This is a genomic window from Acinetobacter sp. YH12156 (assembly GCF_013418235.1).
Classification (GTDB): Bacteria; Pseudomonadota; Gammaproteobacteria; order Pseudomonadales; family Moraxellaceae; genus Acinetobacter; species Acinetobacter pseudolwoffii.
Genome location: NZ_VPCL01000001.1, coordinates 115343 through 173013, shown reverse-complemented (window position 1 = coordinate 173013; position 57671 = coordinate 115343). Strand labels below are relative to the sequence as shown.

At 43.5% G+C, this 57671-nt stretch carries 57 protein-coding genes, 7 tRNA genes and 1 pseudogene (2 of these 65 running past the window's edge); 24 read left to right on the top strand and 41 right to left on the bottom strand.

What is annotated here, in order from left to right:
• Positions 1 to 901, top strand: partial view of an amidohydrolase gene (locus tag FTU87_RS00870; protein ID WP_005171518.1) — the 3' portion only. Its footprint begins 164 nt before the window's first position; only the last 901 of its 1065 coding nucleotides appear in the window; its start codon lies beyond the left edge, outside the window; its stop codon occupies positions 899 to 901.
• A 368-nt stretch (positions 902 to 1269) separates the two neighbouring features.
• On the opposite strand, the gene FTU87_RS00865 is transcribed toward FTU87_RS00870, so the two are convergent.
• Positions 1270 to 4041, bottom strand: a complete 2772-nt coding sequence (locus FTU87_RS00865) for a pitrilysin family protein (protein WP_180096490.1) — start codon at positions 4039 to 4041, stop codon at positions 1270 to 1272.
• A gap of 142 nt (positions 4042 to 4183) precedes the next feature.
• Positions 4184 to 5005 carry a PhzF family phenazine biosynthesis protein gene (locus FTU87_RS00860; RefSeq protein WP_180096489.1) on the bottom strand — a complete coding sequence of 274 codons (822 nt, stop codon included), beginning with the start codon at positions 5003 to 5005 and terminating at the stop codon, positions 4184 to 4186.
• Between the two features lie 153 nt (positions 5006 to 5158).
• Between FTU87_RS00860 and FTU87_RS15210 the strand changes: the two are divergent.
• Positions 5159 to 5501 (top strand): annotated as a pseudogene (locus FTU87_RS15210) (flavin reductase); the annotation flags it as partial.
• 115 nt (positions 5502 to 5616) lie between these two features.
• Entirely contained in the window at positions 5617 to 6351 is a 735-nt protein-coding gene (gloB, locus tag FTU87_RS00855) for a hydroxyacylglutathione hydrolase (protein ID WP_074382958.1), read from the top strand.
• A 15-nt stretch (positions 6352 to 6366) separates the two neighbouring features.
• On the opposite strand, the gene FTU87_RS00850 is transcribed toward gloB, so the two are convergent.
• The gene (locus tag FTU87_RS00850; RefSeq protein WP_074383176.1) at positions 6367 to 6639 is read right to left on the bottom strand and encodes a hypothetical protein; all 273 of its coding nucleotides are present in this window, start codon (positions 6637 to 6639) and stop codon (positions 6367 to 6369) included.
• Between the two features lie 436 nt (positions 6640 to 7075).
• Between FTU87_RS00850 and FTU87_RS00845 the strand changes: the two genes are divergently transcribed.
• Complete coding sequence (locus FTU87_RS00845; protein WP_005096596.1) at positions 7076 to 7279, top strand: hypothetical protein; 204 nt, start codon at positions 7076 to 7078, stop codon at positions 7277 to 7279.
• 159 nt (positions 7280 to 7438) lie between these two features.
• Here FTU87_RS00845 and FTU87_RS00840 read toward each other — a convergent pair.
• The 9 genes from FTU87_RS00840 to FTU87_RS00800 form a co-directional block, all read right to left on the bottom strand.
• Positions 7439 to 7523: transfer RNA gene (locus FTU87_RS00840), tRNA-Leu, on the bottom strand.
• A gap of 37 nt (positions 7524 to 7560) precedes the next feature.
• Positions 7561 to 7634: transfer RNA gene (locus FTU87_RS00835), tRNA-Trp, on the bottom strand.
• A 33-nt stretch (positions 7635 to 7667) separates the two neighbouring features.
• Positions 7668 to 7752 (bottom strand) — tRNA-Leu (locus tag FTU87_RS00830).
• A gap of 405 nt (positions 7753 to 8157) precedes the next feature.
• A tRNA-Leu gene (locus FTU87_RS00825) sits at positions 8158 to 8243 on the bottom strand.
• A gap of 402 nt (positions 8244 to 8645) precedes the next feature.
• Positions 8646 to 8730: transfer RNA gene (locus FTU87_RS00820), tRNA-Leu, on the bottom strand.
• Between the two features lie 37 nt (positions 8731 to 8767).
• Positions 8768 to 8841, bottom strand: a tRNA-Trp gene (locus FTU87_RS00815).
• Between the two features lie 33 nt (positions 8842 to 8874).
• Positions 8875 to 8959: transfer RNA gene (locus tag FTU87_RS00810), tRNA-Leu, on the bottom strand.
• Between the two features lie 107 nt (positions 8960 to 9066).
• Positions 9067 to 9891: a protein kinase gene (locus FTU87_RS00805; RefSeq protein ID WP_100329776.1), complete on the bottom strand. Its 825-nt coding sequence runs from the start codon at positions 9889 to 9891 to the stop codon at positions 9067 to 9069.
• On the bottom strand, positions 9878 to 11389 hold the full coding sequence (locus FTU87_RS00800) for a DUF3336 domain-containing protein (RefSeq protein ID WP_180096488.1): 1512 nt from the start codon (positions 11387 to 11389) through the stop codon (positions 9878 to 9880). Before FTU87_RS00800 ends, FTU87_RS00805 begins: the two co-directional genes overlap by 14 nt.
• A gap of 188 nt (positions 11390 to 11577) precedes the next feature.
• Here FTU87_RS00800 and FTU87_RS00795 point away from each other — a divergent pair, with 188 nt between their 5' ends.
• Entirely contained in the window at positions 11578 to 12456 is an 879-nt protein-coding gene (locus tag FTU87_RS00795) for an ATP-binding protein (protein WP_100329777.1), read from the top strand.
• A gap of 530 nt (positions 12457 to 12986) precedes the next feature.
• On the opposite strand, the gene FTU87_RS00790 is transcribed toward FTU87_RS00795, so the two are convergent.
• Positions 12987 to 13124 (bottom strand): hypothetical protein, encoded by a 138-nt coding sequence (locus FTU87_RS00790; RefSeq protein ID WP_157797501.1) that lies wholly within the window; start codon positions 13122 to 13124, stop codon positions 12987 to 12989.
• Positions 13125 to 13290: 166 nt separating this feature from the next.
• A complete protein-coding gene (locus FTU87_RS00785) occupies positions 13291 to 13926 on the bottom strand; it encodes a hypothetical protein (protein ID WP_074382962.1) in 636 nt (211 codons plus the stop codon).
• A 199-nt stretch (positions 13927 to 14125) separates the two neighbouring features.
• On the opposite strand from FTU87_RS00785, the gene FTU87_RS00780 reads away from it, so the two are divergent.
• The gene (locus FTU87_RS00780) at positions 14126 to 14665 is read left to right on the top strand and encodes a hypothetical protein (RefSeq protein ID WP_074382963.1); all 540 of its coding nucleotides are present in this window, start codon (positions 14126 to 14128) and stop codon (positions 14663 to 14665) included.
• Between the two features lie 39 nt (positions 14666 to 14704).
• On the opposite strand, the gene FTU87_RS00775 is transcribed toward FTU87_RS00780, so the two are convergent.
• Both FTU87_RS00775 and tsaD read right to left on the bottom strand, forming a co-directional pair.
• Positions 14705 to 15019 (bottom strand): hypothetical protein, encoded by a 315-nt coding sequence (locus tag FTU87_RS00775; protein ID WP_141667071.1) that lies wholly within the window; start codon positions 15017 to 15019, stop codon positions 14705 to 14707.
• A gap of 336 nt (positions 15020 to 15355) precedes the next feature.
• Complete coding sequence (gene tsaD, locus FTU87_RS00770; protein ID WP_074382964.1) at positions 15356 to 16372, bottom strand: tRNA (adenosine(37)-N6)-threonylcarbamoyltransferase complex transferase subunit TsaD; 1017 nt, start codon at positions 16370 to 16372, stop codon at positions 15356 to 15358.
• A gap of 146 nt (positions 16373 to 16518) precedes the next feature.
• Here tsaD and rpsU point away from each other — a divergent pair, with 146 nt between their 5' ends.
• Entirely contained in the window at positions 16519 to 16734 is a 216-nt protein-coding gene (gene rpsU, locus FTU87_RS00765; protein ID WP_001136722.1) for a 30S ribosomal protein S21, read from the top strand.
• Between the two features lie 33 nt (positions 16735 to 16767).
• Positions 16768 to 17214, top strand: a complete 447-nt coding sequence (locus FTU87_RS00760; protein WP_004729943.1) for a GatB/YqeY domain-containing protein — start codon at positions 16768 to 16770, stop codon at positions 17212 to 17214.
• Between the two features lie 70 nt (positions 17215 to 17284).
• Here the strand turns inward: FTU87_RS00760 and FTU87_RS00755 are convergent, their stop codons facing one another.
• From FTU87_RS00755 to FTU87_RS00695, 13 genes are all read right to left on the bottom strand, one after another.
• Positions 17285 to 17644, bottom strand: a complete 360-nt coding sequence (locus FTU87_RS00755; protein WP_100355077.1) for a hypothetical protein — start codon at positions 17642 to 17644, stop codon at positions 17285 to 17287.
• Positions 17645 to 17753: 109 nt separating this feature from the next.
• Entirely contained in the window at positions 17754 to 19196 is a 1443-nt protein-coding gene (locus tag FTU87_RS00750; RefSeq protein ID WP_218944814.1) for a M48 family metalloprotease, read from the bottom strand.
• A gap of 86 nt (positions 19197 to 19282) precedes the next feature.
• Complete coding sequence (locus tag FTU87_RS00745) at positions 19283 to 20251, bottom strand: D-glycerate dehydrogenase (protein WP_180096487.1); 969 nt, start codon at positions 20249 to 20251, stop codon at positions 19283 to 19285.
• Positions 20252 to 20272: 21 nt separating this feature from the next.
• Positions 20273 to 20914 (bottom strand): hypothetical protein, encoded by a 642-nt coding sequence (locus FTU87_RS00740; RefSeq protein ID WP_005096584.1) that lies wholly within the window; start codon positions 20912 to 20914, stop codon positions 20273 to 20275.
• 205 nt (positions 20915 to 21119) lie between these two features.
• Positions 21120 to 23009 (bottom strand): M48 family metalloprotease, encoded by a 1890-nt coding sequence (locus FTU87_RS00735; RefSeq protein ID WP_180000798.1) that lies wholly within the window; start codon positions 23007 to 23009, stop codon positions 21120 to 21122.
• Positions 23010 to 23099: 90 nt separating this feature from the next.
• A complete protein-coding gene (purF, locus tag FTU87_RS00730; protein WP_180096486.1) occupies positions 23100 to 24635 on the bottom strand; it encodes an amidophosphoribosyltransferase in 1536 nt (511 codons plus the stop codon).
• Between the two features lie 24 nt (positions 24636 to 24659).
• Entirely contained in the window at positions 24660 to 25241 is a 582-nt protein-coding gene (locus tag FTU87_RS00725; RefSeq protein WP_005096581.1) for a CvpA family protein, read from the bottom strand.
• Positions 25242 to 25246: 5 nt separating this feature from the next.
• Positions 25247 to 26248 (bottom strand): quinone-dependent dihydroorotate dehydrogenase, encoded by a 1002-nt coding sequence (locus tag FTU87_RS00720; RefSeq protein WP_180049987.1) that lies wholly within the window; start codon positions 26246 to 26248, stop codon positions 25247 to 25249.
• Between the two features lie 90 nt (positions 26249 to 26338).
• On the bottom strand, positions 26339 to 26818 hold the full coding sequence (gene gspM / locus FTU87_RS00715) for a type II secretion system protein GspM (protein ID WP_100355082.1): 480 nt from the start codon (positions 26816 to 26818) through the stop codon (positions 26339 to 26341).
• A complete protein-coding gene (gspL, locus tag FTU87_RS00710; protein ID WP_180096485.1) occupies positions 26818 to 27957 on the bottom strand; it encodes a type II secretion system protein GspL in 1140 nt (379 codons plus the stop codon). Before gspL ends, gspM begins: the two co-directional genes overlap by 1 nt.
• Positions 27958 to 27986: 29 nt before the next feature.
• Positions 27987 to 28442, bottom strand: a complete 456-nt coding sequence (gene sixA / locus FTU87_RS00705; RefSeq protein ID WP_180096484.1) for a phosphohistidine phosphatase SixA — start codon at positions 28440 to 28442, stop codon at positions 27987 to 27989.
• A 78-nt stretch (positions 28443 to 28520) separates the two neighbouring features.
• Positions 28521 to 29594, bottom strand: coding sequence for an NAD(P)H-dependent glycerol-3-phosphate dehydrogenase (locus tag FTU87_RS00700; RefSeq protein ID WP_005096576.1), 1074 nt, complete (start codon positions 29592 to 29594; stop codon positions 28521 to 28523).
• A 33-nt stretch (positions 29595 to 29627) separates the two neighbouring features.
• Positions 29628 to 30209, bottom strand: coding sequence for a nitroreductase family protein (locus FTU87_RS00695; RefSeq protein ID WP_005096574.1), 582 nt, complete (start codon positions 30207 to 30209; stop codon positions 29628 to 29630).
• A gap of 264 nt (positions 30210 to 30473) precedes the next feature.
• On the opposite strand from FTU87_RS00695, the gene FTU87_RS00690 reads away from it, so the two are divergent.
• Positions 30474 to 30851 carry a hypothetical protein gene (locus FTU87_RS00690; protein ID WP_005171568.1) on the top strand — a complete coding sequence of 126 codons (378 nt, stop codon included), beginning with the start codon at positions 30474 to 30476 and terminating at the stop codon, positions 30849 to 30851.
• Positions 30852 to 30910: 59 nt separating this feature from the next.
• On the opposite strand, the gene rhlB is transcribed toward FTU87_RS00690, so the two are convergent.
• Both rhlB and FTU87_RS00680 read right to left on the bottom strand, forming a co-directional pair.
• Complete coding sequence (gene rhlB / locus FTU87_RS00685; RefSeq protein ID WP_005096570.1) at positions 30911 to 32062, bottom strand: ATP-dependent RNA helicase RhlB; 1152 nt, start codon at positions 32060 to 32062, stop codon at positions 30911 to 30913.
• A 101-nt stretch (positions 32063 to 32163) separates the two neighbouring features.
• Entirely contained in the window at positions 32164 to 32379 is a 216-nt protein-coding gene (locus tag FTU87_RS00680; protein WP_004280099.1) for a cold-shock protein, read from the bottom strand.
• A 385-nt stretch (positions 32380 to 32764) separates the two neighbouring features.
• Between FTU87_RS00680 and FTU87_RS00675 the strand changes: the two genes are divergently transcribed.
• The 5 genes from FTU87_RS00675 (at position 32765) to FTU87_RS00655 (ending at position 35519) form a co-directional block, all read left to right on the top strand.
• Positions 32765 to 32998, top strand: coding sequence for a sulfurtransferase TusA family protein (locus FTU87_RS00675; RefSeq protein ID WP_180049988.1), 234 nt, complete (start codon positions 32765 to 32767; stop codon positions 32996 to 32998).
• A gap of 136 nt (positions 32999 to 33134) precedes the next feature.
• On the top strand, positions 33135 to 34004 hold the full coding sequence (gene rpoH, locus FTU87_RS00670; RefSeq protein WP_005096567.1) for an RNA polymerase sigma factor RpoH: 870 nt from the start codon (positions 33135 to 33137) through the stop codon (positions 34002 to 34004).
• A gap of 119 nt (positions 34005 to 34123) precedes the next feature.
• Positions 34124 to 34489, top strand: coding sequence for a DUF423 domain-containing protein (locus tag FTU87_RS00665; RefSeq protein ID WP_005096565.1), 366 nt, complete (start codon positions 34124 to 34126; stop codon positions 34487 to 34489).
• A gap of 35 nt (positions 34490 to 34524) precedes the next feature.
• Positions 34525 to 34722: a sulfur carrier protein ThiS gene (gene thiS, locus FTU87_RS00660; protein ID WP_004280105.1), complete on the top strand. Its 198-nt coding sequence runs from the start codon at positions 34525 to 34527 to the stop codon at positions 34720 to 34722.
• 14 nt (positions 34723 to 34736) lie between these two features.
• Positions 34737 to 35519 (top strand): thiazole synthase, encoded by a 783-nt coding sequence (locus FTU87_RS00655; RefSeq protein ID WP_005096562.1) that lies wholly within the window; start codon positions 34737 to 34739, stop codon positions 35517 to 35519.
• Between the two features lie 64 nt (positions 35520 to 35583).
• Here FTU87_RS00655 and FTU87_RS00650 read toward each other — a convergent pair whose 3' ends face one another.
• From FTU87_RS00650 to FTU87_RS00640, 3 genes are all read right to left on the bottom strand, one after another.
• Positions 35584 to 36090, bottom strand: coding sequence for a YiiX/YebB-like N1pC/P60 family cysteine hydrolase (locus tag FTU87_RS00650; protein ID WP_157797502.1), 507 nt, complete (start codon positions 36088 to 36090; stop codon positions 35584 to 35586).
• Positions 36091 to 36187: 97 nt separating this feature from the next.
• Positions 36188 to 36598, bottom strand: coding sequence for a DUF4878 domain-containing protein (locus FTU87_RS00645; RefSeq protein ID WP_100329791.1), 411 nt, complete (start codon positions 36596 to 36598; stop codon positions 36188 to 36190).
• Positions 36599 to 36671: 73 nt separating this feature from the next.
• Positions 36672 to 37283: a glutathione binding-like protein gene (locus tag FTU87_RS00640; protein WP_005171574.1), complete on the bottom strand. Its 612-nt coding sequence runs from the start codon at positions 37281 to 37283 to the stop codon at positions 36672 to 36674.
• Positions 37284 to 37498: 215 nt separating this feature from the next.
• Between FTU87_RS00640 and FTU87_RS00635 the strand changes: the two genes are divergently transcribed.
• Both FTU87_RS00635 and trmB read left to right on the top strand, forming a co-directional pair.
• Positions 37499 to 38944: a SulP family inorganic anion transporter gene (locus FTU87_RS00635; protein WP_180096483.1), complete on the top strand. Its 1446-nt coding sequence runs from the start codon at positions 37499 to 37501 to the stop codon at positions 38942 to 38944.
• A gap of 151 nt (positions 38945 to 39095) precedes the next feature.
• The gene (gene trmB, locus FTU87_RS00630) at positions 39096 to 39812 is read left to right on the top strand and encodes a tRNA (guanosine(46)-N7)-methyltransferase TrmB (RefSeq protein WP_100355085.1); all 717 of its coding nucleotides are present in this window, start codon (positions 39096 to 39098) and stop codon (positions 39810 to 39812) included.
• A gap of 92 nt (positions 39813 to 39904) precedes the next feature.
• Here the strand turns inward: trmB and FTU87_RS00625 are convergent, their stop codons facing one another.
• The 5 genes from FTU87_RS00625 to FTU87_RS00605 all read right to left on the bottom strand — a co-directional run bounded on the left by FTU87_RS00625 (position 39905) and on the right by FTU87_RS00605 (position 45084).
• Positions 39905 to 40681 carry a Rossmann-like and DUF2520 domain-containing protein gene (locus FTU87_RS00625; protein WP_159138064.1) on the bottom strand — a complete coding sequence of 259 codons (777 nt, stop codon included), beginning with the start codon at positions 40679 to 40681 and terminating at the stop codon, positions 39905 to 39907.
• A gap of 82 nt (positions 40682 to 40763) precedes the next feature.
• Positions 40764 to 41561 carry a thioesterase family protein gene (locus FTU87_RS00620; RefSeq protein WP_180096482.1) on the bottom strand — a complete coding sequence of 266 codons (798 nt, stop codon included), beginning with the start codon at positions 41559 to 41561 and terminating at the stop codon, positions 40764 to 40766.
• A 63-nt stretch (positions 41562 to 41624) separates the two neighbouring features.
• Positions 41625 to 42296, bottom strand: coding sequence for a class I SAM-dependent methyltransferase (locus FTU87_RS00615; protein WP_100355086.1), 672 nt, complete (start codon positions 42294 to 42296; stop codon positions 41625 to 41627).
• A gap of 367 nt (positions 42297 to 42663) precedes the next feature.
• The gene (locus FTU87_RS00610; protein WP_180096481.1) at positions 42664 to 44352 is read right to left on the bottom strand and encodes an AMP-binding protein; all 1689 of its coding nucleotides are present in this window, start codon (positions 44350 to 44352) and stop codon (positions 42664 to 42666) included.
• Positions 44353 to 44448: 96 nt separating this feature from the next.
• The gene (locus FTU87_RS00605; protein ID WP_035337915.1) at positions 44449 to 45084 is read right to left on the bottom strand and encodes a TetR/AcrR family transcriptional regulator; all 636 of its coding nucleotides are present in this window, start codon (positions 45082 to 45084) and stop codon (positions 44449 to 44451) included.
• 147 nt (positions 45085 to 45231) lie between these two features.
• Between FTU87_RS00605 and FTU87_RS00600 the strand changes: the two genes are divergently transcribed.
• The 8 genes from FTU87_RS00600 (at position 45232) to FTU87_RS00565 (ending at position 54718) form a co-directional block, all read left to right on the top strand.
• Complete coding sequence (locus FTU87_RS00600) at positions 45232 to 46404, top strand: isovaleryl-CoA dehydrogenase (RefSeq protein ID WP_005096545.1); 1173 nt, start codon at positions 45232 to 45234, stop codon at positions 46402 to 46404.
• Positions 46405 to 46439: 35 nt separating this feature from the next.
• On the top strand, positions 46440 to 48041 hold the full coding sequence (locus FTU87_RS00595; protein ID WP_100535526.1) for a carboxyl transferase domain-containing protein: 1602 nt from the start codon (positions 46440 to 46442) through the stop codon (positions 48039 to 48041).
• A gap of 12 nt (positions 48042 to 48053) precedes the next feature.
• The gene (locus tag FTU87_RS00590) at positions 48054 to 48848 is read left to right on the top strand and encodes an enoyl-CoA hydratase/isomerase family protein (protein WP_074382975.1); all 795 of its coding nucleotides are present in this window, start codon (positions 48054 to 48056) and stop codon (positions 48846 to 48848) included.
• A 19-nt stretch (positions 48849 to 48867) separates the two neighbouring features.
• Positions 48868 to 50862, top strand: a complete 1995-nt coding sequence (locus tag FTU87_RS00585) for an acetyl/propionyl/methylcrotonyl-CoA carboxylase subunit alpha (protein WP_005096540.1) — start codon at positions 48868 to 48870, stop codon at positions 50860 to 50862.
• Positions 50859 to 51761, top strand: a complete 903-nt coding sequence (locus tag FTU87_RS00580) for a hydroxymethylglutaryl-CoA lyase (RefSeq protein ID WP_005171595.1) — start codon at positions 50859 to 50861, stop codon at positions 51759 to 51761. Before FTU87_RS00585 ends, FTU87_RS00580 begins: the two co-directional genes overlap by 4 nt.
• A gap of 101 nt (positions 51762 to 51862) precedes the next feature.
• Positions 51863 to 52567 (top strand): CoA transferase subunit A, encoded by a 705-nt coding sequence (locus FTU87_RS00575; RefSeq protein ID WP_180096480.1) that lies wholly within the window; start codon positions 51863 to 51865, stop codon positions 52565 to 52567.
• A 2-nt stretch (positions 52568 to 52569) separates the two neighbouring features.
• Entirely contained in the window at positions 52570 to 53208 is a 639-nt protein-coding gene (locus FTU87_RS00570; protein WP_100358076.1) for a CoA transferase subunit B, read from the top strand.
• A 97-nt stretch (positions 53209 to 53305) separates the two neighbouring features.
• Entirely contained in the window at positions 53306 to 54718 is a 1413-nt protein-coding gene (locus FTU87_RS00565) for a short-chain fatty acid transporter (protein ID WP_005096535.1), read from the top strand.
• Between the two features lie 55 nt (positions 54719 to 54773).
• On the opposite strand, the gene FTU87_RS00560 is transcribed toward FTU87_RS00565, so the two are convergent.
• Positions 54774 to 56258 (bottom strand): OmpA family protein, encoded by a 1485-nt coding sequence (locus FTU87_RS00560; protein WP_180083112.1) that lies wholly within the window; start codon positions 56256 to 56258, stop codon positions 54774 to 54776.
• A 192-nt stretch (positions 56259 to 56450) separates the two neighbouring features.
• Positions 56451 to 57671, bottom strand: partial view of a dihydroorotase gene (locus FTU87_RS00555; RefSeq protein WP_180096479.1) — the 3' portion only. Its footprint extends 15 nt past the window's final position; 1221 of the gene's 1236 nt are visible here — the last part of the coding sequence; its start codon lies beyond the right edge, outside the window; the stop codon is at positions 56451 to 56453.

Here is a 57671-nt window from a genome sequence, read left to right as displayed (position 1 = left end):
TGGCCTGACCGAGCATCTGACCGCCCCTTATCTGCCTGCGAACTACAACAAAGATCTAGGGCATTATGAAGTCGAACAAATTGTGCATGTTGAAGCCAGCTGGCATGATCAGAAAGGTACAGGCGTGGTTGATGAAACCCGTTTTGTGGCCGGACTTCCTTTTGATCAGCATAATATCCAGCTCGGTGGCATTATCGCTACGGCGGATCCGCGGCAGAAAAACTTTAAACAGTTGATTCAATTGCATCAGGAAGCTTCTCCAAAATTTCGCGGCATCCGTAAAATGGCTGCGGTACATCCAGACAAAGGCATTCATGCCTGGACCGATGAGCCGCATCTCTATCGCAACAAAGATTTCCTGAAGGGCTTTGAGGAACTGGCCCAGCAAGACTTAAGTTTTGATGCCTGGGTCTATTCGAGCCAGATTGCTGATGTGACTGCACTGGCTAAAGCCTTTCCTAAAACACCCATCGCACTAGATCACCTCGGTACGCCTGTCGGCTTATTTGGCAAGGTGGGCAAAGCTACAGGCAAGACCGAACAAGATCGCGCCCTGATATTTTCAAGTTGGCAAGATCAACTGGCTGAACTGTCCGAGTGCAGAAATGTATCGACTAAAATGTCTGGCCTGTTTATGCCCGTTCTAGGTCATGATTTTCATCAGCAGAAACGGTTAGCCAATAAACAGGAATTATTGGAACGTGCAGCTCCCCTGATTCAGCATGCTTTAGATTGCTTTGGTTCTGAACGCCTGATGTTTGCCTCCAACTTTCCAATGGACAGTGTCAGCAGCTCACTCGTGAATATCATTGATGCTTTTAGCGATATTGTTCAGGACTATGATGAAAACGCGTTAAAGCCAGTTTTTTATGAGAATGCGAAAGCATTTTATAAATTATAAGAAGCGTCTGGATTTTTAAAGAAAGAAGGAAAATACATATGCTCTGGGAGGAAATAATCGCGAGTCCCCGATCAGATAGGCTTTTCTATACTTGCTGAGCAATCTTTTCTAGTTTAATCGCATCATATTATTACCAACATATTATTCACCTTCCCTTTAATAAAGATATCGCTGTTGGAGCAATATTAGTATCAGCTGGGATTTTCCTGTTTCTTTTTGCCACTTTCTGGTGGAACTTACCCAGTGCTGTGCTATCTGGCGTTTTAAGTAGAATCCTGCTTACCAGAAAAGCAACTTAAATTAGAGCTTTTAATTATATTGAAGAATAAAAAATCCCCTTAAGTAAGAGGATTTTTTATTTATTAACACTATGATGTTTTAACTTGCTTACCGTACTGATCAGCCATCACTTCGACCAACTGATCCAGCTTGATGTATTTTTTAATCACGGCATCAATATCGGCTTTCGTCAGTTGGGCAATCGCCTGATCACGTTTTTCACGGTAAATCAGCTTACGATCTTTTTCCAGTTGAGGAACCAACATACTGTGAATACGGCGATCATCTTCCAGTGCATTGACACGTTTTTTCAAAATGCTGGCTTTGGCCGCTTCCACTTCCTGTTCAGTTACACCACGTGTTAACAGCTCATTGAGTACCTGATGCACCGTTTGAGAAACCTGTGCAGATTTACCTGCGGTATAATTGGCACCCAGTGCCAAAGCACCTGAATCGGCCCATTCATTAAACTGAACATGGGCACTAAAACCGTAGACCAGCGCATTTTTTTCACGTAATTCCTGAGCCAAACGGGAAGACAGTTGAGAGTCACCCAGAATATGACGGAAGACTTGTAAAGCAGGTACATCTGCATGGTCTGCCCCCACCGGGAAGGTCAGCAATGCCTGATAACTACCGAACTCACGTTGTTCAGATAATGCATGAATTTTTTGGGCTGGATAGCTTCGATATTCTGATTTCAGGCGTTCATAAGGCTGTACCGCTTTCCAGTCCGCGAAACTATTTTTCAGCATTTTCTGTATAGATTTTGGCTGAAATTCCCCAGTCACTGCAATGTGTGCATGATGCGTTTTAAAGAATTGCTGATACAAAGCGACCACTTGCTCACGAGTGGCTGCTTTAAACTGCCTGGTGGCCAGTTCAGGTTCAAAATGGAAACGAATGTCACCGGGTTGATAAACTTCGATGGTTCGCGCCATGGTGAGGCTCGACACTGTATCTGGCTCGGTATAAGGACGATCCAGACTGGATAAGGTCTGACCCTTGATCAAATCAAACTGGCTTTGCTCAAATGCAGGGTTTTTTAGTACATCAACCACATATTGGAAAAACTCTGCAAACTTCTCTTTTTTGGCACTGATCTGTATGTTCAGGCCATTACTCGATGGGCTGGCAGTCGCTGAACCGCCTACTTCGATAATTTTGTCAGCAATCTGCTGCAAGCTCTGGCTTTCCGATGAGCGCAGCATTAAATACGCGGTCAGATCCAGAATCTCGCCTTTATTCATCAGGCTTTGCGCAGTCCCAAAATCCAGAGAAATTGTGGCATACACCTTGTCATCGCGAATATTGGTTGGGAATAGCGCGTATTTAATGCCATTTTTTAACTTACCACGCTGAATCTGCTTGTCCTTGGCAGATAAATACTGCTTGGATTGCGCTACATACTGCTTCACTTCCGCCTGATAAACACTGACATCCTTTAAAGGCTCTTCTGTCTCAGCCTGTTGGTCCAGTGTTTTTTTCGGTGCTTCCGTCTGTGTCACTTCCTGCGCTTTTTTCTGATCTTCAGGTGTTGGCAGGATATTGCCAGAAATACGATATTCAGGTTTTAGAAAGCCTTTATAGACCTGATTGACCTGACTCACATTCAGGTTTTCAATCGCATTCAGATCTTTAAAATACTGGCTCCAGTCACCCGAATAAGCCACGGCATAATCACTTAAACGTGAACCTAATGCAGTCGCGCTATTTTTAATATTATCAGCCTGATTGCGGGTCAGGTTTTTAACTCGGTTTAATTCGGCCTCGGTAAATGGCTGGCTTTGCTCTACGCCTTGAATCAAACTTTGTTCCACAGTTTTTGGCTGATGATTGGGTGCATAGATCGCGCCCATAAACACCAGATTAAAGTCTTTATCTAACCAGGTGCTAGATTGCACCATGGTCGATTTTCCACTTTCCACCATGCTCTGATATAAATGCCCGCTCGGTTGCAAGGTATAGAGCGTCGGCGAAACAGCCAAAGCAGTCTTGATCTTTTCATCCGGACCATTCAGGTAAATATTGAATTTGGCCAGATCACTGCCCTTTTGCACAGTAAATTCACGCTGTTGAATCTGCTCAGGTTTTAAAGCCGGAACTTTCACTTGCGCCGGTACACTTCGCGATTGAATCGGACTGAAATGGCTATCAATCTGCTTTAATACTTCCGCCTTATCAAACTTGCCTGAAATCACCATAAAGGCATTATTCGGTGCATACCAGCTCCGGTAGAACTGGTTCAATTCCTGCATATTGATGGATTGCAGCTCATTCAGATCACCAATCGGTAAACGGCCCAAATACTGATTGCCATAAGCCGACTTGAACACCTGATCCATGAGTACTGAAAATGGCTGATCCAGACGAATTTCGCGTTCGCGTTTTACAATATCAATTTCGGTCGGTACATATTTTTCCTGAAGAACCAGCTGATCCATACGCTCAGCTTCAAGAAAAATCACTTCACTGAGCGCCGTTTTTTCAGGACGAATGACATTGGTATATTTGGTTGAATAATAATCGGTACTGGCATTGGTCATTAAGGTATATTGATCGAGCCGACGCTGAAATTCATCACCTTTGACATTTTTAGTGCCTTTAAAAGCCAAGTGTTCCAGCAGATGCGCCAGACCACCTTTTCCTTTAGGATCATTCAGTGAACCGGTCAAATACACCGTATTCATAAAAATTTTATTTTCTTTATCATTCGGTGCCAGGATAATTCGTAAACCATTATCAAGACGATACTCCTCCACATTCTGTTCAGTTTTCACCAAAACAGGTTGTGCAAAACTCAGCGCACTACAACCCGACAACAAAATCGCCAAGCTTAAATTCTTATAACGTACCAACATTATTCATCCAGATTTTCAATGTAAATTTTTATTTGCGCTCATTTTAGAGAATGATTCTTATTCTGAATAGTCTTTTCTAAATTGAATCATTAAAATAACATGCCGCCTTGCCTGACGACATGCATATCTATGTAATCAGAGATTAAAGATAAAGTTCAGCCTGCATATATAATTTGCCATAACCCGAAATTTCAATTCGTTCCTGATCTTGCAAAGCACAATAAAGTACACCACCGCGCGCTGATGCCTGATAAGCGACCAGTTCATTTTTACCCAGTTTTTCTGCCCAAAGCGGTGCAATTCCGGTATGAATAGAACCTGTAACCGGATCTTCATTGATGCCATTACTCGGAGCAAAATAACGTGAAATACAGTCATATTGCGTATCTTGTGAGGTGATTGCGACATCCAGTAAAGTCGCTTGAGCAGTAATCGCAGCACGCTTGCCATTTAACTGTTTTAACAGTTCAAAATCAGGTGTTTCATCCAGTACATCCTGTACCGATTCATATTCAACAATATAGGCTTGTGCATTCAGATATACCCGCTTGAACGGTTTGCTTAATGCCTGTCTTAAAGCTGCTGGATATTCTGTGACGGCTACTGCACGGCGGATTGGAAAATTCATTCTGATCTTGCCATCCGCATCCTGATGGACCACAAATATACCCAGATCTTTCACATGAAATCGAATCGTTTTTGCCGTACCAAATTGATTGAAAAGTACGAAGCTGCTCGCTAATGTCGCATGACCACAAAAATCGACCTCTTTGGTCGGGGTAAACCAGCGAATGGCATAATTTTCTGCATCAATTATTTTCACAAAAGCTGTTTCAGACAGATTATTTTCCAAGGCGATATTTTGCATCAGGCCATCTTCGAGCCAGTCCTCCAGCACAATCACCGCAGCTGGATTTCCTTTAAACAGTTCCGTGGTAAACGCATCGACCTGGTACATTTTCATTTTCTGAAGTCCTCAATATCACAGTCTCTAGTTTAAAAGCTTTTTTGCAAGAGTGAACTTGAATATGCTAATAATCTAACTAATCTAGCCACTTAAATACACCAATATAGTGAATGATGCGGTATGACCAACCCCCATCTTCAAAGTGTTCTCCTAGAAAAATCCTATCGGCTGGGTAGGCTGAGCCTGCATGATGTACCTGAAAAATTAGCACCATCTGGCCTAAGGTTATTTAAATTCTTTGGTTTTGATATTTCTCTGGGCAAGGCTGTGCTGCATAAATACTCTGCGAGCTGATTCCCGGGCCGTATAACCAGCAAATGCATGATCTGTTTATTGGCAAGCTGATTGCAGCCGATGCCAATGATCAGTCTTCCGCGACAGTCACTGACATTATCATGTAGTGAGTGAAGAATGGAAAAGTACTCATCATGTGACTGGTGGACAATTTTATAGCATTGGCAAGGCGGTAAGCGTTGATGATTCGGACGTATAATTTTTTAAATGGGACATAAACAAAAATTATCCCGGATGAGCAGATAATATCTGCAAGCCCAGAGCATCTGAAATTATGCTACTTTATTCTCAATCTTCATTTGGTTTGATGCGCTATGATGCCTTTTAAAATTCACTGTATTGATGTCCAGAACTCGCTGCAAAATTATATCTGGTTGCTGGAACATACGGCTTCTCATCAGGTCGCAGTCATTGACCCGACCGAAGCAGGATTGGTGCAAGATTATTGTGCCGAACACGGTTTAACCTTAAGTCAAATCTGGTTAACGCACTGGCATAAAGACCATATTGGCGGTGTGCCCGGCTTAATTCAGGGACAAAATCTGCCTGTTTATGGCCCGCGTGCAGAACTCAGTAAAATTCCGTTTATCACGCATCCACTTGAGCATGAAGAACAGTTCAGCTTTCATGGGGCAGATGTTCAAGTGATCGCAGTACCAGGCCATACATTAGGCCATATCGTTTACTTCATTGATGCGATTGATGTGCTGTTCTGTGGCGATACTTTATTTGCCATGGGCTGTGGCCGGGTTTTTGAAGGTACTTATTCACAGATGTATCATTCACTGTCACGTCTGGCTGCCTTGCCACCACGCACCCAGGTCTATTGCACGCATGAATACACCCTCTCGAATGCCCAGTTTGCCAAACATGTCGAACCGGACAATCAGGCAATTCTGGAACGCTTCGAGCATATCGAACGCTTGCGTATGTTAGGCCAGTGCACGCTGCCAAGCAGCATTGAAGATGAATTACAAACCAATCCTTTCCTGCGTGCGGATAGTGTGGAAGAGTTTCAGCGCTTGAGAACCCTGAAGGATCAGTTCTAGAGTTAAAGATCCATATTAAAGAATCTGGTGACTTTGCGCATAAGCATCCAGTTCGTCTTGAGTGACGACACGCACTGCCTGCATTTCGTCAACACGTACCAGCAGCAAACCAGCTAAGGCCGGTTGATAACGACGTGCACTACCAAACGGCGTATAGGCTACTTTCGATTGCACTGTAAAATTCAACCAGTCCTCATGTCCCAGCATCACAGCAACCGGATCTAAGCCCTGTTGCTGCATCCATTCAATTTTCTGATTCACATTGTGTTCAATCGTCAGCTCAGTCATGGCAATCGTATTTAATTCAAGAATTACATTTTTGATAGTATAGGGCATGCATCTCAAACGATAGCTCAGAAAACCAGCAGCTGCTAATGATCCGATTAAATAATCAATGCAACTTTAATATGCCGATGCTTCGGCATTCCCTATTCTTACATTTTATGGTGTTGATAAAGTTCAAATTTAGATCAATAGCAAAATAAGCCTTTGAAATTAAAGTATAATTAAGTTTATTTACATGCTATAAAAACTTAATATTTAGTTACAACCTATTCAATATGATAAAAATCATTTACTTAAGTCATAAACTGCTTCTTTAGCGAGCATACGATGTTCACTAAACATTCAAATTAGATTAAATTAATTAAATATGGGAATTTGCCCTTTAAAACAAAATTTCTCACCCTTATTTAAGATAGAACAATGATGAAGGAGTGATCTCGTGAAAAAAGTGGTTAAAGCTAAAAATCTGATTGCATTTCGACTATGGTTAGAAAAATTAGGATATTCCGTTCGCACCCTGGCTGATGATCGTGGTTTCAGTTTCAGTTTCAAAAAAGAATACGGTCTGGTCACCTGTGATCTGGCCGGCAATGCACTCGCGATCCAGCTGGGTGAGGAATTTGAAGATCATTTAAAAGCCTGATGCAGGTTATTTTCAATCAAAAAAATAAATAAATTATTCCACTGATTCAGCAACTCTATTCTCCAATCTTTAGTCCGTTTCGACGGACTTTTCTTTTTATCTTGATTAAATAAATTTCAGGCAATAAAAAAGCAAGGCATCAGCCTTGCTTTAATATGATGGTGGGGACGGAGAGACTCGAACTCTCACACCTCGCGGCGCTGGAACCTAAATCCAGTGCGTCTACCAATTTCGCCACGTCCCCATCGGGGTACCAACTTAGCGTTGGATTTTTCAAACTTTGGCAGAGGATCAAGGACTCGAACCTTGACGAACGGTTTTGGAGACCGTCATGCTACCATTACACCAATCCTCTACTCGGCCAGTTTACTCAATTACTCAAGTAAATTGGTGGGGACGGAGAGACTCGAACTCTCACACCTCGCGGCGCTGGAACCTAAATCCAGTGCGTCTACCAATTTCGCCACGTCCCCAATGGCTGTGTATATTATAGAGATAGACCGTCATTGACAAGCGATTTTACAAGCAATCACATTCTATTCCGCTAGAAATTAAACAGTTAATTATATTTTTTTACTTTTGATAAAATTTATCAAGACAATTTGACTCTTTGAAGACGAAACCACAAATTCAGTATTTTAAAAGGTCTCAGCTTTATTTTGTGTCATAAAAACCAAAATGTATAAAAAACAAACTACAGATCAAGCCTTATATTGTATGGCCTCGGCATTCAAAATAAGGCAACCATGCTTTTTATATAACTTCCGTCACACACGTTCTATCAAGCAAAATAAAGATTTAAGAATAAGATCAATGAAAATTGCTGTATAAAATTTCAGGCAATAAAAAAGCAAGGCATCAGCCTTGCTTCAATATAATGGTGGGGATAGAGAGACTCGAACTCTCACGCCCAGAAGGCGCTGCGACCTGAACACAGTGCGTCTACCAATTCCGCCATATCCCCATGGCTGTGTATATTATAGCGATCAGACCCGATTCACAAGCAATTCTGTAGCAGGAAAATACTTTTATATCAAAATTTAAGCAATTAATTCAGTATTGTGTAAATACTGACCTATTTGCACTGTTGTCGCCTAGTTTCATCGAAACAGATAAGATCAATACGCACCACAGGAGAATCACATATTCAAATTTAGACTTTAGCTGACTTGGATAATATCAATTATTGCATCTAATAAAACAAAGTTTCCTGAAGCTCTGCCCTTTCCTGAGCATTGACCCGTTTTCTAACGCTCTTCAACAGACTAAACCTATGCGTAAAAGACAGCAAAATTTTACAGCTTAAAAAAGCTGGTATAAATTTCAGGCAATAAAAAAGCAAGGCATCAGCCTTGCTTTAATATGATGGTGGGGACGGAGAGACTCGAACTCTCACACCTCGCGGCGCTGGAACCTAAATCCAGTGCGTCTACCAATTTCGCCACGTCCCCATCGGGGTACCAACTTAGCGTTGGATTTTTCAAACTTTGGCAGAGGATCAAGGACTCGAACCTTGACGAACGGTTTTGGAGACCGTCATGCTACCATTACACCAATCCTCTACTCGGCCAGTTTACTCAATTACTCAAGTAAATTGGTGGGGACGGAGAGACTCGAACTCTCACACCTCGCGGCGCTGGAACCTAAATCCAGTGCGTCTACCAATTTCGCCACGTCCCCAATGGCTGTGTATAATATAGAGATCATTTCCAGCTGACAAGCCGTTTATAAGAAAAAAACACTCGTTTGATTAAATAAGAAACAATCCCGATTTTATTGTATTTTTCTCATTCGATTTCAGTCACTAAGTAGTGTTTAACCGCTTTAAAATCTGCCAACCGATGCTGTTTTTGCTTGCCTAGCATCAGCGCTAACAACTTTTCAAAAATCTGAATTTGTTCAGGCAACTCAACTTTTAGGCGCTGACAATGTAAAAACGCCCAATCCAGATAGTCAGTTGCCTGCAAGCGCTGTCCACTCAGCCATTCATAAAAAATCACGCCCAAAGCATAAACTTCGCTCTGCAAGCTTTTGGCTTTTCCTTGGAATAATTCCGGTGCCATATAACGTGGTGTCGCATTAAGCTTATGAACTTCAAGCTGATCCAGAGGCTGGACGTGTTCAAAATCAAGTAGACATACCCTACCCTGATCATCAACAAAATGCTCCCGCTTTAAATCCGCATGCAAATAACCCAGCTGTTGCAGGCAGATTAAAGGTTCTACCGCTTGCAGCAAATGTTGTCGAATCTGCGTTACAGAAAGTTGATCTGGCATGATCTGAAAATGTGCTGGTGCATCGACCAGAATCAAAGCCTGCTCAAATTGTTCATGTTGAATGGTGAATGGCTGTTGAATAATTTGATGGGGAAGGAAAAAGTTCAGATCACTCGAACGGCTATGCGTTTGATAAAAATTCAGCTCCTGCTGCCAGCCCAGCTCTGCATGCGGAGATGATATTGAGCTGTCAGATTTAGTCGACACTTGAGTTTTTAGCCAGAATGCGGGCTGACCCGCAGCATAATACAGGCGTCGGCCAAAACCCAGACTGCGGGTTTTGGTTCTTGGTTGAAAATCGAAAGTATCAAGATGATCTAAATTAAGTGGTTGCAATATATTCAGGCTTTGGATCAGCAGTATATTGATAATTTAGCAGTTCCAGACAATGCTGAATAGTTTTCCCCACCCGTTCCTGAGTCTCAATTAAGGAAATTTTTGGCCAAGTGGCCCGTTCGCCTTCGCGCTGCAAGATTTTAAAGAGATAGGGCCGTGGATTTTGCAGCATATAGCTATAGTGGCGCAGGCTATATTTACCGACAATATTCACATCGCCATAATAACGCTGATCGACCACCCCATAGCCGTGATCGAGTATGCGGCGTAAAGGAGGCAAGCTTCCGGCATGTTCCCGGGCAAAATCCATCATTCCTTTGGTAATCACCGCACCCTGACGGCGTACAATCCGTTGTGGCCAGCTTAAGGTACCTTTGCGGAAACGTGCGACATCATCTTGCATAAATGGCACGATATGCGGATTGACCTGGCTGGCGATGGTGTAATTGATATTGTACAGCCGGGCCATTTTTTCCTGTGGAAAATCACTGCGTACACTGCCATCGACCCAACGTGTTGCTCCCATATAAGGGGTATATTCACCATCATAACGCTTACTGGTCAAACGTACTGGCGGAAACAGAATAGGGACTGCACAAGAGGCCAAGACCGCACTCCAGACCAGCACATCCGGAGAAGTATAGGCATTTAAAATACGGGCATCCTGTGCTGAATCATAAGGGGCAACAGCAATATTGATATGCAGACCTGAGGTTTTGAGTGCTTCTTCAAAGGTCAGATCGCCTAAATTTTCGACCAGAAATTTTTTCAGGTATTTGACATCTGCCAGACCTCCATTGCCTTTCAGCAATTCACTCATGGTTCGGAAATGAAACGCCTCATGAAAAAAATTATGCCCCTTCAAAAGATCGACATACTGCGAGGGTTTGGATACACCCAACATTGCCGTCATGATGGCACCTGCACTAGAACCTGACATGACCTTTGGCAATAAATCCTGCTTCATCAGAGCCTTACAAACGCCGGTATGAAACAGACCCAAGGTCGAGCCACCGGAAAACATCAAGGCTGGCTGACCATAAGCACGCTGACAGCCTTTGAAGAATTCAATTTTTTCTTCCATATTTAAACAGCTACAGTCTGTTGAAGCGATATGTGCCAGCCCCTGACTAACCTGCTCCACATAATCTTCAATAATTCTTTTGGTGCCGACATAGGCTTCGGTGAACAATAAAGGATGGGCAATATTGGCGATATCGTAGCTTAGACCTTCACGCAGAATATACATCAGGTCGTGGGTACGTTTCTGTTGTCTATAGCGTCTTAATTTACCCAAACGATGCGCAATAACTTCTGCATCAAAATAGGGAGAACTATTGTCGAATTTCCATTCTTGCGCCCCGGATTCTTCATCTATTTTTAGCGCAATATATTTCCATTCCTCATAGGACTCAGCTTGTTGCAGCTGCTGCTTGAGTTTTTTAATACGATAGGCCTGATGTGGATTAATGTCCTGAGTAAAATCTTTAAACAGCATCTGCCTTCTTCCCTATATTGTATTTTTCATTCATCTTGCACTGCGTAGAAAATATGCACCGATCTGTTCATAACAACAATAGCGAAAATTCTCTGCTTTAAGCAAATTATCACACTTTTCAGGCTTTGACTGTGAATTTTAGGGTGATAGTATCCTAGACATAATTTTAAATCTGTAATGCTGAGATCATGGCGAAAATTGAGTTACCTGACAATATCTTGAATACCCTTTCGACTGTTCTGCTGCAACTTCAGCAAAGCCTGCCCGAGCTGAAACATGCTCCTGATTTTTCTGCACATGCCTATAAATGGCAACAGGGTGAACTCAAGCCCATTCATCAGCTTAGACAGATGGAACTGGCCGATTTAAAAGGGATTGAGCGACAAAAAGAAAAAGTCATCCAGAATACTTTGCAGTTCTTAAATGGCTTGCCTGCCAATGATGTCTTGCTGACTGGTTCGCGTGGCACCGGTAAATCCTCTATCGTTCGTGCCCTGCTGACCGAATACGCAGCGCAAGGTTTACGCCTGATTGAGATTGAACGCGATGACTTGTCAGAACTTCCGGAAATTCAAAAACTGATTGCAGACCGTCCTGAAAAGTTTATTGTCTATTGTGATGATCTGGCCTTTAATGCAGAAGATGAAAATTATCGCAGTTTAAAAAGTGTATTAGATGGTTCATTGCAATCGGGTTCGAGTAATTTTGTGATTTATGCGACCAGTAACCGCCGCCATTTACTGCCAGAATTTATGCATGAAAATACGCCTGTCACCCGGGTCGATGTTCCGCAATATACTGAGCTACATCCTCAGGAAGCAATTGAAGAGAAGATTTCGCTATCTGACCGTTTCGGCTTATGGCTGTCTTTTTATCCAATGGATCAGAATTTATATCTGGAAATTGTAGAGCATTATCTTAAAAAAGCTGAGATGGAATTGACCCCGGAAACCCGAGCCGAAGCCTTGCGCTGGTGTCAGGCACGCGGTCAACGCTCAGGCCGTGCCGCTTATCAGTTCTCGAAACACTGGATTGGGGCAACTCAGTTGAATAATCTGGAACAATAGAAAATTCAAAAGATCAGGCTCAACGTAAATATCGCTTTGGGCCTTCTTAGATTCGCATTTGAAGTGCAACACCATGTTGTTGCCATAATACCTGACTCGGACTTTTAAAGCCGAGTCTTTTATCTTGTGTATCATGCAATTTTTACTCTGAATCTACTAAATCAAACCATCTAAATCAGCAAATGCATCGCGGTCCCATAGATATGTAGAACCTTGAGATTTTTACCTTCATTGCTAACATCTTCAGCAGTAATGCATTTTGCTCTCATATGTTCATCAAACTGACAGACTGGGTTCTGATCATAAACATTGAGTAAAATCTATGGATATTGCATTGGGTGAATATCTTTTAATGCCTCTTTAAACAAGACTCGACCAATCCTACGCTTTTATGCAGCTTTCAATACATATAACGCTATAATTTTGGCAATGCCTTTTGCTTCACTTAGCGAAACATCAATAAAGCCCTGAATATGCCCTGCTCCTTCTGTAACCAATAGAATATGGTTATTGAGCTTGAGCACCTGCAATCATAAAGCAAGCCGTGTATCTAGCTTATATTCCGCCAAAATAGGTAGATAGAGCATCTGCTGACAGGTTTCTTGCCCGCTCTGCACATGCGCTTGTGCAATAACTGCCACATCTTCAATTGTCGCAGGGCGAATCATTCTTGATCCCTTTATCATTCATTTTATTTTTAAATTCTCCAATACTTCTTTGAAAAACACTATCTTATTAATCAAAACCTTGAAACTAAACATGATACATAGATTTGCCATTCCTCATAAAATGAGTTGACAGATAAAAGCTGAATATTGTGCTACTGGATATAACTTAGTGAATATCACAGCTAAATTGTGTTGGTCGCACTTCAACTTGTTCAGCATCACAGTGAACATTTACTATTACGTCATCACCAATACCAATACATGCATTACTTAAGACCCATAAATTATTTGTATAAAATTGCCAATTTCCTTCACCACGACAACGATACTGTACCTGCTTCAAACGGCAATCCGAATACACGTGATCTGGTCGTGTTGCACGTCCAACTACACCCACCAAATGCACACGTGGACGCCCTGAACTCCCACAACGAAGTGCACCTACACTGGTTCCATTACGTACTGCATTACGATATTGTAATAACTCAATTTTCTTTCTTGCTTCTTGCTCTTCTTTCTCGACTTGAGCCAGTTTACGTTTAAGCTCCTTTTCTTTTTCACTTAAACTTAACTGTTCTTTTTTAATTTCTGATTTTTTTTGATCATTATTTTTAATTACTGAATCAGTATTCTCACCTCTTGCCTTACGCGCTGCGTCTGCAAGATCCACCATTTTTTGAGCTTCTGCTGTCCGGTGTTTACCCAACAAATCGACCTGTTTTTGAATTTCTTTTTGTTTTACCGAGTTTTGATAAGTTTCACCATAGGTTCGCCCCCACTCTCCAGAAGGAGGTCCAATCATTACATATTCTGCAGAAAGACCTGTGGTGGTAAAGAACGATATATAAATTAAATATTTCTTCATTTGAAAATCAAAAAATCAAGCTTTTAAGTTGTATTTATATATTACCTAATACTGCTAAAAAAAGAAAAATACTAATCTTTAAAGTAGAGGAGTTTTATTTTAAAATAAAACGATTTATTTATTTGGCTTTTTATACATGAATTACCTAAAGTCTCTGACTATTATGTCCAGCTGTTTTTTATTTACAACACCACTTATAGCAGCAGAGCAAACTGTAGCAAATGCACAAAAATTTTTAACGATTATATTACCAGACAAAGGTATCCAATCTGGAGATTTAAAAAAATATTTTTCAGATATGGCTGATGAGCATGATGGATCAGCACGACTCGAAGGCTATAGTAAAATTACCAACGTAACTACTATTGATCGTTGTATTAGCAAAATAAATTATGATAATAATAGCTTATCTTTGAGAGTTTATCATGGTGGTTCAATGGTTGAACCGGTAGTATCCCTAAGACCTGACTTACGACTAGGGAGTACCGAAAATGGAATTGATTGGGGAAAGGTTTTAGAAGTTAAACAATCTAAAGAACTTGTTTCTATACGCTTAAAAAATAATGAACCATACACTATTTTTTCATTAGGAAGTGAAGATATAGCGACACGTGTAAACTATGCCATGACATTTCTTAAGCAAAAATGTGATCCAGCGAATGGAACAGGTTTTTAAGTTTAAAAGGCACTATGTTAAACATAGTGCCTTTTTTACTTATAACACACCTGGTGCACTGAAATTATATGAGCGTCGTGTAGGAGCAGGTGCTTGATAAATCGGAGGTGCAGTATATACAACTGGCTTAGGCTTATCATAGTTTATTTTACAAACCCAATAGGTTTGTTGAATATTTGAACATATACAACCTGAAGTAGTCGAACCACGTTGAATTTTCTCATCAGCTTGATTACATGCTTTACTTCTGTCTGCACCCACCCCTTTTGATGTATAATTGTATGCTTGGGTTTCAAAGCTAACAATAGCAGACAAACCAAGACCTAAAATAAAAAAATATTTAGATATATTCATTTAAACTACTCTAATCTTTGCTTAAAAGCGAAGATAACCAATAAAAACACTCACTCTCCCTATTTTAATTTTATTCTATTTATTTAAAACCATAAATGATCAAAAATAAGACAAATAAAAAATATTTTTTATTTGTACACTTTTATAAAAAATTAAATTTATTCTTAATTCCGCCTATCATAGAGCGGGATTCCTATATGATTAAACCATTTTACGGTATCTGTAAGAAAACACTTACTATGGCAGAGTCAAAATAATTTATTATTTGTTGAAAATTTCTACTCAATAAAACCAAGACAATAAAAAAGAGGCTTTCCGCCCCTTTCCTATCTATCTTTAAACCGCTTCAGGATTTTTTAACTCCGTCATCGGCCAACGTGGCGTTGTGGTTACCGCCAAGCCATCCTGCTGCCCTGCTTTCAGACGCTGATAACCTGCAAATGCAATCATCGCACCATTATCGGTACACAGTGCTGGCTCAGCGTAGTAAACCGTTGCCTTGATTTTTGCCAAATCTGCTTCCAGACGTTCGCGTAAACGTTTATTGGCACTGACACCACCTGCAATCACCAGACGTTTTAAGCCAGTCTGCTTCAATGCCTTCACGGATTTTTTTACCAAGGTATCGACAATCGCTTCCTGGAAACTTGCTGCGATATCTGCATCACGGTTTTCATCACCCAGTTTTTTCATTTGAACGGAAACTGCAGTTTTTAAACCGCTGAATGAAAACTCTAGGCCTTGATGCAGCATTGGACGTGGGAAAGCAAAAGCAGCAGGATTGCCTTGTTCAGCCAGTTTGGAAATGTTTGGCCCACCTGGATAGGGCAGACCCATCATTTTCGCCACTTTATCGAATGCTTCTCCGGCTGCATCATCAATCGATTCACCCAGCAATTCATACTGGCCAATGCCATAGGCTGCCATCAGTTGTGAATGCCCACCAGAGACCAACAGCGCCACAAATGGAAATTCTGGCGCTGTTTCAGACAACAATGGTGCGAGCATATGCCCCTCCATATGATGAACACCAATTGCCGGTTTGTTCAATGCAAAGGCCAAAGTTCGACCAAACAACGCACCTGTCATTAATGCGCCCATTAAACCTGGCCCACGTGTATAGGCAATGGCATCAATTTCCGATTTTTTGACGTCAGTTTGCTCCAATAATTCATTCATTAATGGAATTAGTTTACGCACATGATCACGTGACGCCAGCTCTGGAACCACACCGCCATATTCTGCATGCAGTTTAATCTGGCTATAAAGCACCTGCCCGCGTAAACCCAACTCGCTGTCATACAGCGCAAGTCCTGTTTCATCACACGACGTTTCCAAGCCTAAAACGATCATTAAACTGCCTATAACCTGTATCAATTCTATTGCAGTCACTATTATATGCTTGTGGTATGAGATGTAAATGAGTAAAATACTGACCTTCACTTGTGATCACAGGCATTCGGCCTGCGATCTTATCCATAACTTTATGAGGATTCTTCATGCCACAAGTTAAATTGAAAGAAGGCGAACCAGTAGACGTAGCTATCCGTCGTTTCAAACGTTCATGCGAAAAAGCGGGTGTTCTAGCTGACGTACGTAAGCGTGAATTCTACGAGAAACCAACTCAAGAACGTAAGCGCAAAAAAGCTGCTGCTGTTAAACGCTACCAAAAGAAATTGGCACGTGAATCAGTACGTACGACTCGCCTTTACTAAGATTAATTTGTGATTGACTGCCTGGATTAAATAATGACGACTTTAAAAGACCAAATCACGGATGTTTTGAAAGCAACAATGCGTGCAAAAGAAATGTCCAAGCTGACGGTCATACGTGGTCTACAGGCGGCAATTAAGCAAATAGAAGTCGATGAGCGCAAAGAACTTGACGACGCTCAAGTTCTTGCGGTCATTGAAAAACAAATTAAACAACGTAAAGAATCGATCAAGGCCTTTGATGGTGCTGGTCGAGAAGATTTAGCTAGTAAGGAACAAGCCGAGGTTGAGGTGTTATCTCAATTTCTACCAGAAGCTATGACTGAGGAAGAACTTGATTCCATCATTGCGCAAACGATTGCAGCGCAAGAAGCTACTAGCATGAAAGATATGGGTAAGGTGATGAATTCTCTGCGTCCGCTCATAGCCGGGCGCGCCGATCCTGCACAAGTTTCAGCTAAAATTAAAGCGAAACTTGCTTAATCCCACTTCTCTAATATTCGATCTTTAACGTTGAACTGACTTTTTATAAAAGACAGTTCTTAACGTATTCTTATTGCAAATAACAGTCAACCTGATAACGTTTCAGCAATTGCATCTCTTTTGAAGATTTCACTTCTATAATCACATCCTGTTTAGTTATCTTCTGAAACTGACGATCCAGATAAGCACGATTTTGGTCAGCCGCCTGATATAAGCGATCGGCATAACGTTGCACAATACTACAAAAATGTGAATTCTGCGCTGCGCTAAAACCTTGTTGCTGCGGATTCAAACCACCCAAGAATTGACGCGATTCCTTTTTATAGTCAGCATTAATACGCTCTACCGCGTCTACATACTCAACAGCACTCGCAGCAAATACCGCATAACTCCACCCCAATAGACAGATGCCCAATAATATTTTCTTCATAGCATGCTTCAGATTTAATCGCACTGATCATTAAAAAAAGATTGTAGCCCGATTCAGTATATCCTGACCATATCATCCTGATATAAAAAGCTTAAAACCTGACTAAGGCTTAAATTTTATATTGACGTGCCTGCTGCATCTGTTTCAGGCGTTGGTTAATGGTTGCCGATAAAGATTGATTATTTTTCGCTGTACGCTGTGCATGTAATAATGACTTGATGGCGGTTTCTTCATAACCGGACCAGTATTCTACTTCTGCACGATAACGCAGCACATTGGCGGCCTTGATTGCCGATGCAGGCTCTGCATTGGTCGCCAGTTGCATCAGTCGCCAGCCGCTCACATCGCGGGAATTGGCATTCAAAAACTTTTGTACAATCTGTTTAGCTTGATCAGGTTGCTGGGCACGAATCAAGACTTCTGCATATTTATAATTGAGCGCACGATTTTCCGGCATGATCCGCGCTGCCGAAGCCACACTTTTCAGCGCTGCATTCAACTGGTTCCGACCTAAGTAAATATCAGTCTGAAACAAGACCAATAAAGGATGCATCTGGTTATGCTTTTTCGCCTGATCTAAAGCAGCCTGTGCGGCCTGAAAATCACTTTGCTGTATCTGGTAGGCAGCCAAAGCAAGCTGACCGGCAAAATTATTCTGCCGATTCATCAAACTGAGCTGCTCCTCACTGGTCTGGCGAGACAGCACCCTGCTATACCATTTGATAATCTCAAAGTCCTGATCATTCAGCTTAGGTTTGACCGCAGGCAGCTGATTGGCACGTAAACGTGCTTCACTCATACGCTCAGTCGTCAATGGATGAGTAAACCAGAAATCCGGCAGGAAGCTTAAGCGACTGGTCGAGCGATGCATGACTTCGAAGAAGTCTGCCATACTATGCGGGTTATAGCCGGAACGATACATGTATTGCATGCCAATTCGGTCTGCTTCACGCTCCTGATTACGACTATAAGTCAGCTGTTTATCCATCAACGCGGCTTGCGAACCCATCATCACCGCAGCACCCGCATCACCATCCGCCTGAGAGGCCACCAATGCCCCGACCAGAATTCCGGCCAATGCCAGCAAACCCTGCCCCTTAAAAGCATCTTGAGAGCGACTGTAATGACGTTGTGTGACATGTGCAATTTCATGCGCCATCACCCCCGCCACTTCATCCATATTTCGGGCTGAATTGATTAAACCAGCATTAAGAGCAAACAGCCCTCCCGGCACAGCAAAAGCATTAATTTGTGGATCATTAATCACCAGCAAACCAATGGGCTGTTGTAACTGAGTCTGACTGAGAATATGAGAAAATACCGACAGCAGCTGGTCTTCCAGCCATGGATTCTGCATGACTGGCATTTGCTTATGCACTTCGCGATAGACTTTTTCACCGATCATTCTTTCTTTTTGCTGATCGAGTAAACCCACGCCTGTACCAATATCAGGCACAGAAAAGTGTGCAGTCGCTTGATTAAAATCATGGCTAGAGCTATGCCCTGTCACCATGCACATCGTTAAGCCACACGCCAACGCCAATCGTTTCAATGAAAAATCTCTAAATCTATTGTTCTAAGCTGCCTTGAATATAGCATTGAAAAATGGGCATATACGCAAGAAAATGTTATTTAATATTATTGAAACTCAGGATTAACCACATAGCGTGGCACTCGCCCTTCTAAAGCATCCACCAGATTCTGATAGGCCAATTCGGCCATTTTTTTACGGGTGGCAGCCGTCGCAGAACCCACATGTGGCAATGTAACCACATTGTCCAACTGAAATAATTCAGATTCTTTTAAAGGTTCTTTCTGATAGACATCGAGACCGGCAGCAAAAATCTGCTTGGCTTTTAAAGCGTCAATTAAAGCCTGCTCATCAATGACTGAGCCACGTGAAATATTCACCAATACCGCATGTGGTTGCATTTTTTCCAACTCAGCCGCTGCAATCAGCGCTTTAGAATCAGCATTTAAGTCAACCGCAATAACGACAAAGTCGGAACGCTGTAATAGTTCATCTAAGTCAGAATACTGTGCATTCAGGCCTTGGGCCAATTCTGGTTTTTCACGGCGATTATGGTACAGAATATTCATATTGAAACCATAAAAACCACGGCGTGCGATCGCAGCCCCAATATGGCCCAGACCAATAATTCCCAGGGCTTTTCCAAAAATATCCACACCAAATTGTGCTTCACCAACAGTACGCTGCCATTGCCCCTGCTTGGTCCATTGATCCAGATAAGCCACTTTACGTGCCGCTGACATCAGTAAAGTAAAAGCAAGATCAGCTGTAGTTTCGGTCAGCACATGCGGGGTATGGCTGAGATAGATATTTTTTTCATTTAAATAATCAAGTTCATAGTTGTCATAACCGACACTGACACTAGAAATGACTTTAAGCCGGGTGGCAGTCGCCAGATTGTCACGATTCAGCAATCGACCTGCACCAATCATGCCATCGGCATCCTGAACCTCCTGCAAAAGCTGCCGGTTCACATCGCCTAACTTGGGTTGTATATAAGCGACATCATAATGTTGTTCAAGTTTATTTTGAATATCAGCATCGATCTGACTAAATACAACCACTTTTTGTTTCATATTTTTTATTCCAAACTCATATTATTTCAAGCTGGCAGACCTATTTTGCATAAACTGCCATAAACGTTTTTTCAGAATTGGCTGATCTAGCATTTCCTGTAAAGAAGCCAACTGGATTATTTTACTATTTGAAATATAAGGTACAGTTCCCAAAAAAATAATATTTTTCTCGGCACTCATCCCATCGAGAAAACCCTGAATATAAGAGTCCACACCGCGCCCATCCTGAACATTGGCCCAAGGAAATGGCCAGTTCAGCTCACAAAACTCGCTGACCACTGCACGCTGGATATTCGTCCATAAATTCTGGGTTTCTTCAGTCATTGCAGTCGCATCAATCACAATACTGCAATAGGCCAGACTTAAAATCTGCAAACTAAATGGCGGAATTTGTATGATTTCACGCTGTTCCTGAACCAGTACTGGCGTGGGCACTGATACCACGGGCATGACTTCAGCTTCGGGTTGAATAACCGGCTCAGGAATTGATAGATCTGTAAATACCTCGGGCTGCTTGGACTGAGGCAAGACAATGTCACTGTGAAATTCTGGTGCGGCCTGATCACGCCAGATCGAGACCTGATGTGGCTGACATGCGCTGTCCCTAGGAATCCAGAGATCAATTCCTAATGTTGCCAGTATGTCACGCTGATGCCCTATCATCTTTTCATCATCACCAATTTCAGGCTGAACATTTTAGCCGGATTGCCTCTACTTTGCCGAACTTTTTCCGCTTTTCTTTTTTATCCTGATGGATTCTAATACAAAGTCGATCTGCCTGCTAAAAACTGTACTTTTAATACGCAATTAAATCACTGCCTCTGTTATAACAGATGCAGTTTCAAACTGTGAATTGTTATCTTCTTTTTTACATAATGGTTAAACTGTTTTTCTTCAACATTTGTTGAATAATCTGCTCTGCCTCAAAACCCAAGCGCCAATAAAGCAGTTCCATCACATCCAGTTCGTCCTGAGTCACAATACGGTCGCTCCACAAACAGGCTTCTGCGATACCCAAAATCCCGAGACGTTCACGCAGTAAAAGCCCCGAAATATCATTCAGAATTTCCGCCAGATCAATCGGCTCATCAGAAATTTCATTGTATAAGTCCAATTCTCGAGCCGACAAAATCCGGTTTAAAATGCGTTCGCGAACCTCAAGCTGGTTTCCGCTATTAATCTGCTGCACATGCAACAAGGCATCAATCAGACGCACAATCTGAGGCTTAACTTCATCCAAAGCTGTTGGAATATGTGCGGGCAATAGATTCAGCTCATATTTGACACATTCCAGCAATAAGGCATCGAGCAAGCCAATTTCACCATCTTCCTGAATAATTCGTGCCAGTTTCATCAAAAACTGACGTGCAACTGTGGTGGGCATCCCGCCAATATTCTTGCAGGCTTGCTGGAAAATCGAAATATGCACCCGCCCATCCAGATTCAGCAGTGAATCTACAATGGCGCGGCTCACTTCAGCCTCAGTCGGAATAAATTCACGATATTGACGAATCATCAAGATGGCAACCATGACTTCACGCGAGCCGGTCGCCGTCTGCAATGCACGTTCAAGCAACTCCGGACGCGGCATACTCAGCCGCAGCTCTGGATTCAGTGGCTTGATCGCATCTTTAATTGCAAAGCTGATTGGAGATAGACGCAACAACGGCAGAGGCTGTGGCGAACTCCAGCTCATCGCAGTCTCGGGCACCACTTCTTCCAGAGAACGAAATAAACTGAATAAAGGCTGATTCTTGAGTTTCTTCAAGTTCTCGAGCTGCAAATCCTGAATCAGGGCAGGATTTAATTCATAGATGCGCTGATTGATGTTCGGGTGAATGTTCAACCAGTTTTGCGGACTCAAGGAATTGGCAAAACACATATGGGAAATGGATTCGGCATATTCACTATAGATTTGCGAACCGGAATGATGCACATGAATTCTGAGTAAAGTCTGGATATTGGCATCATTTTGAATCAGGCGGCGAGTTTTCTGGTCATTCTTAAAAGTGCGTCCACCCAGTGAAATATATTTAATAAAGCGTGTGATCAATACCCCCAAACTGCCAATCAGCCAGATCACCGCGCCAATTGCGACATAAAAGGTTTCAAACTTATTTTCACGTCGAATACCAGTTCGATAGAAACCAGATTTGGCAATTTTGCTGCCCCACTGGCTAAAGGTGGTTAAACTGCTATACAAAATTTTTAAGCGGGTATTTTCCGCAGTTTCACCCGACAGAATTTTATTAAATTCGTGACTGAGTAAACCATACAGCTCGACTTTATCCAGAGTTTGTACCGCACCCCAAGTCAGAATAATCGCGGTATCTCGCGGGCTAAAACCCGCCGTCAGTGCATTAACTCCAACTTCATCGGGCAGTACATACACCGCCGGAGGTTCAATTAAAAAGGTATCGGCCAGCTGCTGGGTAATTTGCAGTGCCGCACTTTCCTCAGGAATACTTTCCATCGGGCTGAGACGGCGCGCACCCATCTGTTTTGCCAGCGAATAACCGCCATTCCGGAAAAGATAAAATTCATAGATGACCGAGATCAGCATCACACATAACAGCAACGCAATCAGATAAGGACTGAGCATATGCCAGAAAATAGACTGGGTAGAATCAACATAAAAAACGAATAGACCAACAACGGTATTGATAATAAAAATAGTTAACAGCACAGCAATCAAGCAGAAGCTTACAGGCAATACGATATTCTTGTTTTTTATAAAATCATATCCTACGTTGCGCAATGTAGAACCCTAGTTAAGATTATTTTCAATGGGTTCATCATAAAACAAAAAAGCGGGAAATTCCCGCTTTTTCATGATGATTTTAAGCGCTTAGACTTCACGTACGCCAGTTAAATCCACAGAAGCTGCATCGATATTCACATCGATGTAATTCCCTTCTTTCATGGCACTGTCACTACGTTTTTGCTGTAGATCATCCAGATACTGCGCATCAATACCACCCGCGACATAAACGCCGTCAAATACCGAACAGTCAAAATCTTTCAGATCTGGCACTTTGGTGGTTCGAACTGCATCTTTTAAATCTTCCAGATCCTGGAACACCAAACGGTCTGCACCAATAATTTCACGAATTTCTTCAACGCTACGATCTGAGGCAATTAGCTCTGATTTTGCCGGCATATCGATACCGTACACGTTTGGATATTTCACCATCGGTGCTGCGGAAGCAAAGAAGACTTTTTTCGCACCAGAATCACGTGCCATCTGGATAATTTCATTACAGGTCGTACCACGCACAATCGAGTCATCGACCAATAGTACGTTTTTACCCTTAAATTCAAGCTCAACCGGGTTCAGTTTTTGACGTACCGATTTTTTACGTAGTTGCTGACCTGGCATAATAAAAGTACGACCGATATAACGGTTTTTCATGAAACCTTCACGGAATTTCACACCCAGCATATTGGCAAGTTCCAATGCAGAAGTACGTGAAGTATCCGGAATCGGAATCACCACATCGATATCATTCTCTTCACCCCACTCGCGCAGAATTTTTTGCGCCAGCTTCTCACCCATTTTCAGACGTGCTTTATACACCGAGATTCCATCAATAATGGCATCCGGACGGGCAAAATACACATATTCAAAAATACATGGACGATATTCAGGATTGCTCGCACATTGCTTGGTAAAGAAATTACCTTGTAAATCGATAAATACCGCTTCACCTGGCTGAATATCACGCTCAACTTTGAAGCCCAGCGCAGTAATCGCAACCGATTCAGAAGCTATGATATATTCCATGCCCTGTTCAGTTTCACGTGAACCGTAAATCAGTGGACGGATACCATTCGGATCACGGAAGCCCACCAGACCTTGTCCGGTAATCATTGCTACCACACCATAAGCGCCTTTACAACGCTCATGCACACGTGTTACCGCATGGAAAATATCTTCCGAAGTCGGCACCAATTTGCCATGTTTTTGCAATTCATGCGCTAGCACGTTTAGCAGCACTTCTGAATCAGAATCCGTGTTCATATGACGCAAGTCAGTTTTGAACAGGTCATCGTGAATTTCTTCGGCATTGGTCAAATTACCGTTATGCGCCAAGGTAATTCCATACGGCGAGTTCACATAAAATGGCTGTGCTTCTGCACTGCTCGATGAACCGGCTGTTGGATAACGCACATGACCAATCCCGTAATTTCCTTTCAAGGCACGCATATGACGGGTATGAAATACATCACGCACCATCCCATTGTCTTTACGAAGGAACAGACGCCCTTCATCACATGTCACGATCCCAGCTGCATCTTGTCCACGATGTTGTAACATCGTTAATGCATCAAACAACATTTGGTTAACGGGTGATTTACCAGCTATACCAACTACTCCACACATAGCAACCTCGCAGACAAGCTAGGATTAATAAAAAGGATTATTTGTAGACTCATCTGCAGCTCCAGATTTGGACGATGTTTCAGATGATACAGCTGAAGGTTTCGATGTCCCTTCAGGCTTGATATGTTGTAGTGCGCCATTCGCGGCGTCTTTCGACATTTGAGTCGCCCAAGGCGCATAAGGCAATAAGGCTTGAATAAACTTGGACTGTTTCCAGTGCGGTGAGCTTTCTACCCATGGGCCAATGCCTTGCATGGTAATCAGTACAATCAGCAAGCCTTTCAGGCTACCAAAGACACCACCTGCCAGACGGTTAAGCGGACCCAGTTTAAGACTCTTTAAAATACGGTTTAAAAGCGCAGTGACGATCCAGGTCAGAACCACAATTAACAGGACGATAAAGGCGAAGGCTGCTATCTTTTGTACGACTGGATCTGTACTCAGAGCAACCATAGACGGCGCAAGTAGCGTTGAATATTTTGCCGCAACAATCAGGGCAAAGATCCATCCCACTAAGTTCGCAAAGGCTTTAATAAATCCTTGACGCAAACCGTTGAGCCCTCCAATGAGCAAGATAATCAGCAGAAAGATATCAATGGCATTCATAGGATTTAAAGTGCGTCTACACAATCTTTTACAAGTTCAGGTCCAGTATAGATGAGGCCACTATAAACTTGTACAAGGCTGGCACCTGCCTGTTTCTTGGCAACAGCATCTGCGCCTGAAAGAATACCACCCACACCAATCAAGGGAATTTGTCCTTTTAACACCTGAGCAAATGCAGCCAGACATGCGGTACTTTTCTCAAAGACTGGCGCGCCAGATAGACCACCTGCCTCCTCTGCATGCGCCAGACCTTCCACCCCTTCACGTGACAGTGTGGTATTGGTCACGATCAGACCATCAATCTTGAATTGCAGTAACTGCTTGGCAATAAAGGCAATATCGGTTTCGTCCAGATCAGGCGCTACTTTAAGGACCAAAGGTACATAATGCTGGTATTCCTGCGCCAATTCAAGCTGACGGTTTTTCAATGTTTCAAGCAGTTCGGTCAGTGCATCACCACTTTGCAGGCTGCGCAGGTTTTTGGTATTGGGAGAAGAAATGTTGACGGTAATATAAGAAGCATAATTATAGACTTTTTCTAAACAGATGAGGTAATCATCTACTGCTTTTTCTACCGGAGTATCAGCGTTTTTACCGATATTGATACCGAGAATGCCTTTAAATTTGGCCGCTTTGACATTTTCAACCAGCTGATCCACGCCATCATTGTTAAAGCCCATACGGTTAATAATAGCTTTGGCCTGCGGCAGACGGAACAAACGCGGATGAGGGTTGCCTGCTTGCGGTCGCGGCGTAATGGTACCAATTTCAATAAAACCAAAACCTTGACCAGCAAGGGCATCAATATAAGCACCATTTTTGTCTAAACCTGCCGCAAGCCCTACTGGATTGGGAAATTCGATTCCCATACAGGTTACAGGTTTTGCAGTAACATTTTGACGCATCAAGCCCATTTTATGGGATGATTTTAATAGTGATAGTGTCAGCTCATGTGCACGCTCTGGTGCTAAAGAAAACAACAAAGGGCGGGCTAGAGAATACAACATATCTAGAAAAGTCTACTGCTTTTTAAGTCGGCATATTATAGGCATAGGCTGACAAAAAAACCATGCTTTGCAAATCTTTATTTTTACCGTTTATTGCACGGTCGCGGTTAATTTAATCTGTCCTGCTTCATTATTTAGTTCCATTTTCTCAACACTTAGACCCATTTGTGCCAGTTGAGTCAGGAAGTTTGCCAAAACTGCATAATTTTCATGCATGACCGCCAATTGAATTTTTCCATCTATTTGCTGGGATGCAACCGAAAGACCTTGTTGCTGTGCCACCCGCTGTACTTTCTCTGCGGCATCCAGCTGCATGTCTCCAGCAGGCTTTATGGTGACTGCATTACTTTGCATCCAGACAATGGTATCTTTCAGCTGATTTAAACGTTTCTGCTGGGTGTCTGCTGCCTGATGCATATACCAGAGTGCTGAACTGACCGCAGCCACAACTACAAAAATAGTGGTAAAAATCACCAATACCCGTTCACGTGCCGAGAGACTGTCCAGATAATCCCTCAGTTTTTCAAAAGATTGATCCATGCGATTTTGTAGCGCTTCGATGGCTTTCATTATTGCACCCTCACCAGCCCAATGGCACCTGTTCCGCTGGCCTGAATATTCCCCAGCTCCACTTTAAAGCCTTGCTGACTCAATTGCTTGGTCAATGCATTTAGCATATCTGATGAATTGGCTTTAAGCTCCATACTCAACACAGACGCATCATAATTGATCCGTTGTGCCACAATCTGGTTCTGCATCAAGACTGGTCCCACCCGGCTAATCAGCTGCAATGCCTGTGTATCGGCAATCTGGCTTTGACGCAACTGCCCTTCAAACTGGCTTTTGATATTCTGCTCAGTGACCGGATAATTTTGCCCAAACCAGTACTTGAACTGATCAACGGCCTGTGCAGCGGTCTGATTTGCCACTTTTTTGTATTGATACCAGCGCACCGCATCATAACCAAACTGTAAGACTAATATGCCCAGAAATACAGCTGCGCATGCTTTCCAGTAACCGGAAATGGCACCTTCAGATTTGGCTTTGGGCAATACATTAAACGCATGCTGTTTAGGTTTTTTCAATACCGGAAGGACATACTGAAAAGATTCTAACTGCTCCTGTGTGACCAATGCTTCTAGGCTACTTAACTGATCCTGATTCAGACTACTGACTTTATAATGCAAATCTTTGGGCTGATAATCCAGATACAGACTCAGATCATCCAATGACTGGCCGATATATTCTGCCTCTCGTACCAACAAGCGCCCACCAATTTGGGTAATCACCCGCTGATTGGCTTCAGGAACCGGCAGCACCAAAAAGTCTGGCAGCAAAGCCGCCAGCTTGACGGGAATCAGGTTGAGAGAATACTGCAAGGTCTCGAGGGTAGAATTCGCAATCCCCATAATACTGACCTGATCAGGCTGCTGAAAATGATGCAGCACTTTCATGGCATCGACGGGCAGCACCACATATTCTTCAAGCAGATACTTGATGCCCTCATTGCCCATTTTTTTATATTGGCTCTTGGGCAAAGTCTGCTGCAAAATTTGCACATGACGGCTCGGGAAAAACACTACTGCTTCTTCGCCATGATGAGCCTGAATCTCCTGAATCAACTGCTCAAGTGTGGCCGCAGTGTTCCAGAATTCCCCAGTTGACCATTGCCAAACCCCATTGGCCTCAGGCATCCATAAATACAACATCGATTGTGTACTACCGTTTTAATTGGTTTTTATGATGTAGGAATAAAACTTTTAACTGTTGTCGACAAACCCGCGGCAATGACTGGCTGCGCATAGATACGTGCTTCTGCCAATGCATAGGGATGAAAAGACTCCGCCAGCAAAATAGAAGAAATGTGTGCCACCACATTCATATGACACACCACGGCAATCGATTCATAAGGCAGTTGCGACAACCATTCAACCGCGACCTTGGCATCATCATCGGGTTTAATCGCATTACAGATCACCACGGGTACATCTTGAAAATACTGCTGCAGATGAGCCAGGGTCTCTTGTGCACGCAATAAGGGACTGACCACAAACACTTCAGGTTTAATCATATTTTTTAAGAACTGTGCAGTTTGCTCAGCCTGCTGATGACCACGCTCCGTCAATGGACGCTTGCTATCATTGCCATTGACTGGTGGAGCAGCCTCACCATGTCGCACTAAAGTCAGTTGCATTGGATTTCCTTATTTTCTTTTGCCTGCATGATAACTGGCCAATATGACAATTCGCAGACAGTCCCTTTGTGTTATAGATCAGACTTGATGATGTGGCAAGACAAATTCCACATCACTGCGATGACCATTTTTCATCAATGACAAGGCAATATTGAGTGGTGGTGCACCTTCAAAAATCACATCATACAAGGCAGAAGTAATTGGCATATAGACATCCAGTTCTTCGGAACGCGCCTTGACCTGTACGATGGTATTGATCCCTTCTGCAGTTTGACCCAGTTCAGTAGTAGCCTGCTCCAAAGTCTTGCCTTTGCCCAAGGCAAAACCAACCTGATAATTACGACTCAGCGGACTGCTACAAGTCGCAAATAAATCACCCACACCGGAAAGCCCGAGGAAAGTCAGCGGATTCGCGCCCAATTTTACCGCAAAACGGCTCATTTCGGCCAGTGCACGGGTCAGGATCATACTCTTGGTATTTTCACCCACGTTATACGCGGCTGCCATCCCCATCGCGACGGCATAAATATTTTTTAAGGCACCACCGAGTTCTACACCATGTACATCATCACTGGCAAAAACACGGAACAAGGCACTATGTAAGGCTTGCTGTACGGCATAACGTACCAGCTCAGACTCGCTGGCAATCACGGTTCCTGCCGGCTGACCTGCCACAATTTCCTTGGCGAGATTCGGTCCGGACAACACTCCATAAGGCACTTCTGGCAACACTTCCCGAATAATATCACTCATGAAGCTAAAAGTTTTGGCTTCAATCCCTTTGGTGAGTGAAATCACGGCTTGTGAGGTGATAAAAGGCTTGATTTGTTGCAGGACATCCCGAAAAGAATGACTTGGAATCGCGACTAAAATAATATCGCGATCACGCACAGCCAGTTCCAGATCCGACACAGCCAGTAAGTTTTCTTCCAGCTGGAAATCGGGCAAATAACGTTTATTGATATGCGTGGCATTAATATCTGCCGCAACGGCTTCGTCACGAATCCAGATCATGGTATTACAACCATTACGCACTGCAGTATTGGCCATTGCGGTACCAAAACTGCCCCCACCCAACACCGTGACTCTTAAAGCGGTCTTATGATCGACTGCAACCGGCTCGACCAGTGCTGAAAAATTTAATTCTGACATGTTATTTTTTAATACCCTGTTATACCGTGCAAATTAACCGTTCTGATTCCAATAACTTACAAAATTACTGGTCTGAATCTCTGCGCGTGCTGGAATTGCTTTTGCTGCAGTGCCAATATAAATAATACCCGAGACCAAATCATCTTTTGAAATTCCTAATGCCTGCTTAAACAGGCCAGACTCGACTACAGCACCACTGCGCCACATGGTCGAGAAACCCTGAATCTGGAGTGATAACAGAAAATTCTGTATGGCGGCGCCTGAACTGAGAATCTGTTCAAAATGTGGAACTTTAGGATGATCTTGCAAACGCGTTAAAGCCAGCACCAATAGTGGCGCACGGAATGGATGATTCTTGACCCGTTCAATCTGTGCCGTTTCAGTTTCACCCAGATCGACCAGTGCCTGAGACAACAGCTCCCCAAATGCTTCACGCTGTGCATCAGGTATCACCACAAAGGTGGTGGGTTTCAACCGATGATGATCTGGTGCTGTCAATGCCGCCTGAAAAGCCAGCTCCAGCTGTTCTGCATTCGGTGCCGGTGCCAGCAAATGTCCTATTGATTGACGTTGGTGAATATTTTGATGAACGATGTCGACCACGGATTCCGTCATTGCTTTGTAGATCTATACTTAAAAACTGTTTTCAAGATTAGCATATTCCAGCTGTAATACTCTATAAACTTCACCGCGACTTAGCCGCAAAAATCACTAAAGAACATTACAATATTTTTATTTTAATCAATGAAATGCTTAGCTGAATTACTTTTTTAGCATAGAGTCACACTAAAAATTTCCAAACTTATACAACAGCTCCAAATTCTGTGCGCTTTACTATGCTCAAATAAGCTTAATTCTGTTTTCACCCGAGATTTTATCATGAAAAAAACAATTGCGATCAGCGGATTAGCAGCTTCAGCTCTACTTTTAACTGCCTGTGCTTCCAACCCAACCTCACTGGCAATTCAGAAAGAAAATAATCAGTTTGAGGTCACCGGATTAGGTAAAAATCAATTAACTGCCAAAAATAATGCCATTAATGCTGCCAGCAAAACCTGTGGTTCGAAAGCTACTGCGATTATTATCGATGAAAAGACGGGTTATAACGGGGCATTAAAAGGTGTCGTTGATGATCAGACTGGACAGATGATTCAGGCAGCAGCGACTGTTTTAGGTAATATCGCAGGCACCAATACTGGTTTAAACCAGAATGATGACTATCAAACCATTTTGACTTTCCGTTGTCAGGCCAAATAAGTCCAGATCACATGGTCATAAAAAAAACCGCTCTTGAAGAGCGGTTTTTTTAATCTGGATTAGCAATAACCTTCCAGACGAGTTAAAGGCAATTTCTGTCCAATCGCCTTCTCAATTTCTGGTAGATAGAACGCATCATCTTCGGCAAGGAAACTAATACTCACACCACGTGTTCCCGCACGGCCAGTACGTCCAATACGATGTACATAATCATCTGACTGTTCAGGTAAAGTGAAGTTCACCACATGTGAAACACCATCCACATGAATACCACGACCCGCAACATCTGTTGCAATCATAATGTTGTGCTTACCATTTTTGAACTGGTCTAGCATTTTTAGACGCTTGTCTTGAGCAATCTCACCAGACAGCATGACCACCTTATAACCATCACGTTTTAAATGATCATAAAGCTTACGCACCTGATCACGACGGTTGGCGAAAATCATCACCTTTTCAATCGGCTCATCACGCAAGATTTCTTGCAACAGTTTATATTTATCGGCCTTAGCCACCATATACACCCGTTGCTCGACATCGGCATTGGTTTTCTTTTCCGGTTCAATTTCAACTGTTACCGGTTCAAATAACCATTGCTGGGCCAAATTTAGTACATCATAGCTGAATGTTGCAGAGAACATTAAAGTCTGACGTTGCTCCTTACGCGGCGAAAAACGCACAATGCGTTTCACTGAAGGAATAAAGCCCATATCGAGTAGACGATCCGCTTCATCAATGACCAGAAATTCAATCTGATCCAGCCAGACTTCTTTTTGCTCGACAAAATCGATCAAACGACCGGGTGTCGCGACCATAATATCGACAGGTGCTTTATTTAGTTGATTCTTTTGCTTGTCAAAATCTACACCACCCAGCAAAGTCACGACATTGAGACCGGCATATTTGGCCAGATCCTGTGCATCGCTTTCAATTTGCAGTGCCAGTTCACGGGTCGGTGCCAAAATCAGGGCACGCGGTTCACCACGATAACGCTGCTCCTGAATTGGGTTATTTAATAGATCATTCATGATACTAATTAAAAAAGCTGCAGTTTTACCTGTACCTGTCTGTGCGCGGCCAATGGCATCATGTCCTGCCAGCGTGAATTTTAAAACCTTCTGCTGGATAGGCGTCATGGTGGTAAAGCCTAAAGCATCAATCGCTTTTTTTAGATTGGGATGTAAATTTAAGGTTTCAAAACCAGATGACATAAAGCGGTGCTCTACTTGGGTAATCACTAAGATGGGGATAGTATAAACAAAAAACGCCCCAAGTTATATTGGAGCGTTTTCTTTTTAGCTTAATCCGAAGATTAGTCTAATGGTTGAACTTCTTCAGCTTGAAAGCCTTTTTGGCCTTTAACAACACTGAATTCAACGCGTTGACCATCACGAAGTGAACGGTGGCCGTCACCTTGGATAGCACGGAAATGAACAAATACGTCATCACCGCCGTTACGTTGAATAAAGCCGAAGCCTTTAGTATCGTTAAACCACTTAACTACGCCTTGTTCGCGAGCAGCTGTCATAAGTTAATCCTCATTGAAACTAAAAGAAGGACCACCCGGTGTTGCAAACAGCAGAGCAAACAAGTTTGAAAATATTATTTTTAAGCTTGTAATCATTCTGTAAAACTATCAACAAAATCCCGGTTACATCCATTTATGTAATAGGGTGAAAAACAATCACTTTGTTTATTCAAAGTCCCAAATACGCAACGAGCTTAACATGGGTTTATCACAATTAATAGATTTTTTTTAGCATGTTCTGTTTGATTTAGTTATTTTTTTCATGAAAATTGTCAAAAGACTTTATATCTTCTTTTAGATCCTGATTTTTATTAAAGCAGTTTGGTTCTATACGCTTCTTTGTTACTATTTATTGTCATTTTTTTGCTATATGAATGAAACCCTAATGTCGCAAAATCCACAGCAATATTGTCTTATCGATGCCATGGGAAAACCCTGCCCGATGCCGCTATTAATGTTAAAACGGGCACTAAAGGCCGGTAATCAGAAAACTTTCTTGCTCAAATCCTCTGATCCACATAGTCAGACGGATGTCAGCCGTTATTGCCAGATTCATCAACTCAAGCTTGAATCAAAAAAAGTTTCTGATTCAGAATTTCACTACTTGATTGAATCTTAAAAATTTTCAATTAAACTGTTTATCTTAGTTTCGTATACTTTTTTACATTTCTCTACCCAAATATCCATTATTTGCGGAGAGATTGGATTAAGATAAAACCTATGTTTAGGGTTATCCCGCATTTCAAGGAGAACACATGAGTGACAGCCGCAATCAGTTGATGCCCCTGTCATTATCGGCGCCAGGGGTCAACCTCGGTGCTTATATCAGCACTGTCAATCAGATTCCGATTTTAACGGCCGAACAAGAAAAAGAGTTGGCCGAACGCTATTACTATGACCAAGATTTAGATGCAGCAAAAATGCTGGTCATGTCACATTTGCGTTTTGTGGTGCATATTGCACGCAGTTATGCAGGTTATGGCCTGCCACAAGGCGACCTGATTCAGGAAGGCAACCTGGGTCTGATGAAAGCTGTAAAACGTTTTGACCCGAATATGGGCGTACGTTTGGTGTCATTTGCTGTGCACTGGATTAAGGCGGAAATTCATGAATATGTGATCCGTAACTGGCGTATTGTTAAAATCGCGACCACCAAAGCGCAACGTAAACTGTTTTTTAATCTGCGTAGCCTGAAAAAATCATCGAAAAAGTTGACCCTCGCAGAAGCACAGTCGATTGCCAATGATTTAAATGTCACACCAGAACAAGTTCTGGAGATGGAAGGCCGTTTGACGGCATATGATGCTGCTTTTGATGCTTCCGGCGATGACGATGATGAAGGTTCAACTTATGTTGCACCGGCTTTATATCTTGAAGATAACCGTTATGATCCGGCCCGTCTGATTGAAAATGAGGATTATGAGGAACAAAGTACCTCTGCCCTGCACGAAGCCATGGATCAGCTCGATGATCGTTCACGTAATATCTTGCAGCGTCGCTGGCTAGACGATGAGAAATCAACCCTGCATGAGCTGGCCGCCGAATATAACGTTTCCGCGGAACGTATTCGCCAACTCGAAAAAAATGCCATGGAAAAAATTAAAGTGGCGATGTCCTCCAATTAATACCAAATTCTGTTATTGATTTAATCTGAAAAAGCCTTCTTTGATGAAGGCTTTTTTATGTCCGAATTTTGAATTTATGCTAAGGTTGAGCGCAAACTTTATCAGGAAGATCAATTCAAATGTGGATTGCGATTTCAGCACTCAACTTGGCGCTTGCCGTGATGCTCGGTGCCTTTGGTGCACATGGTTTAAAAGCGCGCGCGACTGAAGCCCAGCTCGGCTGGTGGCAAACGGCAACGGATTATTTTTTCTATCATGCCTTAGGTTTGCTTATTCTGGCCTTGCTCGCGAAAGTCATTCCGACACTCCCGATTCAATGGAGTTTTTGGCTAATTCAGGTCGGTATTTTATTATTTTCTGGTTCACTGTATATCATGGCCTTGGGTTTACCACGTGGATTAGGCGCAATTACGCCAATTGGTGGTGCTTTAATGATTGCAGGATGGTTAATTCTGGCTTGGAATGCTTTAAAATACGCCAGATAAGTCTGAAAATCACTTAATCATGGAGGGTAGCTAGAATGATGATTTATATCAATGGCGAACAACAGGAAACTCACTGCAAGAATCTGCTGGAACTGATTCAGAGTATGGCGCTTGAGGGTAAGCGTTTTGCAGTTGAAGTCAATGAAATGATTATTCCTAAAAGCAGATTAGGCGATACGCCGATTTGCGATACAGACAAAATAGAAATTATTCACGCGGTCGGTGGCGGCTAATACTCGGGACGATTATGCAAGATTTATTACAGATTGGTTCACGCCAATTCCAGTCTCGCCTTTTGGTAGGCACAGGCAAATATAAAGATTTAAATGAAACTCAGCAAGCCATTGAAACCAGTGGCGCAGAGATTGTTACTGTCGCGATTCGTCGGGTCAATATTGGACAGCATCCAGATCAGCCGAACCTGCTGTCAGTCATTCCTCCGGAAAAATATACCATTTTGCCGAATACCGCAGGTTGTTTCGATGCCAATAGTGCCGTTCGCACCTGTATGCTGGCACGCGAACTCCTTGATGGCCATAATCTGGTCAAGCTTGAAGTTTTAGGCGATGAAAAGACCTTATATCCGAATGTGACTGAAACCTTGAAAGCTGCACGTACCTTGATTGACGATGGCTTTGAGATCATGGTCTATACTTCGGATGATCCAATCGTGGCGCAAGAACTGGAAAGCATGGGCTGTGTGGCAATTATGCCTTTGGGCAGCCTGATTGGTTCGGGCTTGGGAATTCTCAATCCACATACCCTGTCGATTATTAAAGAAAATGCCAAAGTGCCTGTACTGGTCGATGCTGGTGTCGGTACCGCAAGTGATGCCGCAATTGCGATGGAACTGGGCTGTGATGGTGTACTGATGAATACAGCGATTGCAGCTGCACAGAATCCGGTACTCATGGCCTCTGCAATGAAAAAAGCAGTCGAAGCTGGCCGTGAAGCTTTTCTGGCCGGCCGTATGCCACGCAAACGTATGGCCAATGCCAGCTCGCCGGAAACTGGTTATTTCTTTAAATAAATCTCATCGTAGTCAAAGGATTGTATGATTCTTTGACTATCATTTAGCTTTTACTCATCCTAAATTATCTATTTTTATAAATCAGCTCGACGGATTCAAGCTTTAATAAAGCATCAGGAAAAAGCAGCTCCCCCTGCAAGCCTGGCAATTCAATCTTGCTCCAGACCAGTTTATTACGTAAAGACAATGGAAGTTTCTCTGCAATAATCGTAGTGCAATAACGATGCGTCTCACCTCTTGATCCTAAAATAAATTGCTCTCCTACCTGCCTTGTCACGGCCCTAGCAATATCTTTTCTTTTATATGGCTCTAAACTGCTTTCTCTATAAACTGCCCACTTTTTTGCTCGTTTTGAGTCAATAAAATCACTGATATCTGATTGAATCACTTGATTTACATGTGAGGGATCATCATCTGTGGTCGCATGCACCACCAAAATATTCGGTTGAGTTTCTGCAATCACGCCAATATGTGAGTATTCACTCCCACTCAGTTTTTTGATTAAAAAACTTTCGTAACCCACCCCTTCCCGAACAATCCAATCACCCACTTGAAATGCGTGCTCGGGCATATAAATCTGTTTATCTTGCTTTATAGTATCTTGGGGGGGAAACCCAATAAAAAGGCAGATTAGAATAACTAATCTGCCCAAAATCAAACTAAACCGATTATAAATCAACTTTCCATTTATCTTCATTTTTGATAAGTTTTACTCGATCTGTTACAGAATTAGAGCCTTCATTTTTAAAGCTGACTCCGATAGTCACCCGTCCTTTTCCATTTGCTTCATCGATATTTTTGTCTACCACACTAATTTCTTTGACTCCGCCTTTACGTTCAGCTTGCTCTTTAGCCTTTGCCGCGCCAGCTTTTATTTTGCCTTGAATCATTTCTTCAGAACCTGCTTGGGCTTTAACATTTTCAGGTATATAAATATAAGAGAGCATTTTTTCTGAATCGCCTTTATAGGCTGCTGTAACATATTCTTGAGCTACATTTTCTGGATTTTTAACACTACTACATGCAACCAGCATTCCCGTTAAACCGAAACTTAATACTAAATTCAGTATTCTCTTCATCTTATTTATTCCAATAGCAATTATTAAATGAAAGTCAAAAAAAAAGCATAATAATTATGCTTTTTTTTAAATTTTATGGAATTAGACCTTCATCTCGCATTGCAATCTGTACAGACTGACGCTCTGCGACTTTATTGCGGATATGAATAATATTCTTATACGGACTTAAATCATGCTCAATATGATTCGACCAATTGGTCAACACAAACAGATAAGCATCGGCTGGGCCAAAGTTATCATCAACCAGATAGTCATTGTCTGATTCAGCAATCGCTTTGTCGATATAACTCAATAGACGATCGACTTCTGCATAGGCTTTTTTCTTTTCATCATCGGATAACTTGCCACCAAAGAACACCGCATAAGCATCATGCAATTCTGAGTTGAGATAACCCAGCCATTCCAGAACTTTGGCACGTCCCATACCAGATGGCGGAATCAGATCTTGTTTTGGATCGTGTTGAGCCAGAAAAGGTAAAATGGCTACGTTTTCTGTCAGGATCAGACCAGGATTAATTTCTAAGGCTGGTACATAGCCTTTAGGATTAATTTCGTAATAATCCGTACCTTTCTCTGTTTTATGTGTTTTTAAGTCAACACGTTCCAAATCAAAATCGACATTAATTTCATTTAAAATAATATGAGCTGCCAGTGAGCATGCACCCGGCGAATAGTAAAGCTTCATTTCTGATCCTTGTTATACACTTCTCTATGTTTTAAATCGCTTCTGTCAAACTTTCAAGTGATCAAACCTGTAAATTGCAAAAAAGCGTAACTGCCCCTCAGGACATTTACTCATTCAATATTCAGGAAATTAACGGCTTTTTCAAGCCCATCTCTGTAGATTTTTGACCGCATCTGTTTAAGATACCCAGGTTTTCCAAATTTAGATGATATTTCGTGATTAGCCTTAAAAAAGAAGAATGGTTTTCCAATGTTCGGACTGATGTACTCGCAGGTTTGGTGGTTGGACTGGCCTTAATTCCCGAGTCGATCGCCTTCTCTGCAATTGCTGGCGTCGATCCGCAGGTCGGTCTCTATGCTTCGTTTTGTATTGCTGTGACGATTGCTTTTTTTGGCGGCCGCCCTGCCATGATCTCAGCGGCTACGGGTGCGATGGCACTGCTGATGATTACGCTGGTAAAAGACCATGGACTGCAATATCTGCTGGTAGCGACTATTCTGACCGGAATTATTCAGGTCATTGCCGGTTATTTTAAAGTGGCCAAGTTGATGCGCTTTGTTTCGCAAGCTGTGGTGTATGGATTTTTGAATGCATTGGCAATTCTGATTTTTGTCGCACAGCTTCCCGAGATGCAAAAAATGGATGGGATGGGCTATCTGTTTATTGCCATGGGTCTGGCGATTATCTATCTATTTCCTTATCTGCCTGAAATTGGTAAAGCCATTCCTTCTCCGCTAATTTGCATCATCGTGCTGAGTGGACTGGCGCTGTTCTTGGGTACAGATATGCGAACCGTGAGTGATCTGGGGCAATTTCCGGACACCTTACCAGTGTTCCTGCTGCCGGAGATTCCGCTCAATCTGGAAACCCTACAAATTGTACTGCCTTATTCATTGACGCTGGCGACTGTCGGTTTGCTGGAAAGCATGATGACCACGACTGTAATTGATGAAGTCACCGGAACTGAAGGTGACCGTCATCAGGAATGTCGTGGTCAGGGTATGGCCAATATTGTCAGTGGTTTTATGGGTGGCATGGCCGGTTGTGCCATGATCGGTCAATCGATTATTAATGTGTCTTCCGGTGCACGAACCCGTTTATCGACGCTGATTGCCGGTGTATTTTTGCTGTGCCTGGTGGTGTTTCTGAAAGACTGGCTGGCTTATATTCCGATGGCGGCTTTGGTGGCGATTATGGTGATGGTCGCCTTTACCACTTTCCAGTGGGGTTCAGTCAAACAATTCAATAAACATCCGCTGGAATTTAATGTGGTTATGATTGCGGTGGTGCTGGTGGTTTTAGCCACCCATAATCTGGCACTGGGTGTATTTGTTGGCGTGCTACTTTCTGCCCTGTTCTTTATTAATAAACTGGAAAGAACCGTGCATGTATCTACCCATTTAAATTCAGCTCACTCCCGCAGCTATATTATTTCCGGACAGATTTTTTTCAGTAGTTCAGAAAAATTCTATCAGTTCTTTGACTTTAAAGAAAAGCTTGCACATGTCGAGCTGGATCTGACCCATGCACATATCTGGGATGTGACTTCAGTCAATATGCTGAATAACGTCATCCAGAAATTTAAAGCTCAAGGTATAGAGGTGACCGTGATTGGTTTAAATGAAGCCAGCAGCACCTTGATTGACCGTTTTAGTAGCTGAGGCATGATGATTAATAAAAGAGCCTCGCTTGGCTCTTTTATTGTATCTGGAAGATCTTGCCGATTTTTATGGAGAAATACCGAGAAAAGTTTGACTTGCTCGGCTCAGGACTTAAAATACCGCATTCTGAATTTTTAGATTTGCCAAAGTTATGTCGAACGATCAATTAGACCAGCAAGTCGTGGAGCTGGACAATTTAAGCGAGCACCGTGAAATCGTGACGTTTATGCGCCGCTCAATGCCGCTGAACACCTCTCAACGTACTGCGCTTGAACAATATGGTCACTTAATTTTGGAATATCCGGTGGGCGATTTACGTCAACACTTTGAACATCCGGAGCGTCCTTTAACGGTAGAAATCGGTTTTGGTATGGGTCGTTCTCTGGTGCTGATGGCCAAGGCCAATCCCGAGCGTAATTTTGTCGGGATTGAAGTTCATGTACCAGGCATTGCGCAGTGTGTCTATGAAGCAGGTATGGCCGGCGTAACCAACTTACGCGTACTGGATGCCGATGCGATTCAAGTGCTGCGTGAAATGCCGGACAATAGTATCAATACGGTTCAGCTTTACTTCCCTGATCCATGGCAGAAAAAACGTCATTTTAAACGCCGTTTTGTTTCACATGAACGTATGCCACTGGTTGAGCAAAAGCTGGAGCTGGGCGGCACCTTCCATGCTGCAACAGATTGGGAACCATATGCAGAATGGATGCTTGAAGTTTTGGAAGAACGTCCACGTCTGGAAAACCTCGCAGGTAAAGGCAACAGCTATCCTCGTCCTGACTGGCGTCCACAAACCAAGTTTGAGCGTCGCGGCATTGAAGCCGGTCACAAGATTAATGACTTTATCTTCAAGAAAATTTCTTAATCTAAGACTCACAAAAGCGCTGATTATTCAGCGCTTTTTTATAGAGAAAATTTGTCTTTGAACCCTGCTCTGTAGATAAATCATTAGCTTCTTCATTTCTGATGACGCGTGAGAATCTGCTGGCTCAACAACTGATAGACATTTTGTAAATCTGCTCGCTGCCGATTCGCCAGCATCTGCTGATGCATATTCAGGATATTTTGATCACCACGCATGGCGGGGCCAGTCTGCATTTGCCTTGGATCATTTTCTGTGGCTTTATGGGCAGTTTCTAGTATTAAGGGATACAGCAGACTGAAATCGACCTGCTCAGCATCTACAATCTGCTTCGCCATATCATAACAATAATTACTGAAATTACAGGCAAATACTGCGGCCAGATGCAAACTTAAGCGTTGTTCAGAGCTATAGTGATAGACTCTATTGCTTAGGCTATTTGCTAGATCATGCAGTTTTTCTTGATCTTCAGCATTATCCGCTTCAATAAATAAAGGCGTATTCGACCAGTCGATGTCACGTTCCAGACTAAAAGTCTGTAAAGGGTAAAATACACCTGAACGTGGGTGAACATCCTGCAAAACGTTTAAGTGGGTACTGCCAGAAGTATGTACGATCAACACATCAGGAAGATAGGCATGTACCTGCTCGATGACAGATCGAATGAATTGGTCACTGACGGCAATGATTAAAAGATCAATTTCGGAATGCAGTAATTCAGGAGCGTTGATCGCCTGAGCCTTAAATTTAGATGCCAGCTGTTCTGCCTTGGCAAAACTGCGGCTATAGATTTGTACAAGCTCATGCTGTCCATTTAAGCCTTGGGCAAGATGAAAGGCAACTCGACCTGCCCCAATAATACTAATCCGCATCTGCTGATCTTCCTGAATAATTGCGCACAGCATGCCAATAAAAAAAGGACGAAGCAATTCGTCCTTTTGTGTAAATCAGATTTTAAAATTTACGTAAGGTTAAAATCTGCTCACTGCGACCAAAAGGCCCATGAAGATCATGTAAAATTCCACTGGTTAAACCAATGCCATCTTCACCATATTGCTGTAGCACTTCTAGTCCTAGCCATGTGCCTTTAGGCAAACGATGCAAATGAATCTGCAAGTCCAGATTTGGGAAACCCCATCCCGCATTTGGATCCTGACGCGGCACCACACCGTTGGCTGTATCCACCATTCCCATCAAGCGGCTAAAGTCGCTGGTCGTCTGACCTTCTACCATTTCCAGGGCATTCGATAACCAGACAATACCTTTGCCCGCACGATGATCGACATGGGCACGGGTATTAATACTTTGAATATAACCACCTGGCCAGCAGCGCATCCCTTCCCACACCGGCAGGTCTTCAGGGTGCTGAACCGAAAAATCTTCCAGACCGGCGATCGCGCGGGTATCCGAAGTCATCATTTTCCAGGCACGTGCCACAATACAGGTTTTCCCGTTGGCACACATTTCTGCTTCAATGAGTTCGATGGTTTTACCCGGACGAATCATGCGCGTAGTAATGGAAAATTCACCAAAAGCAATCAGTCCAAAGATATCCAGACTCACCCGGCCAATGCGCATCTCTGCACGTGGCTGAAACTGTTCCAGTTCTGCACAAATAATGCCAGTCGCGGGCGCCATATGCTGCTCATGCGGATTCCATGCACCTTGCGCATGAATATTAGATTCATAATAAGCAGTGCTGCTGCCATCGGCATGCTGTTCGCGGTTGATGAAACGATAGTAGGCTGACATTGTTTTTACACTTCCTTGAATCTTATATTTAAATTTCTAGTTAACTGTTTCAGTTAGCTATGCTTATTTCTGTATAAAAAAACCATAATAATTCATGATTTGACAGTAAATTTTGCTATGTTTAAATCCGACTTTGGTTAAAAGCGCTGCTAAATCTTGGGCAGAGATTAAATGAAAGTCCTGCTGTAACCGTTCAAGCATTTTTTCGCTTTGTTGAATACTGAGTCCTGTCTGCTGTGCCATTTTTTGCAAGATTTTTAATTCAGTTTTATTTTCAGGTTGCATCAAGTCATAGGTTAACAGGATTCCATCGGTCTTAAGACTACCGGATATATCCTGAAAAAATTCAGTTTTATTTTCTGATGGAATAAAATGTGCCACCAAAATTGCTAGAGCCGCATCGAACTGATTATCTTGATTTAAGCTTTGTGTATCTGTCTGAATAAAACGAATCCGCTGCGATCCCAGGTCTAACCCAATATTTTTCTGCGCCTGTTCCAGCATAGTCGCCGATGGATCAATTGCAGTAAATGTCCAGTTTGGGTGGCGTTGCAACAGATAAGATAGCTCATAGCCTGTCCCGCAACCAACGACCAATATATGGGCAATTTCGGGTAAATGAGTGGTTAGGATGGCATCAATTTGCTGATGTACCAGTTCATAGCCGGGAATCAGTTTACGGATGTGCTCATCATAATTAGCGACGACGAGTTCACTATGAAAGTTTTTTGCCATATTTTCACTTTACCTCACACCATTCAACAGACTAAAGAGCATTCGGTTTATCAGTTATTACAATATTGATAAAGATTCCATCTAAAGGTTTTAAATTTTCGACCATTATCCTAAATCTAATCACATGACAGGCGACATGAATGTCGCCATTTTGCTGAAGGGACATGGATGTCCCTTCAGCAAAATAAAGGGCTTTTGTTTATTTTGGCCCATCGAAAGTCAAAGCATGGCCTACACGTTAAAATTAAAATCTTTCTTTCTAAGTGAGGCTGTGCAGATCTTTCGCTTTTTCTTAATAGTTTCTCTTCAACTTTTTTTAATGATAAAAAAGTTGAAGAATTCACCAATCTCAAAAACTAAACAATACTTAAGCTATTTCCTTTAAGTTCAACTCTTCACGCATAAATTCACGCAATTTAAACTTCTGCGCCTTACCGGAAGCTGTCATCGGGAACTCATGGAAGAAACGCACATAGCGCGGCACTTTATTGTGTGAGATATGCTCGGCACAATACTGGCGAATAGTTTCTTCAGTACACGGATCGTTTTCATGCAAAATGATGCAGGCACAGAGTTCTTCACCATACTTATGATCTGGCACACCAATCACCTGAACATCTGAAACCGCAGGATGGGTATAAAGGAAGTCTTCAATTTCTTTGGGGAACAGGTTTTCACCGCCACGAATGACGACATCCTTGATTCTCCCCTTGATTTTGACAAAGCCTTCATCATCCATTTCAGCAATATCACCCGTATGCATCCAGCGCGCATTATCAATTACTTCTGCAGTTTTATCCTGATCTTCCCAATAACCGAGCATCACCGAATAACCACGCACACAGAGTTCACCGAGTTGTCCGCGCGGCACCACCTTGCCATCTTCATCGACAATTTTCACTTCCAGATGCGGATGTACCCGGCCGACTGTCGTAACACGCTGTTCAATAGAGTCTGCGGTAGAGCTTTGCGCACTGACCGGTGCGGTTTCAGTCATGCCATAACAGATGGTAATGTCTGACATATGCATCCGGTCAATCACACGCTGCATAATTTCCTGTGGACATGGACTGCCGGCCATAATACCGGTACGCAAACTGCTCAGATCAAATTCATCAAACTGTTCATGCTCAAGAATGGCAATAAACATGGTCGGCACCCCATAAGCCGCCGTACATTTTTCTTGTTGAATGGCTTTGAGAGTTTCCAGAGGATTGAAAACGGCAGATGGATAAATCATGGCTGAACCATGGGTAATACAGGCCAGATTTCCCATCACCATACCAAAGCAGTGGAACAGTGGTACCGAAATACAAACCCGATCTTCTGGACTTAAATGAATGGCTTCACCGACAAAATAGCCATTATTTAAAATATTGTTATGGGTCAACATAGTACCTTTCGGATTCCCGGTCGTCCCTGAAGTAAATTGAATATTGATGGTTTCATCAAACTGCAATTCACTCGAAACTTGCTGCAATTTTTCTAAGGCGTTTGCGCTCGGTTCCACCAATAAGTCCTGAAAACGATGTAGACCCGGATGTTCCTGTTCATCAATTTTAATCACATGCTTCAAATGCGGCAGACGCTCTGCATTGAGTAATTTACTTTCAGTCTGCATTAGCTCAGGAGCAATTTTAGTCAGAATTTCCTGATAGTCAGTGGTTTTAAACTGCGCTGCAATCACCAGTCCCTTACAGGAGACCTTGTTTAAGACATATTCCAGTTCATTACTTTTATAAGCTGGATTCAAATTCACCAGAATAATCCCGGCCTTAAATGCAGCAAACTGGGTAATGGTCCATTCCACACAGTTCGGCGACCAGATGGCCAGACGGTCACCTTTTTTCAGGCCCAGTTTTTGCAAACTACAGGCAAAAGCATTCACTTGCTGCTGCAACTGCTGATAGCTCAGACGCACATTCTGGTGCAAGCTGACGATTGCATCAGAATGTGCATACTGTTCGCATGCCTGATCAAATTTTTCGCCAATTGTCATGCCCAATAAGGGTTGGCTGCTTGTTCCGTAGGCATAGCTTAACCGTACTTGTGTCATTGAATCGATCTCCTTGATTCTTTGTAATTCTGATTTTCAACTCTATTAATTGTTTTTGACCACGACAACCCTGTCTTCCTGCCTGTTTTTTGTGTTTTATGCTCCTGCTACTCCCTCCTGTCGACGTACTGCGTTGACACAAAAATCGGCAATCTGTTTGACAAAGTGATCCTTATAATTTTGATCAAACCTGATATTCCGAGATGGATTCAAAGGTTCAATTACCACAAAGGTCATGGAACCAACCACACCCAGCGCTGCGGTATTTAAATCTTCAAATTCAAACTCGCCATTGACTTTTCCTTCAGCCAAAATTTCCTTAATGCTTTGCTTGATTAGCTGTTTACTGTGAAAACGCTCATGTTCCATTTCCGGATCGACCGGTTCGAACATCAGCGAATACGCCAACTGTGGGCTGTTCATGGCTCGCTTCACAAAAGTTGTAACAGATTTTTGCAATTTCTGTTTTGGCGATAAATCCGAGGCAGCAATGTGATTTAAAATCTCAATCTCAAGCCGAATTGCTTCTGACAAAACCTGAATCAAAATCTGATTCTTGTTTTCGAAATATCGATATACCAAGCCTGTAGAAACGCCTGCACGTTCTGCAATCGCCTGAATCGACGCCTCTTTAAAGCCCCCTTGAGTAATCAGCTCACGAGCAGATTGCAAGATCGCCAAGCGATTTTGCTCCATTCGTTCCTGCATCAATGATGATCTTTTATAACTCATAAAATTAATCTCAACAAGATAAAATGAATTGTAAATCATTTTGTGAATATTGATTCACTTTTTTAAATTTTCGATGTATGTTAAATAACAAGCACAACAAAAATGCTTTTTTGGATACAACAAATAGAACCACAGGATGGATGAACAATGAATTTACAAAGCTTGGATTTCGGTTTGGACGAAACACTTATTGCACTTCGTGATTCAGTGGCTGCATTTTGCGCCAAGGAAATTGCTCCAATTGCTCAACAAGTGGACCGTGACAATGAATTCCCTGCTCACCTTTGGAAAAAATTTGGCGAGATGGGCCTGCTCGGTCTGACGGTCAGTGAGGAATATGGCGGTTCAAATTTCGGTTATCTGGCGCACATCATTGCCATGCAGGAAATTTCCCGTGCTTCAGCATCGATTGGTTTGTCCTATGGCGCACATTCTAACCTATGTGTAAACCAGATTAAGCGTAATGGCAGTGAAGAACAGAAACAGCGCTATCTGCCCAAACTGGTATCTGGTGATTATGTCGGTGCATTGGCCATGTCCGAACCCAATGCCGGATCCGATGTGGTCAGCATGAAACTCAAAGCGGAAGACAAAGGTGATCATTACCTGCTGAATGGTTCGAAAATGTGGATCACCAATGGCGGCGATGCCGATGTACTGGTGGTCTACGCAAAAACCGATTTACAAGCCGGTGCCAAAGGCATGACCGCTTTTCTGGTTGAAAAAAATATGCCGGGGTTTAGTCACGGTACGCACCTAGACAAACTCGGCATGCGTGGCTCAAACACTTATCCACTATTTTTTGACAATGTCGCAGTGCCAAAAGAAAACGTGCTCGGCGGTGTCGGCAATGGCACCAAAGTGCTGATGAGCGGTCTGGACTATGAACGTGCTGTTTTAAGTGCAGGCCCACTCGGCATTATGGATGCCTGTATGGATACCGTGATTCCGTATATTCATGATCGTAAACAGTTTGGTCAGGCGCTGGGTGAATTCCAGTTGATGCAGGGCAAAATTGCTGACATGTATTCCACCTGGCTGGCCTGTAAAGCCCTGGTCTATGCAGTTGGCGCAGAATGTGACAAGGCAGAGCATAGCCGTAGCCTGCGTAAAGATGCCGCCAGTGCGATTTTATATGCAGCTGAAAAAGCCACCTGGATGGCGGGCGAAACCATTCAAACCTTGGGTGGCAACGGTTATATCAACGAGTTTGCTGCGGGACGTCTATGGCGCGATGCCAAACTGTATGAAATTGGCGCAGGCACCTCAGAAATTCGCCGCATGCTGATTGGCCGCGAACTGTTTAATGAAACTGCCTAAAAAATAAATCACAAGAATAGACAAGGATGTTCGGCATGAATCAATTAAAGAGCAAAATTAATATTCGCAGCGACGAATTTAAAAACAACCAGACGGCGATGCAAAATCTGGTCGAAGACCTGAAACAGAAAGTCCAAAAAATTGCCTTGGGTGGGGGTGAAACTGCCCGTCAAAAACATTTGGATCGCGGTAAATTACTAGCCAGAGAACGTATTGATCATCTGATTGATCCTGGCACGGCATTTATTGAAATTGGACAACTGGCTGCCTATCAGGTCTATCAGGACGATGTGCCTGCTGCGGGCGTGGTCGCTGGCGTTGGTCAGGTCAATGGCGTAACCTGCATGATCATTGCCAATGATGCGACTGTTAAAGGGGGCACTTATTATCCACTGACCGTAAAAAAACATTTGCGTGCTCAGGAAATTGCCGAGCAGAATCATTTGACCTGTATTTATCTGGTCGATTCTGGCGGTGCCTATTTGCCGCTACAAGATGAAGTCTTCCCGGATCGTGATCACTTCGGACGTATTTTCTATAATCAGGCGCGTATGTCGAGCCAAGGCATTGCCCAGATTGCCGTGGTAATGGGCAGTTGTACGGCGGGTGGTGCCTATGTGCCTGCCATGTCGGATGAAACTATTATTGTACGCAATCAGGGAACCATTTTCCTCGGTGGCCCGCCACTGGTCAAAGCTGCAACCGGTGAAGTTGTTTCCAGTGAAGACCTTGGTGGTGGTGATGTGCATACCCGCCTCTCCGGTGTAGCCGATCATCTGGCTGAAAATGACCAGCATGCCCTGGAAATTGCCCGCAATATTGTGGCCAATTTAAATAAAAAACCAAATCCGTTGCCTGAACATGTGGAAGCGCCTTTGTTTGATGCTTCAGAGCTATACGGTATCGTGCCAACAGATTCGCGTAAACCTTTTGATGTCCGTGAAGTGATTGCCCGGATTGTCGATGGTTCGCGTTTTGATGAATTCAAGGCTCGATTTGGTACTACCTTGATTACCGGATTTGCCAGCCTATACGGTATGCCAGTCGGGATTATTGCCAATAACGGCATTCTGTTTTCCGAGTCAGCACAAAAAGGTGCACATTTTATTGAGCTGTGCTGTCAGCGCAATATTCCCCTGCTATTTATCCAGAATATCACTGGCTTTATGGTTGGCCGCCAGTATGAAAATGAAGGCATTGCCAAAAATGGCGCCAAACTGGTGATGGCTGTGGCCAATGCCAATGTGCCTAAACTGACCATGGTGATTGGCGGCTCATTTGGTGCCGGCAACTATGGTATGTGTGGCCGCGCGTATTCACCACGCTTTATGTGGACTTGGCCAAACTCACGTATTTCAGTGATGGGCGGTGAACAGGCCTCCAGCGTATTGTCGACCTTAAAACGTGATCAGATTGAAGTCAAAGGCGCTAACTGGTCTGCGGAAGAAGAAGATCAGTTTAAACAGCCAATTCGTGATCAGTACGAACGCCAAGGTCATCCTTATTATGCCTCTGCACGTTTATGGGATGACGGTGTCATTGACCCTGCCCAATCTCGTGAAGTGTTAGGTCTTAGTTTAGCTGCGGCACTGAATGCGCCAATCCAGCCGACCAAGTTTGGCGTGTTCCGCATGTAAGAGGTGAAAAAAATGACATATCAATTTTTACAGCTCGAACAGCAAAATCAAGTGGCAACGGTTTGGATTAATCGCGCTGAACTGCACAATGCCTTTAATACTCAGGTCATTGAAGAATTGTATCGCTGCTTCCAGTCTTTAAATAGCCGTGATGATGTGCGTGTGGTGATTCTGGCAGGGCGCGGCAAGAGCTTTTCGGCCGGTGCCGATTTGAACTGGATGAAACAGGCCGGTCAGGCTTCTCAAGCAGACAACGAAGCAGATGCATTAAAACTGGCGAAAATGCTGCAAAGCCTAGCGACTTTAAAGCAGCCAACCATCGCCCGGGTGCATGGCATTGCTTTTGGCGGTGGTATGGGTCTGGCATCAGCTTGTGATATTTGCGTGGCCAGCACCGATGCCAAGTTTGCCACCTCTGAAGTACGCCTAGGTCTGGCACCTTCGACCATCAGCCCGTATGTGATTCGTGCGATTGGTGCGCGTCAGGCTTCACGTTATTTCCTGACCGCCGAGCGAATTTCTGCGGAACAGGCCAAAACCATTGGACTGGCGCATGAAGTCACTCCACCGGAACAGCTCGACAGCAAAATTGATGAAATTGTGGAAGCCCTGTTACTCGGTGGCCCTGCTGCACAAAATTCCTCAAAACAACTGATTCAACTGGTCGACCAACAGGTTTTGACCGAAGATTTACTTCTTAAAACAGCACAGCATATTGCCCATATTCGCCAGGGAGATGAGGCGAAAAATGGACTGAATGCATTTTTAAACAAACAAAGCCCGGCCTGGATCAAGACCACGGCATAACAACAAGAAGGATGCTACGATGTTTGAAAAGATTTTAATTGCCAACCGTGGTGAAATTGCCTGCCGTGTGATTCGTACAGCAAAAAAACTCGGTATTGCCACCGTTGCCGTATACTCCGATGCCGATGCACAGGCACAGCATGTCAAACTGGCGGATGAAGCGATCTATATTGGTGAATCGCCAGCAGCACAAAGCTATTTACAGATCGAACGTATTATTCAGGCGGCCAAAAACACCGGTGCGCAAGCAATTCACCCAGGTTATGGCTTTTTGTCGGAAAATGACCAGTTTGCCCTGGCCTGTCAGGACAATAATATTGTCTTTATTGGCCCGCCTGTCGATGCCATTTTGGCGATGGGTCTCAAAGCCACCTCTAAAGCGTTGATGGAAAAAGCTGGTGTGCCTTTAACCCCGGGCTATCACGGTAGCAATCAGGATGCCGACTTCCTGAAACAGCAGGCTGACAGCATCGGCTATCCGGTGCTAATCAAAGCCAGTGCTGGCGGTGGCGGTAAAGGCATGCGTCTGGTCGAGCGCAGTGAAGATTTTCTGAGTTCGCTGGCTTCATGTAAAAGCGAAGCGCGTTCCAGTTTTGGCAATGAAGATGTGCTAATTGAACGCTATGTGATTCAGCCACGTCATATTGAAGTACAGGTTTTTGGCGATACCCACGGCAATTATGTGCATTTATTTGAACGTGATTGCTCGGTACAACGTCGTCATCAAAAAGTCCTTGAAGAAGCGCCTGCACCAAAAATGCCAGAAGACAAACTTGAAGCGATGCGCCAGGCCGCGATTGATGCCGCACGTGCGGTCGATTATGTCGGTGCCGGTACGGTAGAGTTTATCGTCGAGCAAGATGGTACTGCCTATTTCATGGAAATGAATACCCGTTTGCAGGTTGAGCACCCGGTCACTGAAATGATTACAGGTCAGGATCTGGTGGAATGGCAACTGCGCGTAGCTTTTGGTGAGCCTTTACCCAAACAGCAGCATGAATTACAGATCCACGGGCATGCACTGGAAGCACGTGTCTATGCCGAAGAACCAGAGAAAGGCTTTATTCCTGCGATTGGCCAGATCAGCTATTTACACTATCCAGAGCAAAATGACTGTGTACGTGTGGATAGTGGCATTGTCGAAGGTGATGAAATCAGCACCTATTATGATCCAATGATTGCCAAACTGATTGTCTGGGGCAAAAACCGCGAAGCTGCTTTAACGCAAATGCATCATGCCCTGGGCCATTTCCATGTGGATGGCTTGGGCAATAATATTGCATTCCTCGACCGTTTGGTGCTATGTGATTCGTTTAAAAATGCCCATCTGGATACCGGCCTGATTCAACGTGAAGAAGAGTTCTTATTAAAACCTTCGACTGAGATCAATGCTGAACTGATCGTTAGTGCTGCATTCATCGAATTATTATCACGCCAAGCTCAAAACCCGGTTGCGAATAACTCAGTCTGGCAACAACACGCTTTCTGGCGCCTGAATCAGCAAAATGCATATACAGTGCAATTACAACGCAATGGCATTATGCTTAAAGTTCAGTTCAGTACGCAAGAGCAAGGTTTTATCGCCACTTATAATGGTCAGCAGATTCAGCTACAAGGTCAGTTGATTGATGCACATACTTTAGCTTTGCAACTGGCAGGCAAACAGCAAAAACTGGCCTTTAGCCAGACTGAACATGGCATTACCCTGTTTCAGAATGGTCAGACACATAAATTCGAGTCTATCCAGCCGGATTATGATCAGCATGATGATCAAGGGACAGAAAACAACCTCACTGCACCAATGCCAGGTGTGATCACGCAAGTACTGGTCGCTGCCAATGACAAGGTCAAAAAAGACGATGTCTTGATGACGCTGGAAGCGATGAAAATTGAATACTCGATTCGTGCACCACATGACGGCATCATCGCCAGTTCATATTTCCAGAAAGGTGATCAGGTCAAAGCCGGTGATGAACTGCTTGAGTTCCAGCCACTGACGGAGGATGTTGCATGACCGAATTTGTCAAAATTGTAGAAGTCGGGCCACGCGATGGCCTGCAAAATGAAAAAACGCCATTAACGCTGGATGATCGGAAAAATCTGATTCTGGATCTGATGAAAACCGGTTTACAGGCGATTGAAGTCGGTTCCTGTGTTTCAGCCAAATGGGTGCCACAAATGGCAGACAGCGATCAGCTGTTTGCCGGCTTGCCCAAAGACCCAAATATTCAGTTCAGTTTACTCACCCCAAACCTGAAGGGCTTTGAAGCAGCGCTGGCGGTGGGTTGCAAGGAAGTTGCGGTCTTTACCGCAGCGTCCGAAAGCTTTACCCGCAAAAATATCAACTGCTCGATTGATGAAAGCTTGGAGAAGTTTGCCGATGTGATGGCGGCCGCCAAAGCCAATGATATTCGGGTACGCGGTTATGTGTCCTGTATGGTGGACTGCCCTTATGAAGGTGCGATTGATCCGAAACAGGTGGTCAAAGTCACCCAACGTTTGCTGGATATGGGCTGCTATGAAGTGTCGTTGGGTGAAACCATTGGTACAGCCACACCGGATCGGGTGCAAAAAGTCTGGGATGCTTGCCTGGCTCAGATCGATACCAAGGTTTTGGCAGGTCATTTCCATAATACCTATGGCATGGCCATCGCCAATATTTACCAGTCGCTGTTACAAGGCATCCGGGTATTTGATTCATCCATTGCCGGTCTGGGTGGCTGTCCTTATGCCAAGGGTGCTTCAGGCAATGTTTCAACTGAAGACCTGTATTACCTGCTCTCGAATATGGGCTTTGAAACCGGTATTCAACTGGATGCCCTGATGCAGGCCAGCCGTAATATCAGTGAGGTGTTGCAGCGCAATAATCCCTCCAATTATGCCAATGCCTATTGGCAAAAAGCCTGTGCCTAACAATAGCAATACCCGGACACGATACAAGTCCTCAAGGATATACATCAGTAGTTTCCTGACCAAAAAGGAATCTGCAAGACAAGAATAAATCGAGGTAAAAAATGTCAAATAAAGTTTATGACAGTGCAGAGGCCGCTTTAGACGGCGTGGTTCAGAATGGACATACACTGGCAGTCGGAGGTTTTGGTTTATGCGGTATTCCGGAAGCATTGATTGCCGCATTGAAACAGACTGGTGCCAAAAATCTGACCTGTATTTCCAACAATGCCGGAGTCGATGGTTTTGGTTTGGGCGTTTTACTGGAAACCAAACAGATTCAAAAAATGATTTCATCTTATGTCGGCGAAAATAAAGAATTCGAACGTCAATACCTGAGTGGCGAACTGGAAGTCGAACTGACCCCACAAGGCACCTTGGCGGAGAAATTACGTGCTGGCGGTGCCGGTATTCCGGCTTTTTATACCGCCACCGGTGTCGGAACCGTGATTGCTGAAGGCAAGGATGTACGTGAGTTTAATGGCAAGTCTTATATTCTGGAAGAATCCTTGACTGCCGATATCGCCTTGGTCAAAGCCTATAAGGCCGATAAAGCAGGTAATCTGATTTTCCGTAAAACTGCACAAAACTTTAATCCGGTCTGTGCCATGGCCGGCAAAGTCACCGTGGCTGAAGTAGAAGAAATTGTCGAGATTGGTGCGCTGGATCCCGATGACATTCATCTGCCCGGTATTTATGTGAACCGGATAGTCCTAAATACTCAACCGGAAAAACGTATTGAACAGATGACCTTAAAGGCGGAGGCTTGATCATGGCTTGGACACGTAATCAAATGGCGCAGCGCGCGGCACAAGAGCTTGAAGATGGTTTCTATGTCAATTTAGGGATTGGCCTGCCTACGCTAGTCGCGAATTATATTCCGGAAAATATCAATGTCTGGCTGCAATCGGAAAATGGCTTGCTCGGTATTGGCGAATTTCCAACGGCTGAAACCGTCGATGCCGACCTGATCAATGCCGGTAAACAGACCGTGACTGCCCGTAAGGGCGCTTCTTTCTTTTCCAGTGCCGATTCCTTTGCCATGATCCGTGGCGGTCATGTCAATATCGCCATTTTAGGTGCCATGGAAGTGTCCGAAACTGGCGATCTGGCCAACTGGATGATTCCGGGCAAAAAAGTCAAAGGTATGGGCGGTGCCATGGATCTGGTCGCAGGGGTACAAAAAGTCGTGGTGTTGATGGAACACTGCGCCAAAGATGGCACGCCTAAAGTTGTTGCGCAATGTAGTCTGCCCCTTACCGGACAGGCTGTGGTCAACCGGATCATTACCGATTTAGGTGTGCTGGATGTCACTCCAGATGGTATTCAACTTGTTGAGCTGGCACCAGAGGTCAGTTTTGAGGAGATTCAGAAAGTCACGGGTGTGGCTTTACAAAAAATAGCAGCTTGATTTTCCCGGCCCTTAAAATGAAAAATTTTAAGGGTTTCTTTTCGACCAAAGAAAACTCTAATTTTAAAAATGAATGCAGAATAAATGAATTTTAATCATGCAAACAGAACAAAATATCTTACAACGCTTCGCCCTGCGCGTCAGTGACTGGTCAGAAAAATGGTTTCCCGATTCTTATATTTTTGCCCTGCTCGGTGTCATCATTGTCGCAATTGCCGCTATCGGAATTGGCGCGCCGGCACAGGACGTTGCCATTTCCTTTGGTGACGGGTTCTGGAGCCTGATTCCCTTTACCTTGCAGATGTGCATGCTGATCGTGGTCGGTTATGTGGTTTCGGTTTCAAAACCAATGCAGCTTCTGATCCGAAAAATGGCATGTCTGCCCCATTCAGGGCGTGGTGCGATTGTATTGGTCGCGACAGTCAGCCTGCTCATTTCCCTGATTAACTGGGCCATGAGCACAGTTCTAACTGCATTACTCGTGATTGCACTGGCACAACGTAAAGAACTTAATATGGATTACCGCGCTGCAGCCGCAGCAGCGATTATCGGGATGGGAGCCACCTGGGCACTCGGCATCAGTTCCTCTGCTGCACAATTACAGGCCAATAAAAGCAGCCTGCCTGAACCGATTTACAATCTGACCGGTGTCATTCCATTTACCGAAACGATTTTCCTGCCGCAATCCATGATCATGACGGCGGTTCTAATTATTGCCTCGATTGCCATTGCCTACTGGTCAGCGCCGAAAGGCAGTCATATTAAAACCATTGAACATTTTCCGGTTCAGATTGAAGAAGGAAAACCGGAAGAATCTTCATCAAAACGTCCGGGCGACTGGCTGGAAAACTCACCTATTTTAAGTATTCTGATTGTGGTGCTAGGTGCTGTATGGATGTTTAACGAATTTTCCGAAAGCAATCCTATTCTGGCCATCTCCAGTTTAAATACCTATAACTTTATCTTCCTGATTTTGGGTGTCGCACTACATGGCACACCACGGAATTTTCTCAATGCCGTTTCCAAGGCTGTGCCAGCAATTTCGGGTGTGCTGATCCAGTTTCCTTTATATGGCAGCATTGCCTTTATGATGACCAATGCGCTGAATTCTGCCGATCTGTCCCTATCACACTATATTGCCGAATTTTTCGTTTCGATTGCTTCACAGGAAACCTTTGCTATCGTGATGGGTCTCTATTCGGCAATCCTGGGTTTCTTCATTCCTTCCGGTGGAGGTAAATGGATTATTGAAGCCCCTTATGTAATGCAGGCTGCGCATGATCTGAAAGTTCATCTGGGCTGGTCAGTGCAGATTTATAATGCTGCCGAAGCCTTGCCTAATCTGATCAATCCTTTCTTTATGTTGCCGATGCTGGGCATCCTGAAGTTAAAGGCCAAAGATGTGATCGGTTTTACCGTGACCCAACTGGTTTTTCATATCCCGCTGGTGCTGTTTTTACTCTGGTTCCTCGGCCGAACTTTGACCTATAGTCCACCGGTCTTTTCTTAATTTAAGCCATATAAAAAGGACGAATCATTCGTCCTTTTTCATCTGGAAAATTATTTCAGCTGGCTTTCTTTTCTACAACACCCTCGCTATCCACTTCACGCACAATACCTGTTTCAGTATTAACCACTTCAAAAGCTACGCGGCGGTTCTGAAACTGTCCCGCAGATGTTGCATTTGGTTCAACAGGCTGGTCTTCTCCCACGCCTACAGCTTGCAACTGAGCAGGATCAACACCCTTTTCAATCAGATAACCCACAATTGCTTGCGCGCGTTGCACAGACAGCACTTTATTCTCGGCCTCACTTCCTTGCGCATCGGTATGTCCTTTGACTTTAAGAATGACATGCGGTGCACGCTGCAATAATGCAGCAGCCTGATCCAGTACCGATTTATTCACTTCCGGTACGGCAGTCGATGCGCTATCAAAATTAATAATCTGCAAATTCAGTGCAGTCGCAACATCTAAGGCCTGAACATGATCAGTTTTGATACTCGCCAATGCTTGTTCTGCATCGCTATTGGCAGCCTGAATCGCCTCACTCCTATTGACCGGCTGTTGAGTCACAACAGTGACATTTTTGGCCAGATTACGAATTTGTGTTGCCAGACGTTCTGCTTCTGCATTACTCGCTGCACGTATAGCAACCTGATTACCAATCCAGTCCAGTGAGACATTTGGCATGCCTTGAATCAGTTTCAAAACGGAAGGAATGCTATCCTGATCAATAAATTCCGAATGATAAACCTCACTGCTGAGCGCGCCACAACCAATATTATAATTAAAGATCTGTTTAATCTCGGTTTGCAAAATTTGCATATACTGGGGATTATTCAGCTGTAACTGACAACTGATAATTTCACCATTAGTGCCGGTACTCAACTGTAAAGAAGCGGGTTGGGCTGCAGCAACTGCACGGGTCGTTTGGGGGTTTGCCAAATCCTCAGCATCATCCTGCATACAGCTACGAACAAAAAACAGGATTAAAGCTGCCAGAATCAGAAAAATAATAAACGGCCATAAAAAGCCGGTTTTTTTCTGCTGCTGTACCACAACAGCATGTTCTGGTTCTAGTTCAGGCGCCTGATTCAAATGCTGCCCCGCCAATGGAGAAACACCTAATGCCGCTAAAATCGATCCGGCCCAAACAGGTAATGCACGCTGGATCGAGTCGGCGTGGGTTTCCAGCAAATGACTAATCGCTTCTGGACTTGAAGCACCGGCTTCGGTCTGTAAAAAATTGAGGGTCGGTACAATGGCCCGATTCAGGGTCTGCTCTATTTGATCTTGTGGCGCGCTCTGATCAAGTTGATCCAGAAACTGCTGCTTGAGTGCCGAATTTCCATTAAACAGTTCATGGATTTTTGGATTGAGTTGCTGGCTTAAACTTTCAATCCATGCAGGACGTGCACGCAATATACTTAAGAATATGGGATAGAACTGACTCAGTGCCTGATCTTTGGCAAATAGATGTTCGGTTTCACCTTGTAGCACAATCGCTGTAACATCGCTTTTTAAGCGTTCCATCAGATCTACATTCATATTGTCACCATTCTTTTGATTTTTCTAATGTTTAATATTCAATCAGTGTAACGATGCCAGTTTTTTGAAAATGTAAATAATTGTATGAATATCATAAAGTTTCACTGTTTTTGTTGAGTACTCATTTTACTGACACAGAATTCAAAAAACAAAAAAGCCAGCCGAAGCTGACTTTTATAAAAGCTGGATCTATTAAGCGACGAAAGTTTTTAAAACTTTAGCTCGCACTTTTTGATTGATCAGCGGGGTATTTTTACCTTGAGACACGATGCTTTCTTTGTTCAGCGTCCATTCTAGCTCTGGATCTACCAGCACCCAACCCGCCTCGTCTGCCCAGCGATCTGCCATTTGTGCAACACGTGCCGGAGCCAAAGTCACTTTTTCTACCCATTCCAGTGGTGTAAACAAACCTTCATTGACCAGTTGAATCCCAAAAGGTACATAAGTATCAAAAGCGCTAAAGCCAGGCTGGGTTTCAGCAAATGGTGCCATTTTCGCAGAGCTGCTCAGCGGTTCATGATGGGTACAAATCGCATCAATCACCCCAGATTTTACTCCTTGGCGTAGCAATTCTTTGTCTTGTTCAGCACGCAGTGGCGGACGTACATGTGCCAGCGAATTAAAACCGTCAATTAAGGCATCGGTCAGATGTAATTGGTGCATGGCCACATCACAGGTGACAGGCAAGCCTTTTTCTTTGGCAATCCGGATTAGCTCTACTGACGCACCACAAGATAATAAACCGAAATGCGCACGAACTTTGGTCACTTCAATCATTAACAGGTATTTGGCAATTGCCACGGTTTCAGCAAGTGCTGGAATCATCGGCAAGCCTTGACGCGAGGCAATAAAGCCTTCATGTACACAGCCATCTTTGGCAATTTGCGGCTCTTCTGCATAGAACACCACAGTCAGATCTAAACCTGCAGCATATTCCAGGGTACGTAGTACCACGTCATCATTGACAAAAGGCGCACTGGCATTGGACACCGCAGTACATCCGCCTTTTTTCAAGCCGGCCATATTGGCAGGTTGCTGGCCTTGCAAGCCTTGGGTTTGAGCACCAATCACTTCAAGATAGATACCACCGTCCAGCATGGCTTTCTCAACCAGACCATGAATCAGTGCGCCATTGTCCTGCACGATCGGCTTTGAATCTGGTGGCGTAAACACGTGCAAAATCCCATTTTCACGTGCTGCTTTACCTTCAGATTTTAAAGTGCCATGTTGCTGCTGACCCGGTTCACGTAAACGTGCACACAGATCGACCATGGTGGGCATCAACCATTTGCCCTGACCATCAATGGTTTCAGAGACAGCAGCCGTTTCCGCAACGAACTTACCATTTTCCAGATACACGGTCTGAACAGAATCAGTGTTTTGGATCGGATCGAGCACACGAACATTTTCAAT

Coding starts and splice junctions, on each gene's coding strand:
- purF (WP_180096486.1), bottom strand. CDS start 24,635: ATGTGTGGAGTAGTTGGTATAGCTGGTAAATCACCCGTTAACCAAATG.
- FTU87_RS00595 (WP_100535526.1), top strand. CDS start 46,440: ATGAATCAATTAAAGAGCAAAATTAATATTCGCAGCGACGAATTTAAA.
- FTU87_RS00700 (WP_005096576.1), bottom strand. CDS start 29,594: ATGTCAGAATTAAATTTTTCAGCACTGGTCGAGCCGGTTGCAGTCGAT.
- FTU87_RS00620 (WP_180096482.1), bottom strand. CDS start 41,561: ATGTCAGCCTACTATCGTTTCATCAACCGCGAACAGCATGCCGATGGC.
- FTU87_RS00680 (WP_004280099.1), bottom strand. CDS start 32,379: ATGACAGCTGCTCGCGAACAAGGCGTAGTTAAGTGGTTTAACGATACT.
- FTU87_RS00860 (WP_180096489.1), bottom strand. CDS start 5,005: ATGAAAATGTACCAGGTCGATGCGTTTACCACGGAACTGTTTAAAGGA.
- FTU87_RS00865 (WP_180096490.1), bottom strand. CDS start 4,041: ATGTTGGTACGTTATAAGAATTTAAGCTTGGCGATTTTGTTGTCGGGT.
- FTU87_RS00655 (WP_005096562.1), top strand. CDS start 34,737: ATGCAAGATTTATTACAGATTGGTTCACGCCAATTCCAGTCTCGCCTT.
- FTU87_RS00615 (WP_100355086.1), bottom strand. CDS start 42,296: ATGGCAAAAAACTTTCATAGTGAACTCGTCGTCGCTAATTATGATGAG.
- FTU87_RS00640 (WP_005171574.1), bottom strand. CDS start 37,283: ATGAAGCTTTACTATTCGCCGGGTGCATGCTCACTGGCAGCTCATATT.
- FTU87_RS00650 (WP_157797502.1), bottom strand. CDS start 36,090: ATGCCCGAGCACGCATTTCAAGTGGGTGATTGGATTGTTCGGGAAGGG.
- gspM (WP_100355082.1), bottom strand. CDS start 26,818: ATGAAAGCCATCGAAGCGCTACAAAATCGCATGGATCAATCTTTTGAA.
- FTU87_RS00755 (WP_100355077.1), bottom strand. CDS start 17,644: ATGAAGAAAATATTATTGGGCATCTGTCTATTGGGGTGGAGTTATGCG.
- sixA (WP_180096484.1), bottom strand. CDS start 28,442: ATGCAACTGACTTTAGTGCGACATGGTGAGGCTGCTCCACCAGTCAAT.
- gloB (WP_074382958.1), top strand. CDS start 5,617: ATGATGCCTTTTAAAATTCACTGTATTGATGTCCAGAACTCGCTGCAA.
- thiS (WP_004280105.1), top strand. CDS start 34,525: ATGATGATTTATATCAATGGCGAACAACAGGAAACTCACTGCAAGAAT.
- FTU87_RS00590 (WP_074382975.1), top strand. CDS start 48,054: ATGACATATCAATTTTTACAGCTCGAACAGCAAAATCAAGTGGCAACG.
- FTU87_RS00800 (WP_180096488.1), bottom strand. CDS start 11,389: ATGCTGTTTAAAGATTTTACTCAGGACATTAATCCACATCAGGCCTAT.
- FTU87_RS00645 (WP_100329791.1), bottom strand. CDS start 36,598: ATGAAGAGAATACTGAATTTAGTATTAAGTTTCGGTTTAACGGGAATG.
- rpoH (WP_005096567.1), top strand. CDS start 33,135: ATGAGTGACAGCCGCAATCAGTTGATGCCCCTGTCATTATCGGCGCCA.
- FTU87_RS00575 (WP_180096480.1), top strand. CDS start 51,863: ATGTCAAATAAAGTTTATGACAGTGCAGAGGCCGCTTTAGACGGCGTG.
- FTU87_RS00795 (WP_100329777.1), top strand. CDS start 11,578: ATGGCGAAAATTGAGTTACCTGACAATATCTTGAATACCCTTTCGACT.
- FTU87_RS00785 (WP_074382962.1), bottom strand. CDS start 13,926: ATGATTGGACCTCCTTCTGGAGAGTGGGGGCGAACCTATGGTGAAACT.
- FTU87_RS00740 (WP_005096584.1), bottom strand. CDS start 20,914: ATGATAGGGCATCAGCGTGACATACTGGCAACATTAGGAATTGATCTC.
- FTU87_RS00780 (WP_074382963.1), top strand. CDS start 14,126: ATGAATTACCTAAAGTCTCTGACTATTATGTCCAGCTGTTTTTTATTT.
- FTU87_RS00560 (WP_180083112.1), bottom strand. CDS start 56,258: ATGAATGTAGATCTGATGGAACGCTTAAAAAGCGATGTTACAGCGATT.
- trmB (WP_100355085.1), top strand. CDS start 39,096: ATGTCGAACGATCAATTAGACCAGCAAGTCGTGGAGCTGGACAATTTA.
- FTU87_RS00585 (WP_005096540.1), top strand. CDS start 48,868: ATGTTTGAAAAGATTTTAATTGCCAACCGTGGTGAAATTGCCTGCCGT.
- FTU87_RS00665 (WP_005096565.1), top strand. CDS start 34,124: ATGTGGATTGCGATTTCAGCACTCAACTTGGCGCTTGCCGTGATGCTC.
- tsaD (WP_074382964.1), bottom strand. CDS start 16,372: ATGATCGTTTTAGGCTTGGAAACGTCGTGTGATGAAACAGGACTTGCG.
- FTU87_RS00625 (WP_159138064.1), bottom strand. CDS start 40,681: ATGCGGATTAGTATTATTGGGGCAGGTCGAGTTGCCTTTCATCTTGCC.
- FTU87_RS00565 (WP_005096535.1), top strand. CDS start 53,306: ATGCAAACAGAACAAAATATCTTACAACGCTTCGCCCTGCGCGTCAGT.
- FTU87_RS00695 (WP_005096574.1), bottom strand. CDS start 30,209: ATGACGGAATCCGTGGTCGACATCGTTCATCAAAATATTCACCAACGT.
- gspL (WP_180096485.1), bottom strand. CDS start 27,957: ATGTTGTATTTATGGATGCCTGAGGCCAATGGGGTTTGGCAATGGTCA.
- FTU87_RS00570 (WP_100358076.1), top strand. CDS start 52,570: ATGGCTTGGACACGTAATCAAATGGCGCAGCGCGCGGCACAAGAGCTT.
- FTU87_RS00600 (WP_005096545.1), top strand. CDS start 45,232: ATGAATTTACAAAGCTTGGATTTCGGTTTGGACGAAACACTTATTGCA.
- rhlB (WP_005096570.1), bottom strand. CDS start 32,062: ATGTCATCTGGTTTTGAAACCTTAAATTTACATCCCAATCTAAAAAAA.
- FTU87_RS00760 (WP_004729943.1), top strand. CDS start 16,768: ATGACGACTTTAAAAGACCAAATCACGGATGTTTTGAAAGCAACAATG.
- FTU87_RS00850 (WP_074383176.1), bottom strand. CDS start 6,639: ATGACTGAGCTGACGATTGAACACAATGTGAATCAGAAAATTGAATGG.
- FTU87_RS00725 (WP_005096581.1), bottom strand. CDS start 25,241: ATGAATGCCATTGATATCTTTCTGCTGATTATCTTGCTCATTGGAGGG.
- FTU87_RS00675 (WP_180049988.1), top strand. CDS start 32,765: ATGTCGCAAAATCCACAGCAATATTGTCTTATCGATGCCATGGGAAAA.
- rpsU (WP_001136722.1), top strand. CDS start 16,519: ATGCCACAAGTTAAATTGAAAGAAGGCGAACCAGTAGACGTAGCTATC.
- FTU87_RS00580 (WP_005171595.1), top strand. CDS start 50,859: ATGACCGAATTTGTCAAAATTGTAGAAGTCGGGCCACGCGATGGCCTG.
- FTU87_RS00720 (WP_180049987.1), bottom strand. CDS start 26,248: ATGTTGTATTCTCTAGCCCGCCCTTTGTTGTTTTCTTTAGCACCAGAG.
- FTU87_RS00605 (WP_035337915.1), bottom strand. CDS start 45,084: ATGAGTTATAAAAGATCATCATTGATGCAGGAACGAATGGAGCAAAAT.
- FTU87_RS00745 (WP_180096487.1), bottom strand. CDS start 20,251: ATGAAACAAAAAGTGGTTGTATTTAGTCAGATCGATGCTGATATTCAA.
- FTU87_RS00775 (WP_141667071.1), bottom strand. CDS start 15,019: ATGAATATATCTAAATATTTTTTTATTTTAGGTCTTGGTTTGTCTGCT.
- FTU87_RS00690 (WP_005171568.1), top strand. CDS start 30,474: ATGAAAAAAACAATTGCGATCAGCGGATTAGCAGCTTCAGCTCTACTT.
- FTU87_RS00790 (WP_157797501.1), bottom strand. CDS start 13,124: ATGATTCGCCCTGCGACAATTGAAGATGTGGCAGTTATTGCACAAGCG.
- FTU87_RS00610 (WP_180096481.1), bottom strand. CDS start 44,352: ATGACACAAGTACGGTTAAGCTATGCCTACGGAACAAGCAGCCAACCC.